Source organism: Comamonas sp. GB3 AK4-5 (assembly GCF_041320665.1).
In the GTDB taxonomy this organism is placed as follows: Bacteria; Pseudomonadota; Gammaproteobacteria; order Burkholderiales; family Burkholderiaceae_C; genus Comamonas.
In genome coordinates, this window is record NZ_CP166730.1 from 2,681,684 (window position 1) to 2,738,817 (window position 57,134).

At 60.5% G+C, this 57,134-nt stretch carries 51 protein-coding genes and 1 pseudogene (2 of these 52 running past the window's edge); 37 read left to right on the forward strand and 15 right to left on the reverse strand.

From position 1 onward, the window contains the following. The 3 genes from dapD to prmB all read left to right on the forward strand — a co-directional run. Positions 1–102: the 3' end of a 2,3,4,5-tetrahydropyridine-2,6-dicarboxylate N-succinyltransferase gene (gene dapD / locus ACA027_RS12075; RefSeq protein ID WP_370678478.1), read on the forward strand. The gene continues 732 nt to the left of window position 1, outside the view; only the last 102 of its 834 coding nucleotides appear in the window; its start codon lies off the left edge, out of view; the stop codon is at positions 100–102. A gap of 249 nt (positions 103–351) precedes the next feature. Then, the gene (dapE, locus tag ACA027_RS12080) at positions 352–1,566 is read left to right on the forward strand and encodes a succinyl-diaminopimelate desuccinylase (RefSeq protein WP_370678479.1); all 1,215 of its coding nucleotides are present in this window, start codon (positions 352–354) and stop codon (positions 1,564–1,566) included. Continuing rightward, complete coding sequence (gene prmB, locus ACA027_RS12085) at positions 1,563–2,507, forward strand: 50S ribosomal protein L3 N(5)-glutamine methyltransferase (protein WP_370678480.1); 945 nt, start codon at positions 1,563–1,565, stop codon at positions 2,505–2,507. Before dapE ends, prmB begins: the two co-directional genes overlap by 4 nt. Positions 2,508–2,681: 174 nt before the next feature. Here the strand turns inward: prmB and ACA027_RS12090 are convergent, their stop codons facing one another. Continuing rightward, positions 2,682–3,551, reverse strand: coding sequence for a ferritin-like domain-containing protein (locus ACA027_RS12090; RefSeq protein ID WP_370678481.1), 870 nt, complete (start codon positions 3,549–3,551; stop codon positions 2,682–2,684). Positions 3,552–3,829: 278 nt separating this feature from the next. Between ACA027_RS12090 and ACA027_RS12095 the strand changes: the two genes are divergently transcribed. The 9 genes from ACA027_RS12095 to ACA027_RS12135 all read left to right on the forward strand — a co-directional run bounded on the left by ACA027_RS12095 (position 3,830) and on the right by ACA027_RS12135 (position 15,356). Continuing rightward, positions 3,830–5,872: an ABC-F family ATP-binding cassette domain-containing protein gene (locus ACA027_RS12095; RefSeq protein WP_370678482.1), complete on the forward strand. Its 2,043-nt coding sequence runs from the start codon at positions 3,830–3,832 to the stop codon at positions 5,870–5,872. 177 nt (positions 5,873–6,049) lie between these two features. Next, a complete protein-coding gene (locus tag ACA027_RS12100; protein ID WP_370678483.1) occupies positions 6,050–6,667 on the forward strand; it encodes a gamma-glutamylcyclotransferase in 618 nt (205 codons plus the stop codon). Between the two features lie 156 nt (positions 6,668–6,823). Continuing rightward, entirely contained in the window at positions 6,824–7,120 is a 297-nt protein-coding gene (locus ACA027_RS12105) for a hypothetical protein (protein WP_370678484.1), read from the forward strand. Positions 7,121–7,359: 239 nt separating this feature from the next. Then, positions 7,360–9,591: an NADP-dependent isocitrate dehydrogenase gene (locus tag ACA027_RS12110; protein WP_370678485.1), complete on the forward strand. Its 2,232-nt coding sequence runs from the start codon at positions 7,360–7,362 to the stop codon at positions 9,589–9,591. A gap of 421 nt (positions 9,592–10,012) precedes the next feature. After that, positions 10,013–10,438 (forward strand): hypothetical protein, encoded by a 426-nt coding sequence (locus ACA027_RS12115; protein WP_370678486.1) that lies wholly within the window; start codon positions 10,013–10,015, stop codon positions 10,436–10,438. Positions 10,439–10,627: 189 nt separating this feature from the next. Continuing rightward, the gene (locus ACA027_RS12120; RefSeq protein ID WP_370678487.1) at positions 10,628–11,647 is read left to right on the forward strand and encodes a hypothetical protein; all 1,020 of its coding nucleotides are present in this window, start codon (positions 10,628–10,630) and stop codon (positions 11,645–11,647) included. Positions 11,648–11,667: 20 nt separating this feature from the next. Further along, positions 11,668–13,092 carry an MBOAT family protein gene (locus ACA027_RS12125; protein ID WP_370678488.1) on the forward strand — a complete coding sequence of 475 codons (1,425 nt, stop codon included), beginning with the start codon at positions 11,668–11,670 and terminating at the stop codon, positions 13,090–13,092. Next, positions 13,079–14,086 (forward strand): hypothetical protein, encoded by a 1,008-nt coding sequence (locus ACA027_RS12130; protein ID WP_370678489.1) that lies wholly within the window; start codon positions 13,079–13,081, stop codon positions 14,084–14,086. The genes ACA027_RS12125 and ACA027_RS12130 overlap by 14 nt, the downstream gene beginning before the upstream one ends. A gap of 175 nt (positions 14,087–14,261) precedes the next feature. After that, positions 14,262–15,356: a hypothetical protein gene (locus ACA027_RS12135; RefSeq protein WP_370678490.1), complete on the forward strand. Its 1,095-nt coding sequence runs from the start codon at positions 14,262–14,264 to the stop codon at positions 15,354–15,356. 82 nt (positions 15,357–15,438) lie between these two features. Here ACA027_RS12135 and ACA027_RS12140 read toward each other — a convergent pair. Then, a protein-coding gene (locus tag ACA027_RS12140) for an IS5 family transposase (protein WP_370678491.1) occupies positions 15,439–16,247 on the reverse strand; the annotation gives its coding sequence in 2 pieces (ribosomal slippage) (positions 15,439–15,917 and positions 15,917–16,247; 810 coding nt in all). Between the two features lie 186 nt (positions 16,248–16,433). On the opposite strand from ACA027_RS12140, the gene ACA027_RS12145 reads away from it, so the two are divergent. The 3 genes and pseudogenes from ACA027_RS12145 (at position 16,434) to ACA027_RS12155 (ending at position 17,689) form a co-directional block, all read left to right on the forward strand. Further along, on the forward strand, positions 16,434–16,574 hold the full coding sequence (locus tag ACA027_RS12145; protein ID WP_370678492.1) for a hypothetical protein: 141 nt from the start codon (positions 16,434–16,436) through the stop codon (positions 16,572–16,574). A gap of 18 nt (positions 16,575–16,592) precedes the next feature. Continuing rightward, a pseudogene (locus tag ACA027_RS12150) lies at positions 16,593–17,057 on the forward strand (nitrate- and nitrite sensing domain-containing protein); the annotation flags it as partial. A 110-nt stretch (positions 17,058–17,167) separates the two neighbouring features. After that, positions 17,168–17,689, forward strand: a complete 522-nt coding sequence (locus ACA027_RS12155; RefSeq protein WP_370678493.1) for an ANTAR domain-containing response regulator — start codon at positions 17,168–17,170, stop codon at positions 17,687–17,689. Here ACA027_RS12155 and ACA027_RS12160 read toward each other — a convergent pair. The 4 genes from ACA027_RS12160 to ACA027_RS12175 all read right to left on the reverse strand — a co-directional run bounded on the left by ACA027_RS12160 (position 17,644) and on the right by ACA027_RS12175 (position 24,982). Next, positions 17,644–19,371 (reverse strand): glycoside hydrolase family 9 protein, encoded by a 1,728-nt coding sequence (locus tag ACA027_RS12160; protein WP_370678494.1) that lies wholly within the window; start codon positions 19,369–19,371, stop codon positions 17,644–17,646. The genes ACA027_RS12155 and ACA027_RS12160 overlap by 46 nt on opposite strands. 489 nt (positions 19,372–19,860) lie before the next feature. Continuing rightward, the gene (locus tag ACA027_RS12165; protein WP_370678495.1) at positions 19,861–20,169 is read right to left on the reverse strand and encodes an aminotransferase class IV; all 309 of its coding nucleotides are present in this window, start codon (positions 20,167–20,169) and stop codon (positions 19,861–19,863) included. Positions 20,170–20,246: 77 nt separating this feature from the next. Then, on the reverse strand, positions 20,247–21,686 hold the full coding sequence (locus ACA027_RS12170) for an amidohydrolase (RefSeq protein WP_370678496.1): 1,440 nt from the start codon (positions 21,684–21,686) through the stop codon (positions 20,247–20,249). A 314-nt stretch (positions 21,687–22,000) separates the two neighbouring features. Beyond that, positions 22,001–24,982: an autotransporter outer membrane beta-barrel domain-containing protein gene (locus tag ACA027_RS12175; protein ID WP_370678497.1), complete on the reverse strand. Its 2,982-nt coding sequence runs from the start codon at positions 24,980–24,982 to the stop codon at positions 22,001–22,003. Between the two features lie 1,247 nt (positions 24,983–26,229). On the opposite strand from ACA027_RS12175, the gene ACA027_RS12180 reads away from it, so the two are divergent. Together ACA027_RS12180 and ACA027_RS12185 are read left to right on the forward strand one after the other, a co-directional pair. Next, positions 26,230–26,523 (forward strand): H-NS family nucleoid-associated regulatory protein, encoded by a 294-nt coding sequence (locus tag ACA027_RS12180; RefSeq protein WP_370678498.1) that lies wholly within the window; start codon positions 26,230–26,232, stop codon positions 26,521–26,523. An 85-nt stretch (positions 26,524–26,608) separates the two neighbouring features. Then, positions 26,609–27,166 (forward strand): hypothetical protein, encoded by a 558-nt coding sequence (locus ACA027_RS12185; RefSeq protein WP_370678499.1) that lies wholly within the window; start codon positions 26,609–26,611, stop codon positions 27,164–27,166. Positions 27,167–27,259: 93 nt separating this feature from the next. Here ACA027_RS12185 and icd read toward each other — a convergent pair whose 3' ends face one another. Continuing rightward, positions 27,260–28,528 (reverse strand): NADP-dependent isocitrate dehydrogenase, encoded by a 1,269-nt coding sequence (gene icd, locus ACA027_RS12190; protein WP_370678500.1) that lies wholly within the window; start codon positions 28,526–28,528, stop codon positions 27,260–27,262. Positions 28,529–28,718: 190 nt separating this feature from the next. Between icd and ACA027_RS12195 the strand changes: the two genes are divergently transcribed. Further along, positions 28,719–29,264 (forward strand): DUF192 domain-containing protein, encoded by a 546-nt coding sequence (locus tag ACA027_RS12195; RefSeq protein ID WP_370678501.1) that lies wholly within the window; start codon positions 28,719–28,721, stop codon positions 29,262–29,264. Between the two features lie 290 nt (positions 29,265–29,554). Here ACA027_RS12195 and ACA027_RS12200 read toward each other — a convergent pair whose 3' ends face one another. Further along, complete coding sequence (locus ACA027_RS12200) at positions 29,555–30,139, reverse strand: superoxide dismutase (protein ID WP_370678502.1); 585 nt, start codon at positions 30,137–30,139, stop codon at positions 29,555–29,557. A 295-nt stretch (positions 30,140–30,434) separates the two neighbouring features. Then, on the reverse strand, positions 30,435–31,742 hold the full coding sequence (xseA, locus tag ACA027_RS12205) for an exodeoxyribonuclease VII large subunit (protein WP_370678503.1): 1,308 nt from the start codon (positions 31,740–31,742) through the stop codon (positions 30,435–30,437). Between the two features lie 364 nt (positions 31,743–32,106). On the opposite strand from xseA, the gene ACA027_RS12210 reads away from it, so the two are divergent. The 7 genes from ACA027_RS12210 to adk all read left to right on the forward strand — a co-directional run bounded on the left by ACA027_RS12210 (position 32,107) and on the right by adk (position 37,782). Further along, complete coding sequence (locus ACA027_RS12210) at positions 32,107–32,736, forward strand: MotA/TolQ/ExbB proton channel family protein (protein ID WP_370678504.1); 630 nt, start codon at positions 32,107–32,109, stop codon at positions 32,734–32,736. A 30-nt stretch (positions 32,737–32,766) separates the two neighbouring features. Next, positions 32,767–33,192: an ExbD/TolR family protein gene (locus tag ACA027_RS12215; protein WP_370682570.1), complete on the forward strand. Its 426-nt coding sequence runs from the start codon at positions 32,767–32,769 to the stop codon at positions 33,190–33,192. A 47-nt stretch (positions 33,193–33,239) separates the two neighbouring features. Continuing rightward, positions 33,240–34,604, forward strand: a complete 1,365-nt coding sequence (locus tag ACA027_RS12220) for a hypothetical protein (protein ID WP_370678505.1) — start codon at positions 33,240–33,242, stop codon at positions 34,602–34,604. Between the two features lie 45 nt (positions 34,605–34,649). Beyond that, the gene (gene lpxK, locus ACA027_RS12225; protein WP_370678506.1) at positions 34,650–35,684 is read left to right on the forward strand and encodes a tetraacyldisaccharide 4'-kinase; all 1,035 of its coding nucleotides are present in this window, start codon (positions 34,650–34,652) and stop codon (positions 35,682–35,684) included. A gap of 67 nt (positions 35,685–35,751) precedes the next feature. Beyond that, positions 35,752–35,934, forward strand: a complete 183-nt coding sequence (locus tag ACA027_RS12230; protein ID WP_066531949.1) for a Trm112 family protein — start codon at positions 35,752–35,754, stop codon at positions 35,932–35,934. Between the two features lie 24 nt (positions 35,935–35,958). Continuing rightward, complete coding sequence (gene kdsB, locus ACA027_RS12235) at positions 35,959–36,744, forward strand: 3-deoxy-manno-octulosonate cytidylyltransferase (protein WP_370678507.1); 786 nt, start codon at positions 35,959–35,961, stop codon at positions 36,742–36,744. Positions 36,745–37,125: 381 nt separating this feature from the next. Further along, positions 37,126–37,782, forward strand: a complete 657-nt coding sequence (adk, locus tag ACA027_RS12240) for an adenylate kinase (protein WP_370678508.1) — start codon at positions 37,126–37,128, stop codon at positions 37,780–37,782. A gap of 179 nt (positions 37,783–37,961) precedes the next feature. Here the strand turns inward: adk and ACA027_RS12245 are convergent, their stop codons facing one another. Beyond that, positions 37,962–38,954, reverse strand: a complete 993-nt coding sequence (locus tag ACA027_RS12245; RefSeq protein WP_370678509.1) for an asparaginase — start codon at positions 38,952–38,954, stop codon at positions 37,962–37,964. 82 nt (positions 38,955–39,036) lie between these two features. Here ACA027_RS12245 and lexA point away from each other — a divergent pair, with 82 nt between their 5' ends. The 8 genes from lexA (at position 39,037) to ACA027_RS12285 (ending at position 47,466) form a co-directional block, all read left to right on the forward strand. Beyond that, the gene (gene lexA, locus ACA027_RS12250; RefSeq protein WP_370678510.1) at positions 39,037–39,705 is read left to right on the forward strand and encodes a transcriptional repressor LexA; all 669 of its coding nucleotides are present in this window, start codon (positions 39,037–39,039) and stop codon (positions 39,703–39,705) included. A gap of 416 nt (positions 39,706–40,121) precedes the next feature. Beyond that, positions 40,122–40,265 carry a hypothetical protein gene (locus ACA027_RS12255; RefSeq protein ID WP_370678511.1) on the forward strand — a complete coding sequence of 48 codons (144 nt, stop codon included), beginning with the start codon at positions 40,122–40,124 and terminating at the stop codon, positions 40,263–40,265. Between the two features lie 249 nt (positions 40,266–40,514). Continuing rightward, a complete protein-coding gene (pdxH, locus tag ACA027_RS12260; RefSeq protein WP_370682571.1) occupies positions 40,515–41,177 on the forward strand; it encodes a pyridoxamine 5'-phosphate oxidase in 663 nt (220 codons plus the stop codon). 330 nt (positions 41,178–41,507) lie between these two features. Next, positions 41,508–43,214 (forward strand): electron transfer flavoprotein-ubiquinone oxidoreductase, encoded by a 1,707-nt coding sequence (locus ACA027_RS12265; RefSeq protein ID WP_370678512.1) that lies wholly within the window; start codon positions 41,508–41,510, stop codon positions 43,212–43,214. A 379-nt stretch (positions 43,215–43,593) separates the two neighbouring features. After that, a complete protein-coding gene (locus tag ACA027_RS12270) occupies positions 43,594–44,247 on the forward strand; it encodes a class I SAM-dependent methyltransferase (RefSeq protein ID WP_370678513.1) in 654 nt (217 codons plus the stop codon). A gap of 320 nt (positions 44,248–44,567) precedes the next feature. Further along, a complete protein-coding gene (locus ACA027_RS12275) occupies positions 44,568–45,533 on the forward strand; it encodes an ABC transporter substrate-binding protein (RefSeq protein WP_370678514.1) in 966 nt (321 codons plus the stop codon). A 126-nt stretch (positions 45,534–45,659) separates the two neighbouring features. Further along, positions 45,660–46,541 (forward strand): ABC transporter permease, encoded by an 882-nt coding sequence (locus tag ACA027_RS12280; RefSeq protein ID WP_370678515.1) that lies wholly within the window; start codon positions 45,660–45,662, stop codon positions 46,539–46,541. 130 nt (positions 46,542–46,671) lie between these two features. Further along, entirely contained in the window at positions 46,672–47,466 is a 795-nt protein-coding gene (locus ACA027_RS12285; RefSeq protein WP_370678516.1) for an ABC transporter ATP-binding protein, read from the forward strand. 273 nt (positions 47,467–47,739) lie between these two features. On the opposite strand, the gene ACA027_RS12290 is transcribed toward ACA027_RS12285, so the two are convergent. Both ACA027_RS12290 and ACA027_RS12295 read right to left on the reverse strand, forming a co-directional pair. Then, on the reverse strand, positions 47,740–48,231 hold the full coding sequence (locus ACA027_RS12290; protein ID WP_370678517.1) for a TIGR02281 family clan AA aspartic protease: 492 nt from the start codon (positions 48,229–48,231) through the stop codon (positions 47,740–47,742). Then, the gene (locus ACA027_RS12295) at positions 48,228–49,127 is read right to left on the reverse strand and encodes a pirin family protein (RefSeq protein WP_370678518.1); all 900 of its coding nucleotides are present in this window, start codon (positions 49,125–49,127) and stop codon (positions 48,228–48,230) included. Before ACA027_RS12295 ends, ACA027_RS12290 begins: the two co-directional genes overlap by 4 nt. 305 nt (positions 49,128–49,432) lie before the next feature. Between ACA027_RS12295 and ACA027_RS12300 the strand changes: the two genes are divergently transcribed. Further along, positions 49,433–50,911, forward strand: coding sequence for an amino acid permease (locus tag ACA027_RS12300; protein WP_370678519.1), 1,479 nt, complete (start codon positions 49,433–49,435; stop codon positions 50,909–50,911). A 72-nt stretch (positions 50,912–50,983) separates the two neighbouring features. Here ACA027_RS12300 and ACA027_RS12305 read toward each other — a convergent pair whose 3' ends face one another. Next, positions 50,984–52,234, reverse strand: coding sequence for a PLP-dependent transferase (locus ACA027_RS12305; protein ID WP_370678520.1), 1,251 nt, complete (start codon positions 52,232–52,234; stop codon positions 50,984–50,986). A gap of 191 nt (positions 52,235–52,425) precedes the next feature. Continuing rightward, positions 52,426–52,935 carry a BON domain-containing protein gene (locus ACA027_RS12310; protein WP_370678521.1) on the reverse strand — a complete coding sequence of 170 codons (510 nt, stop codon included), beginning with the start codon at positions 52,933–52,935 and terminating at the stop codon, positions 52,426–52,428. 259 nt (positions 52,936–53,194) lie between these two features. On the opposite strand from ACA027_RS12310, the gene ACA027_RS12315 reads away from it, so the two are divergent. Genes ACA027_RS12315 through ACA027_RS12325 form a run of 3 tightly spaced genes read left to right on the forward strand, consistent with a single transcriptional unit; the run spans position 53,195 to position 56,589 of the window. Continuing rightward, the gene (locus ACA027_RS12315; RefSeq protein WP_370678522.1) at positions 53,195–54,901 is read left to right on the forward strand and encodes a SulP family inorganic anion transporter; all 1,707 of its coding nucleotides are present in this window, start codon (positions 53,195–53,197) and stop codon (positions 54,899–54,901) included. Positions 54,902–54,932: 31 nt separating this feature from the next. Continuing rightward, complete coding sequence (locus tag ACA027_RS12320) at positions 54,933–55,724, forward strand: GGDEF domain-containing protein (RefSeq protein ID WP_370678523.1); 792 nt, start codon at positions 54,933–54,935, stop codon at positions 55,722–55,724. Positions 55,725–55,734: 10 nt separating this feature from the next. Beyond that, complete coding sequence (locus ACA027_RS12325) at positions 55,735–56,589, forward strand: MinD/ParA family protein (RefSeq protein WP_370678524.1); 855 nt, start codon at positions 55,735–55,737, stop codon at positions 56,587–56,589. Between the two features lie 135 nt (positions 56,590–56,724). Here the strand turns inward: ACA027_RS12325 and ACA027_RS12330 are convergent, their stop codons facing one another. After that, a protein-coding gene (locus ACA027_RS12330) for a pirin family protein (protein WP_370678525.1) crosses the window boundary here: on the reverse strand, positions 56,725–57,134 show its 3' portion. It continues 292 nt past the right edge of the window; 410 of the gene's 702 nt are visible here — the last part of the coding sequence; its start codon lies off the right edge, out of view; its stop codon occupies positions 56,725–56,727.

The following is a 57,134-nucleotide window of genomic DNA, read 5'->3' on the forward strand; positions in this document are numbered from 1 at the left end:
AAGGGCGGCAAGGACTACAGCATGTATGCCGCCATCATCGTCAAGACCGTGGACGCCAAGACCCGCTCCACCACCAGCCTCAACGATCTGCTGCGCGACTGAGCACGCCAGCCAGGTGCGGCGGCGATGCTCTCCAGCGCCACAAAACCGCCAGGCCGCACCGGCCTCTGCAGGCCCGCCCACCGCGGTGTCGCTATGCCTGCACAATAACGCCCCACAGGCCAGGAATGCTCCGGCACTCCTGGCTTCCTGCTTTCAGCCCCGGTCTTCTGACCCGCATGACGGCCTTAGCGCCGCAGCAGCCCGCTGAAATCCTTTTTGCCGGCAAGCCGCCCCATTCACGTTTTGCACATGTCGCCCACCTTGCAGCTGGCTGAAGCCCTGATCAGCCGCCCCTCCGTCACCCCCGAAGACCTTGGTTGCCTGGAACTGCTGGCCGAGCGCCTGGCGCCCCTGGGCTTTGCCTGCGAGCGCCTGGACAGCGGCCCCGAGAGCTTTCGCGTCCACAACCTCTGGGCCAAACGCACAGCAAAACAGCCTGTAGCACAGACCGCATCTGCACAACCAGCTATCAAAACCGTGGTGTTTGCCGGCCATACCGATGTGGTGCCCACCGGCCCGGTGGAACGCTGGAGCAGCCAGCCCTTTATTCCCACCTACCGCGACGGCAAGCTGTTTGGCCGTGGTGCCAGCGATATGAAGACCTCCATCGCCGCCTTTACGGTGGCCGTGGAAGAGTTTCTGGCCGCCACGCCCGAGCCGCTGTTGAACATCGCCCTCTTGCTCACCAGCGACGAGGAAGGCCCCTCCCTCGATGGCACCCGCGCCGTGGTGGAAATCTTCAAGCAGCGCGGCGAGCCGCTGGACTACTGCATCGTGGGCGAGCCCACGGCCGTGCAGCAAACCGGCGACATGATCAAGAACGGCCGCCGTGGCACGCTCAGCGGCCGCCTGGCCGTGCACGGTATTCAAGGCCATATCGCCTACCCCCAACTGGCGCGCAACCCCATACACCAGGCGCTGCCGGCCCTGGCCGAGCTGGCCGCCACCCGTTGGGATGAAGGCAACGCCTTCTTCCAGCCCACCAGCTGGCAGATCAGCAACATCCACGGTGGCACCGGCGCCAGCAATGTGATCCCGGGCGATGTGGTGATCGATTTCAACTTCCGCTTCTGCACCGAAAGCACGGCCGAAGGCCTGAAGCAGCGCGTGCAAACCCTGCTGGACCGCCATGGCCTGGAATACGAGCTGGCCTGGACCCTGGGGGGCGAGCCCTTTCTGACCACGCCGGGCGAACTGGTGGTGGCCGTGCAGGCCGCCATCCAGGCCGAAACCGGGCTGGAGACCGAGCTTTCCACCACCGGTGGCACCAGCGACGGCCGCTTCATCTCCCAGATCTGCCCCCAGGTCATCGAGCTGGGCCCGCCCAACGCCAGCATCCACAAGATCGACGAGCATATTGCCGTTGCCGATGTGGAGCCGCTGAAGAACATCTACCGCCGCACCCTGGAAAACCTGCACCAGCAGGCCCTGGCGGCAACCACCACACAAGGAACCGCCGCATGAGCAGCGCCCCCACCGCGTCTTACACCCTGCCCCATGGCACCACCGTGGCCGCCCTCATCGCCAGCGGCGCCCAATGCCTGCAAGACGCTGGCGTGGGCTTTGGCCATGGCACGACCAATGCCGAGGAAGAAGCCATCTGGCTGGTGCTGTGGCAGCTGGGCCTGCCCATCGACGCGCCCCTGGGTGAGGAAGAAGATTCGGTAGACAAACAGCCCGTCACGCCCGAGCAGAGCGCACAGATTGCTGCGCTTTTTGAAGCGCGCATTACCAGCCGCAAGCCTGCGGCCTACCTCACCAAACAGGCCTGGCTGGTGGGCGTGCCCTTCTACATCGACGAGCGCGCCATCGTGCCGCGCAGCTTTATTGCCGAGCTGCTGGCCGATGGCAGCATCGACGGCTGGCTCAGCGACAAGACCACCCAGGTGCTAGACCTGTGCACCGGCAACGGCTCCCTGGCCTGCCTGGCCGCCATGGCCTGGCCCGAGGTGCAAGTGACCGGCGCCGATATCTCCAGCGACGCCCTGGCCGTGGCCCGCATCAATGTGGACCAGCATGGCCTGCAAGACCGTGTACGCCTGCTGGAATCCGACGGCATGGCCGGCGTGCCCGGCCCCTGGGACCTGGTGCTGTGCAACCCGCCCTATGTGAATGCGGACAGCATGGCCAAGCTCCCCGCCGAATACCTTGCCGAGCCCGAACTGGCCCTGGCCGGCGGCGCCGATGGCATGGACTTTATCCGCCAGCTCTTCACCGACCTGCCCGCGCGCCTGAACAAGCATGCGGTGGTGGTGCTGGAAATCGGCAATGAAAAGCCGTTTTTTGAAGCCGCCTTCCCCGACCTGCCCCTGTTCTGGCTGGACACCAGCTCCGGCGACGAGCAGGTGCTGCTGATCACGCAAGAAGCGCTGCAGCATTGGAGCCAGGCGCAGCAGGCCAGCTAAGCCCCTGTGCTGCATCCAGTACAACAAGGCGCCTGAAACAAGCAAAGAGCGGCCAATGGGTCGCTCTTTTTTTGTAGCTGCAAGTGCTTATCTAGCCACAATCTCCCAGCACTTTCCATGGGAAAGCGTTGCAACCACTGCATCAGCAGCTCACAAAATTACGGCGCACAGCGATCAGTTGTGGCCGGTCGCCGGTCGCAACGCCAGCCAGGTTGCCAGCCTGGCAATGGGTGAGCGCAGCACCGCCTCCAGCCTGTGCGGCAACAGCAAAGGCTTGAGCAGCATGCGCACCGCCATTTCGGTGGGCAACTCCCGGCGCACGCGCCCGTACAGGCGCTGGGTCACCGCAGCAAAGTCTCTGCCGTCCTCGGAAAAATAGCCGCCCCTGTGCGCCCACACATGGCGCAGCGCAATATCGCCATCGCTGTCGCGCAGCTCCTGGAGCCGCGCATACAAGGCCCCGGCGATGCGCGCCCGGCCCACGGGGCGCTCGGCCTGCAGCAGCTTGAAATACTGCAAAAAATGCTTGTAGTGCCCCACCTCGTCGCTGCGGATATGGCCCAGCAGCTGGCGCAGCACCGGCTCGCGGCTAAGCTCGCGCAGCGTGTGGTAGTAGGCAGCGGTGCCGGTCTCCACCACACAGCGCGCCACCATTTCCAGGCGCTGGTCGGCCTGCAGCTCCTCCACCGTGCACAGCGGAGCGTATTCGGCAAAAAAGCTGTCATAGGCCTGCTGCCAGGGAAAGGCCGGCCATACCGCCTCCACATAGGCACGCAATGCGCGGCCATGCTGCAGCTCCTCACCCTCCCAGCGCTCGCGCAGCCAGGCGCTGATGCCCGGGTGGTCGGCATAGTGCACCGCCAGGTTGGCGGCATAGGTGTCCGAGCCGGTCTCGACAAACGAGGCGCTCACCAGCAGGTAGAACAGATCCTGGTCATCGGCAATCAAGGCCCGGTCTATGCGCTCGAACCCCAGCGCCTCCACCCGCCAGTGCGCATGCGCAGTTGCGGCGTCACGGTCGGTTGATGAGGAAAGCAGGTGCATGGTCAATGCCGCAGCCGTCGCCCGATGCGGTCTTGAAAATGAAAAAAGTCTGTCATCTTGATGACAGTGCGCCCGCCATCTTGTAGGTCCATGTCGCTGACACACCCGCCAGACATGGTTGCTCACAACTCTTTCATTTGTAGCCTGGCACAGCTGCGCGCAGGCCTCTGCTGCTGCCGCTGAAACGCCATCTTCATGCCACTGGATCCATGCCGCGGAACCGCTGTATTCACCCCGCCGCACGGCAGGTGCTGCGGCGCAGCGATAATCGCTCCCCAATGATTACCCTGAAGAATGTCACCCTGCGTCGCGGCACCAAAGTGGTGCTGGACAGTATTTCCGCCACCATCAACCCCGGTGAAAACGTGGGCCTGGTGGGCCGCAACGGCGCTGGCAAATCGTCCCTGTTTGCCCTGCTCAGCGGCAAGCTGCACGAAGACGGCGGCGACTTCCACATCCCGTCGAGCTGGCGCATGGCCGAAGTCGCCCAGCACATGCCCGAGACCGACCAGAGCGCCACCGACTTTGTGCTGGAGGGCGACACCCGCCTGACCGAAGTCCAGCGCCAGCTGGCCGAGGCCGAGGCCAACGACGACGGCATGGCCATTGCCCAGGCCTATTCCGATCTGCACGACGCCGGCGCCCATGATGCCGTGGCCCGTGCCCAGGCGCTGATTCTGGGCCTGGGCTTTCGCGCCAGCGAGCTGGACCACCCCGTGGACAGCTTCTCTGGCGGCTGGCGCATGCGCTTGCAGCTGGCCCGCGCGCTGATGTGCCCCTCTGACCTGCTGCTGCTGGACGAGCCCACCAACCACTTGGACTTGGACGCCCTGGTCTGGCTGGAAGCCTGGCTCAAGCGCTATGCCGGCACCATGATCGTCATCAGCCACGACCGCGAGTTTCTGGACGCCATCACCAATGTCACGCTGCAAATCCAGAGCGGCCAGCTGAACCGCTACGGCGGCAACTACAGCAAGTTTGAAGAGCTGCGTGCCCAGCAGCTGGAACTGCAGGCCGCCAGCTTTTCCAAGCAGCAGGAGAAGATGGCCCACTTGCAGAAGTTCATCGACCGCTTCAAGGCCAAGGCCAGCAAGGCCAAGCAAGCGCAAAGCCGGGTCAAGCAGCTCGAGCGCATGGAGAAAATCGGCCCCGTGCTGGCCGAGGCCGACTTCACCTTCGAGTTCAAGGAACCCGCCAACCTGCCCAACCCCATGCTGGCCATCAGCGATGCAGCCTTTGGCTATGTGGACGACGAGGGCACAGCCACCACCATCCTCCAGGGCGTGAACCGCTCGGTGCTGGCAGGCCAGCGCATCGGTATTCTGGGCGCCAACGGCCAGGGCAAGTCCACCCTGGTCAAGACCATTGCCCGCACCATGAAGGCCCTGGCCGGCACGGTGACCGAGGGCAAGGGCCTGAACATCGGCTACTTTGCCCAGCAGGAGCTGGACGTGCTGCGCCCCGGCGAAAACCCGCTGGAGCACATGATCCGTCTGGCCAAGGAGCTGGGCCCCGACGCCAAGCAACCCAGCCGCGAGCAGGATTTGCGCAGCTATCTGGGAAGCTTCAACTTCACCGGCGACATGGTGAAGCAGGCCGTGGGCACCATGAGCGGCGGCGAAAAAGCCCGCCTGGTGCTGGCCATGATCGTCTGGCAACGCCCCAATCTGTTGCTGCTGGACGAACCCACCAACCACCTGGACCTGGCCACCCGCGAGGCCCTGGCCATGGCGCTCAACGACTTCGACGGCACCGTCATGCTGGTCTCCCACGATCGCCACCTGCTGCGCGCCGTGTGCGAAGACTTCTGGATGGTGGGCCGCGGCGTGGTGGGCCCCTTCGACGGCGACCTGGACGACTACCAGCGCTACCTGCTGGAAGAATCCAAGCGCCTGCGCGAAGAAGCCAAGAACGCCGAAGCCCAAGCCGCTGCTGCCACCAGCAAGGCCGCAGCCTCTGCAGCCGCAGCTGCGGCACCCGTGGCCATGGCAGCCCCGCCCGCAGCACCTGCCAGCCAGCCCGAGCCCCAGGGCGACCAGCGCGAGCAACGCAAACAGACCGCCGCCGCGCGCCAGCAGCTGTCCGAAAAGACCAAGCCGCTGAAAAAAGAGCAGGAGCAGATCGACAAAAAAATGGCCGTGCTCTCCAGCGAAAAGACTGCGCTGGAGGCCAAGCTGGCCACCCCGTTGCCTCCGGCCGAAATCGCCGAAGCCGGCAAGCGCCTGAAGGCCGTGGGCGATGAGATCGACACGCTCGAAGAACGCTGGCTGGAGCTGACCGAGTCCATCGAAAGCCTGACCCAGGCTGCCGGCCTGGCTTGAGCATGAGTTGTGAGGTGAAGCACATCTCTTGTGCAGCCTTGCACCTCGCGTCTTTCCCTCTCTCTCCATGAAAACGAGAGAGAGGGGCTCCGGCAACGCGCAAGAGCGCACTGAAATGCTCCAGGGAAGGCCCCACAGCCATTGCGCAGATGGCAAAAACGCCTAGCATCGACGTCCATGTTCCCCATCCCCGCAACCTTGTCGCCCCTGCCCGGGCGTGATCCCCAGATCTTTTTGCAGCGCACGCTGCAGCAATGGGGTGGCGAGGAAGATTTGTGGGTGTTTGGCTATGGCAGCCTGATCTGGCGGCCTGACTTTGACTTTGCCGAGCGCCGCGATGCGCGGGTGTTTGGCTGGCACCGGGCGCTGAAGATGTGGAGCCGCATCAACCGCGGCACGCCCGAGCGGCCTGGCCTGGTGTTTGCCATGCTGCCCGGCGGCAGCTGCCAGGGCGCGGCCTATCGCATTCCCGCGGCCCAGGGGAGTGAGACCTTGCGGCTGCTGTGGCAGCGTGAAATGCCCTTGGCCACCTACGACCCGCGCTGGCTTGCCTGCAACACGCAAGAAGGGCCTGTGCGTGCCCTGGCCTTTACGCTGTCACGCCGCAGCCCCAGCTACTGCGGCCTGCTGCCACCCGAGCAGTACCAGCGCATCTTTGCCGAATCCGCCGGTATTTACGGCACAACGCGCGACTACGCCCTGGCCACCTACGACGGCCTGCAGGCCATGGGCATACGCGACCGCGCGCTGGAACAGGTGCTGCACTGGGGCCAGGCCTGGGAGCACAAAGACTGAGGCTTTTCAGCCTTGGGCATTGATACAGCCTGCACAGACAGCTATCAAAAAAGAAGCTGCTCAGACAGCGCCATCTTGCACAGCCGAGCTTGATGCGCATCAACACCGCGCCGCAAGCCTGCCCGTGGCTACAGACAGGCGCCGATAATTCCGCCCATGTCTGAAGCAACTCCCAATCCCTCCGCCACACCCGAAACCCCAACGCCCAAGCCCCGTCTGGTGCGCTGGCTGATTGGCCTGCCCGTGCTGTTCTTTGCCCTGCTGATGGCGCTGGGTTATTTCCTCAACACCCCCGAAACCGAAGCCCGCTGGGTGGCGCGCGAAACCATACGCCTGTGCTGGAAAGAAGTGCAAAAGCCGCCCAAAGAGGGCAAGCCCGTGCATTTCACCGAGGCGGGGGAATGCCAGAAGCTGGAGTTCGACTTCAAAACCCAGTTCGGGGAAAACCCCTGAACTGCGGGCTTGCAGAGGGGAAAGCGCCCCAAACCCGGTGACTTTTGCAGCGCAGCATAAAACACCGTTCCATAGTATGGAAGCTGATGCTAAACTCAAGTCTTATACAAGAGTTGAGCCTGTGACCTTGCCCGGCTCTTGTGTGCGCTACACAGATAGCGCGCCGGGCACTCCCCTGTCCGGTGCAGACACGCCACGCGCGCAGGCGCGTTTTCGAACCCTAGACAACAGATCACAACATGTCTTCATCCTCCAAGATCATCTACACCCTGACCGATGAAGCACCGATGCTGGCAACGTACTCGTTGCTACCCATCGTGCAGGCGTTCACGCGCTCCGCTGGCATCGATGTCGAAACCCGCGACATCTCGCTGTCCGGCCGCATCCTGGCGCTGTTCCCCGAGCTGCTCAAGCCCGAGCAACGCATCGCCAATGACCTGGCAGAGCTGGGTGAGCTGGCCAAGCAGCCCGAAGCCAACATCATCAAGCTGCCCAACATCTCGGCCTCCATCCCCCAGCTGAAAGCGGCCATCAAGGAACTGCAAGGCCAGGGCTATCCCCTGCCCGACTACCCCGATGTGCCCGCCAACGATGGCGAAAAAGACGCCAAGGCCCGCTACGACAAGGTCAAGGGCTCGGCCGTGAACCCCGTGCTGCGCGAAGGCAACTCCGACCGCCGCGCACCGCTGTCGGTCAAGAACTACGCCCGCAAGCACCCCCACAAGATGGGTGCCTGGACGGCCGACAACAAGTCCCACGTGTCCCATATGGACGCTGGCGACTTCTACGGCAGCGAAAAGTCCACCGTGGTGCAAAACGCCGGTAGCGTGCGCATCGAGCTGGCCACCGCCAAGGGCGAAACCAAGGTCCTCAAGGCCGCCACCAAGGTGCTGGCCGCCGAGGTGATCGACGCCTCCGTCATCAGCAAGAAGGCGCTGCGCAGCTTCCTGGCCGCGCAAGTGCAAGAAGCCAAGGACCAGGGCGTGCTGTTCTCTGCCCACCTGAAGGCCACCATGATGAAGGTCTCCGACCCCATCATCTTCGGCCATGTGGTCTACGCCTACTACGGCCCCGTGCTGGACAAGCACGCCGCCGCATTGGCCGAAATCGGCTTCAACCCCAACAACGGCATTGGCGATCTGTACGCCCGCCTGGAGCAATTGCCCGAGGCCAAGCGCGCCGAGATCGAAGCCGATCTGAAGGCCCTGTCTGCCGAGCGCCCCGCCCTGGCCATGGTCAACAGCGACAAGGGCATCACCTGCCTGCACGTGCCTTCCGACGTGATCGTCGACGCCTCCATGCCCGCCATGATTCGCGACTCCGGCGGCATGTGGAACGCCGAAGGCAAGCTGCAAGCCGCCAAGGCCGTCATCCCCGACCGTTGCTACGCCGGCGTCTACCAGACCGTCATTGACGACTGCAAGAAAAACGGCGCGCTGGACCCCGTCACCATGGGCACCGTGCCCAACGTGGGCCTGATGGCCCAGGCCGCCGAGGAATACGGCAGCCACGACAAGACCTTTGAAATCGACCAAGCCGGCACTGTGCGCGTGGTGGACGAAGCCGGCAGCGTGCTGCTGGAGCAGGCCGTCGAAGCCGGCGACATCTTCCGCATGTGCCAGGCCAAGGACGCCCCCATCCGCGACTGGGTCAAGCTGGCCGTCACCCGCGCCCGCGCCTCCGGCATGCCCGCCGTGTTCTGGCTGGACGAAAACCGCGCCCACGACGCCGAGCTGATCAAAAAGGTCAACACCTACCTGAAGGACCATGACACGACTGGCCTGGACATCCAGATCCTGTCGCCCGTCAAGGCCACCCAGTTCTCGCTGGACCGCATCCGCAAGGGCCAGGACACCATCTCCGTCACCGGCAACGTGCTGCGCGACTACCTGACCGACCTGTTCCCCATCCTGGAACTGGGCACCTCGGCCAAGATGCTGTCCATCGTGCCCTTGATGAATGGCGGTGGCCTGTTCGAGACCGGCGCCGGCGGCTCCGCACCCAAGCACGTGCAGCAGTTTGTCGAAGAAGGTTTCCTGCGCTGGGATTCGCTGGGTGAATTCATGGCCCTGGCCGCCTCGCTGGAGCACTTGGCCGGTTTTGCGAAAAACCCCAAGGCCCAGGTGCTGGCTGACGCACTGGACGCTGCCACCGGCCGCTTCCTGGACGAGAACAAGAGCCCCTCGCGCAAGCCCGGCGCCGGCATCGACAACCGCGGCAGCCACTTCTACCTGGCATCGTTCTGGGCCCAGGAGCTGGCCAAGCAAACCAAGGACGCCGCCCTGCAAGCCACCTTCCAGCCCGTGGCCCAAGCCATGGCCGCCGCTGAAGCCACCATCGTGGCCGAGCTGAACGCCGTGCAAGGCAAGCCCAGCAACATCGCCGGCTACTACCGCCCCAGCGTGGAAAAAACCGGCGCCGCCATGCGCCCCAGCGCCACGCTGAACGCCATCATCGGCAAGCTGGCCTAAACCAGCAGCGCCAGCACGCTCGCCCGGCCCCCACTCTGTGGGCCGGGCTTGCTGCCCAGGCACAACAAAGAACCGACCGTCCCTTGCGGGGCGGTCGGTTTTTTTATGGTGTTTTACAACTCATATGCAGGCTACAAACGCACAGGCCGCTATGAAAAACAAAGTTTTTGCGACCTACGCCACGGCCCTGTACCGCTGCCACGACTGCAGCCATGTCGCCGCGCTGGTGCGCTGGTGCGCCGCAGGCCGCCAAAGTTACAAGAGCCCCCCTCTACAGCGTCCTCGTCACCACACAGGTTTGCACACTGCCATAGTAAAAAAAGACCCAATATCACTGATTACAGTGATATGCAGAACCGTACATCTTGAATAGGATTGACACAAATCACCCACAGATGCGCGACCTTTCCACAGGAAAGCTGTGCCGCATGCCTCCATGCCTCATGCACCCCACTTCTTTCTCGACGGTCCCAGCTGCGCGCTGGCCAGTCAAGCTTTCCTGGAAAGTCTGCGGTGGCTGGCTTGCATGCGCCTTGATCCACGCGAGCAGTACCTTATCCCTTATGGCAATGACGGCACGCGCTTCCCCTCTACGGCCGATGCTCCAGTGCGCATGCTGAACGCGGCTCAACAGCAGACCCTCGGCCGTTTTACCAATACCAGGCTGATGAACTTCAACCCGCGCCAGGAACGGCATTCAACTCGCATCACCAAGCGCCAAGCCTCTGCAAACGAGGTTCAGCGGCTCATGCTCCGCCCCCAGAACAACAAGCCTGTGCAACTGCTGGAGCGCACCCCATATATTGAACCATGGTGCACATTATTCATGTATGCCAAAAAGAGCTAAATAAAATGATATAGACGATGGAATTCAGGCGATTTTATTAACATGAATCTAGCTTTCATAAATGATATCTATGGTGATTAACACCATAGATAATAAACAAAAAATCCAAAAACACTTTATAAGATCGAATATATTTTTCAAAAAATTAAATATATTACTCCATTTAATTCGAAATAAAATTTCTGTAAAATGAAAAATCTCGGCTCTGATAATTTAAAACGCCTTCGCCAGCTCCATTCGGAACTTGGGACTCTTAATGCGGCCAATTATGACATTGCTTCGAAGTGCAATTTGCGATGTGAAGGATGCCTATTTTTTGAGGGCGATGAGTATCATGGACATTCCGACTCTCGTTCGGAACTGGAGTGGGACAAGTTCTTTGAATCAGAAGCTAGACGCGGAGTTAATTTAGCGTATCTCGCTGGAGCGGAGCCCAGCCTGGTTCCAGAGCGAATTCGCAGTGCCCAGAGGCATATATCGAATGGAATTATATTCACCAATGGCATCATTCGATTACCGGATGATATTAATTATCGCATCCATATTTCTTCTTGGGGTACAGATGAAACAGGAATGGCCCTTCGGGCAGGGAATATTTTATCTAAAGCACTCAACAACTACAAGAACGACCCCAGAGCAGTATGTATATTTACCATATCAGCACTCAATATTGACAATATTATCCCTATGGCTCAGATGGCCGAGTCTCACGGCTTACCTCTTACGTTCAGCTACTTTAGTCCAACAACACGCTACATTGAGAAAATCCAAAGAAATGAAGGTAACGACAAATCATATTTCAGAATTAGTAATGCAGAGAAAAATCTAGTTATGAGTGAAGAAGATTTTTCTCACGCGCGAGGAGAAATTCAAAAGGCAATTAATCGCTTCCCAAACACCATACGATATTCATTGGCATATGACAGCTGGGTTACTAGTAAAAATCCGTACAACATTGATCCTATAACAGGAATTGCGAATGACTGCGGCGTGCGCCTTACCAAACAATTGCATTTCCATATCGATCATGAAAAAAGTGATGGGAAATGCTGTAGTTCAAACATTGATTGCCGCCAGTGCAGAGCATATGCCATGGGATTGACAACCTATCTTTCCAAGTTGCGCGAAAAATTCAGAAACCCTGAGGATCTTTCAGATTGGATTGAAGTCCGAGAGATGTGGGCAGGTCTATTTCTTAATAGAAAATAAAATTCATTTTTAATTTTAAAATGAGCTTTACGTCATATAGCTTCATCTTTATATTTCTTCCTGCTTCATTGATTTTTTATCAGAAACTCAATAATAACAAAAAAAAATCAATCTACTTTGCAATTTCCATTTCATTAATATTTTATATTGCCAATGATGCACAAAATATCTTGGTACTGATTTTATCAATCACTGCAAATTGGCTATTCGCAAAATACATGATGGGAAAAAAATATCATGAAAATAAGATTATTTTATTTATCTCCATAATATCAAATATATTCTTACTCTCTTTTTTTAAAATTCCACACACTTGGCATTTCTCCGAGACAGCCAATTCACTGCTCCCTTTAGGCATCTCCTACTATACGTTCACACAAATTTCCTATTTAATCGATGTCGCGAAAGGAAATGCTCATGCAACAAATGCTGCGGAATATACGCTTTTTGTAGCGTGGTTTCCCCATCTTCCAGCAGGTCCTTTACTCTCCCACAAAGAGATGCTACCTCAATTTTTACAGGTCTCTGCGCAGGAGCCATTGATGCACCGCTGCGCAGTAGGTCTGACACTATTTTCAATGGGTCTTTTTAAAAAAGTCTGTTTATCATATCCTTTTAATTCTATTCAGGGAGATTTCTTTGCAAGGGCCGCGAGTGGATCCCCTATTTCAACATTGGAAGCTTGGATGGCCTGTATGGCCTTCCTCTTTGAAGCATATTTAGATTTTAGTGGTTACTCTGAAATGGCAATGGGTATTAGCAGGATGTTCGGCATTCATCTCCCCGTTAATTTTCATGCCCCATTTCGCTCAACAAGTCCTGCGGAATTTTGGACTCGCTGGCATATCACTCTTGGTCGATTCATTCATGACAATATTTATCGACCATTAACCAAAAGCAGAAAAATATGGAGGCATTATCTTGCCTTGATGCTCGCAATGATATTTGTCGCCATGTGGCATCGCGTAACATTGCCAATGCTGGCATTTGGATTATTTCAAGGTTTTTTAATCATCTGCAATAATGCCTTTCGTCGATCATCTATTGTTTCACGGCGTGGTGGATTTATTCAGCAATGGCTTGGCAGATTATTTACACTAGTTGTAATTACTTTCTCAGTATGCATGTGGGCAGCTCCTGATATGGAGACATCCATTCATATTATGGTCACCATGCTTGGAGTGAATTCAATAGAAATTAGGCAGCCTGAGCTACACCACGTTTTGTCATTAATGATATCCATCTTTATCTTTTGGTTCTGTCCCTCAATGATGGATTTAATAGCTAAAGAGTTACCTGATTGGAGTTTCCAGAAAAAAAATATACGACCAACTTCTACTCAGTGGAGCCTGAGCGCACCATGGATTATTTTGATATCTTTTACTTTAAGCATATCCATATTAAATCTTTCTTTAGCTAGCGATTTTAAGTATGCTGCATTTTAGTATAAGCCCGAAAAAATTTATACTTACATCAATTTTTCTCACTTCGATTTTTTTATTCTCTATTATTTATATAATATATATCACCAATCCTTATAATTTATGGGAAAATAGAAAATCCTATATTTTCAACACAATAAAATTAGAAATCCCTCAGGAAGATCAAGCTCAATCAGCGATGCTCTCCACATTGCTCCAGGAGCCTGAAATTATTATCATTGGATCATCTCGAGTCAGAAGAGGGATTAATCAGGAAGCCGCATCAAAATTAATGGATTCCAGCGTACTGGTTGCCGGCCTGAATGGATTAACAACAATCCAAGCGAAAGAGTTAATAAGAAAAATGATAAAAACAAAATCCATTAAAAAAATTTTCTTAGAAATAAATTTCATGACCTCAAATCATTGCAAACCAATTTCAAACTTTTCTTTCAAGCATGAGAATATATTAGCCAATCTTCTGAGCTTAGAAAAAATATTCATTCAAACACTTAGAACTATAAAAATAAATTTTTCCACTCCGAGTTTTGGAGTCGGATATTTTGATAACTCACTCAATTATCTTGAATATAACACCACAGGAATATCGCGAAAAGAAATAGAAATAAAAAACAGATACTACTCCATATTTTTAAATTCACAGGAAGAAAAGTGCTCCAGCGAAACCACAAATCATGAGGAAATTGAGGAAATTGAGGAAATAATTAAATTAACAGATCAAAAAAAAATAGTTCTCTCTCTTATGATACTCCCATCATCTGATCAGTGGGAAACCCGCATGCAGAAGAGTCGCTTGCAGAATTCCGCATTAAATTGGAAGAAAAAAATCTCAGATTATTCAAAAATAAAAAACATACCTTTCTACGACATGACGTCTATAACGATAGAAAATACATATCAAAAAATGGAAACCCCATTATTTTGGGACGAACTTCATTTCTCGAATAAATTAGGTTATTTAATTTTAAGAAAAATAAAAAATGATGACTATTTATAAAAATACAAAATTTATGAGAATTCTCAAAATCATACAAATTTAATAAAATCTCTCAATGTGTAAACCGTAAAATTCAATATCGCATATGTATTAAAATAGGCATGACTAGATCACCATAACGCAAACACTACGGATGTAGTTGTATTTATTCACACAATAAAATAATGGAAAAAAAATGACAGAAAGCAGTGACGTAATAAAATTTTCAGATGTCATAAATTTGTCTAAAACACATTGGCGACAATTAATTATTGGGCCACTATTGGGTTTATTAATATCTCTAATCATAATTTCATTAATAAAACAAAAATATGAGGTATCGTTATTTTTAGATCTCCCTTCTGCTCAAGACATCTCTGAAATCACCTCAGAAAAAGATATATTACCAAGATTTGGAAATTCATCTCCAGCAGATATTTATAAATATTTTTCTCGAGAATTAATGTCTGATGAAACAAAAAAAATATTTTTCGAAGATGTTTATCTTCCTTCGATAAAAACAACATCCTCCAATCCATCAGATAAATCAAATTTTATTGACCGCGATTTAATTGATACTCTGAAAATCGCTATTAAGGTGCGCCCTCAATATGACAAAGTTATCGTCGCAAGGAGCCCAACTGGTACTTTCGATCTCTCTCATGTATTAAGTTACAACGTACGTATCCAGGCGCCAACCAGTGCATTAGCCGAGAGCTGGACACATGATTTTTTAAACCAAACCGAAGAGTTGGCTAAAAAACGTTTTTTAAACGATTACATGGCAGAAGTTAATTCCAATTTGACAAAAGCACAAGAAGATTTAAGCTATTACAGATTTTTGGCACAAAAAATCCGGAAAGATAGAGAAGAACAATTACAAGAGGCGTTAATAATAGCAAAAGCAGTTGGAATTCAAGGCCCTCAGTTTATTCTGACTCCATTTCAGCAGATCGATAAAGTGACGCAACATGTCAATGGATCCCAGTTGTATACACTAGGAGTGAAGGCATTAAAGGCAGAATTGGATGTATTAAAAAATCGCGTAAGTGATGATCCTTTCATTGAAGGGCTGCGTGAGAAAGAGATAGAGTTAGAGCGTTTGCAGAAAATAAAAAATAATACTCCTGAATTCAAAATGCACAAAATCGACGGAAACATTAACCAATCCATAAAGAAGATTGAAAACCGTAATTTTTTGATTTTATCTCTAGGTACATTCGTTGGTGCTCTTGTCGGAATATTTAATTTGATTCTTATGAGAAATATTCGAAGAACTCTATTCCCATAGTTAATAGAAAGTTTTATAACTACAGCCGCTATTTCCGACTACAAAGCTACACCACGCCCTGCGACTATCCCTTTAAGAGTGGCTAACACCACCGATCCACGAAGCGCGCGCAGATGATCGCTGCCGCCAATTTCAGCAGCGCTTCGTGGATATCCAGCCGTCGTTCAAAGCGGATTCGCAGCTTGCCAAAGCCTGCAAACCAGCTGTGCGTCCTCTCCACCACCCACCGGTGTTTGCCCAGCCGCTCGCTGCTCTCAATGCCTCTTCTGGCAATTCGGCCCATGATGCCCTGCTGCCTCAGATGGGCTCGGCATCGCTTGAAGTCGTAGCCTTTGTCGGCGTGCAGCTTGGCTGGCCTTTTACGGGGACGCCCTGGCAGGCCAGCAATCGCAGGAATCGCGTCCACACACTTCTCGAACATCTTGGAGTCATGCCTGTTCGCCCCGCTTACCAAGATCACCAGCGGGATGCCTCTGGCATCTACGACGATGTGCCGCTTGGAGCCGAGCTTGCCTCTGTCCGTGGGGTTTGGGCCCGTTTCCTGGCCCCCCGGGGGCTTGGTACCGAGGAGCCATCAATGCTGGCCCGGCTCCAATCGATTTGGTCATGTTCACGCAAGCGAGTCAGCATGGCTTGGTGCAGCTGCTCCCAGACACCAGCGGCGTTCCAGTCGCGCAGGCGCCGCCAGCAAGTCATGCCGCTGCCGTAGCCCAGGGATTGGGGAAGGTCTTCCCATGGAATGCCTGTTTGCAGCACGAACAAGATGCCGTTGAGGGCAGCTTCATCGCTGATTGCGCGTTTGCGCGCACCGCCTTTGGCAGAAGGCACGAAGGCTGGGATCAGGGGTTGTAGCTGTCGCCACAGTTCTTTGCTTACGGGTCGTCGTGCCATGAGGGCAGCGAGCATAACCGCTCTGCGAGGCCCTCTGGAGAAGTGGTGTTAGCCACTCTTAGAGCCGCGTTGATGCTTACCCGCAGTCTGCAGCACCCAGCGCTGCCACTGTATTTGGATACAGCCATGCAAGCCAACGCGTGCTACAAGGCATGAAATTTGCAGAATTTCACCCCTCCAAGTCCGATGCACCGGCCCGCCATGACCAATGCCCTGCACTATCTGACTGCTGCCCGCCGCTGTGAAATGGCCGAGCTGCAGCAGTTACTGCGCACCAGCGCTTTGGTGCGCCAGTTGGCCGTGCTCGTCCATGTGCTGCAAAAATAGCGCGGTCTTTCCAATATCGTGCTGGCCAGCGGGGGCATAAAAGGGCGGGCTGCGCTGCAGACACAGCACGAGTCCAGCGATGCAGCCGCATTGCAGCTGCATGCCTTGCTAGGCCAGTTGGACATGGGCGCCCTGCACGGCGGCCATGGCGCCCGGCTATTCAACCACCTGGCGTATGCGCTGCAGGGACTGGATGCCCTGCCCGGCCTGCGCCGCTGCGTGACCGATCTGACGCTGGATGCCGATGCCTGCACCACCGCCTATATGCGCCTGGTGGCAGGGCTGCTGGCCGTGGTGTTTGAAGCGGCGGACAGCGCCAGCCAGCCCGGCATCTCGCGCCTGATGGTGGCCATGTTCCATTGCATGCAGGGAAAAGAGCTGGCGGGCCAGGAGCGGGCCACAGGGGCTGCCGCCTTTGCAGCCGGCCAGTGCACGGTAGCCCATCAGCAGCATTGGCTGCACCTGATTGAGGCCCAGGAGCGCTGCCTGCAGGTGTTTGTCGACTGCGCCCCCGAGGCCGTGCGCTCGGCCTGGCAGGCAGCCCGCTGGATACGGCCCAGGGCCAGGCCTGGTTTGAGGCCTGCAGCGCCCGCATGGATGGCATGCACGGCATCGAGATGCTGCTGGCCGAAGAGCTGGAACAGCGCTGCCGCTGCCTGCTGCAGGCGCCCGCAGCGGCCACCGCCACATCCCGCGCGCCAGACGCCAGCCTGCCTGAATTCTTTCGCAGCCCGGAAGTGGCAAGCCCCAGGCCGCCGGGCAGCAGCTTGCCCCCCAGCGGCCTGGGTCCAGGGCTGGCGCCGCAGCTGGAGCAATCGGTGCTGGCCCTGGTGCAGGAGCAGGCCCAGCGGCTGCAGGCCATGCACACCGAGCTGGCCAGTGCGCGTTCGGCCCTCACCGAGCGCAAGACGCTGGAGCACGCCAAGGGCTTGCTGATGGCGCACCGCCAGCTCAGCGAAAGCGAGGCCCACAAGCTGCTGCGCCAGACCGCCATGAACCAGAACCGGCGCCTGCAGGAAGTGGCCGAGGCGGTGCTGGCCATGGCCGAGCTGCTGCCGCTCAGCCAGGGTCAGTGCGCGGAAGAGGTCAAGGCCTGCAAGGCTGCCAGGAGATAGACCATGGGCGCATTCCAGTTGATCGCCACCTCGTTGCTGGCGTAGCTGCAGGCGTCATCCACATAGGCCAGCGCCGGCGGGGCAGACGGGTAAGGTGGGCATTCCGCCTTGTCTTGCTGCTTGGGGTTGGGCCCTCCCACCACAAAGCCCGGCACTGGCGCCTCCACCCCATCCGCGCGGGAGGATCTGTGGTGCGGATGCAAAGGGGAATGCGTGCCAAAGCCGGTCACCAGGCTCTGCCCCAAGGGATTGCGCCCCAGCACATAGTCCACGGCGCTCTGCGCAGCATCCAGCGCCGCGCGCTCGCCGCTCAAGCGATAGGCCGCTACCAGCAGCATGCCTTCACCCAGCACCGCGCTGGTCCCGCCCCAGTGGAATGCGGTGGGCGGCAGGGCCAGTCGGTAGGCCGATGCCTGCCAGTCCGCGATGTAGTGCTGCGCATTCGACTGCAGGGCCTGGCGCACCTGTGCCGCATCTGCCGCAGGAAGCGCTGCGATATGCTGGGCCAGCGACATCCACGCCATGCCGCTGACGTCCTGCCAGGACGGCGGAGCACTGGACAGGCCGGCAAGGTCCAGCTGACGGCGGTAGCGCGGCGCCTTGGTGGTCAGCCACAGCTCCGTGGCGGCCCAGGCCCATTCATCGGCCAGTTGCTGGTCCTCGTACTTTCCTGTCACCACATCGGCGGGCTGCACATAGAACACCTGGGGATGCGCGCCGGCCCAGGCGAAAGCACGTTGCGCAGCAAGCAGCAGCTGGCGGGCGTAACCGGGGCGCTGAGCCTCGTACTGGGCATAGATGCGGCTGGCCATGGCCATGCTGGCTGCAAAGTCCAGCGTTGCCGCCGTCGTTTTCTGCACCACATACCGGGGTTCGGTCGCGGCATCAGGCATGACCTCGCCATCAAAACGCAGATTCGTGAGCTTGTGGTAGACCCCCCCATCGGCCGGGTCTTGCATGGACAGCATCCAGTCCACATTCCATGCCACCTCGTTCAACACATCCGGCAAGCCGTTGCCCTGCTCCGGAATATTCACCTGCCAGGCCCCTGCAATCTGGGGGAAATGCTCGTAAGCCGCCAGCAGCAGCCCCACCGTGATGCCCGAGTTGACGATGTATTTGTTGTAGTCGCCAGCGTCATACCAGCCTTGGGGACTGGCGATGACAGTGCCGGCCGGGCGCAAAGCGCTCGCCGCCGATGCATGGACCCGCACCTCGGTATCCGGGTGGCCTGCCTGGCGCGCGTACACACCGGCATAGCGCACCTCCAGCGGCATGCCGGCGCGGGCGAAGTAATAGGCCTTCATCACCCCCTTGGACAGCGCCTCATACGCACCGCCACCGACCTCGAATGGCGCAGAGTCCAGCTGTCCTGCCACCCGAATCCGGTAGTGCCCGGGGGTTTGCAGCGTCGAGAAGTCAGCCAGTCGTATGCGCTGCCCTGCCGGCGCCCAGTCAGCCGCAGGGCGCAACAGCCCCTCCTGCACCGTGGCGCCGGTCGCTGCATTCACCACCGCAAATGCATTCGTCTGCAGCCCACTGCCCACGCTGACCGCAGCCCACTTGGCTGCCAGGGGCAGAAAACCGACCTGGTTCACCTGGAGCTCTGCCTGAACCGTGCCAGCCACCAGGGCCAACGTCCACAGCACGCCGCAGCGCATGGTCTGAAGGTATGTGTGCATTTTTCTGGCCGCCAAAGCAGCATCTCCCAGCAAAGAGGCAAGTCCTCTGCAACCGAACATCAAACCACCCCGACACGGTTGCAGGAGGTTCCCGGGCACGCCAACAGGCCTGTCTGTACGGAGGCACACCATGCTGGGCCATGGAATACCCACGCCAAATGACAACGCTGTCAATTTCGGGTTTACACGAGAAAAAAGGAACCCAGGCTCCGCTACAAGACCCTGGCAATCCACCCGCTGAGACCCACAGCCGCAGTGACAGGCCTGCACATGGCCCCAGCCCTGCGATACGCACGCCTCTTTCGGCCTGAGCACCGGTCGCATGAACCTCACCGGTCAGTTGGGCCCGCTGTTTACCCATCAGCCAGAACCGGCACTGCATATGCACCCGCAGGACATGCTGCACCTGCTCCTTTGCGCCAGGCCAATCGTGGCCGTGTGCAGCGTGGCGACGCCACCGTGGCGCAGCGCCTGCCGCTCACTGCGTGCTCAGCCGCCGAAGTCCACAGGGTCACGCATGCCTGGCTCGTCATGCAGCGCCCAATACGCTGCGTGCAGCCGCTGTGTGATCGGGCCAGGAAAATGCGGCAGTGCCTGAGCGTCCAAGCGTGACACCGGCATCACCCCTCCGGCCGTGGAGGTGATGAACACCTCATCGGCGGCGCGCAGCTCTGCCACCGGCAACGGTGCAACACGGGCACAAAGCCCTTGCCGCACACACAACTCCAGCACGGTCTGGCGGGAGATGCCATGCAAGACCCCGCTGTCCGGCGTATGCACCACGCCCTGCTTCACCATGAAGAGGTTGAAGCCCGGGCCTTCCGCAAAACGGGGCTCCTGCTGGCAGCCACAGGGACTGCCAGCGGGCGCGGCGCTTACTTGGCCGCCAACATATAGTCCACCGTCAGATTGGCCAGCGCACGCACGCCAAAGATCAGGCCGGACTCATCCACATAGAAGTTGGGCGAGTGGTTGGGCGCTGCCTTGGCGGGGTCCTGGCCTTTGGGGGTGACGCCCAGGTTGAAGAACAGGCCGGGGGCCTCCTGCTGGTAGAAGGAGAAATCCTCCGAGCCCGTGGCCTTGGGCATGACGCCGAAGTTGCCCTTGCCCGCCACGCGCTGCAGCGTGGGTGCCATCTGCGCGGTCAAGTCAGGCGGATTGACCACGGCGTTGTACAGCTCCACCACCTTCACCTTGGCCGTGGTACCCGCGCTTTCGGCAATATGGGTGGCCGTGGTGTGAATGCGGCGGTGGATGTCTTTCTTCATGCCCTCGTCATAGGTACGCACAGTGCCCGTCATGGACACCGCGTCGGGCACGATGTTCATGCGGTTGCCGCCATGGAAAGTGCCCACGGTGACCACGGCAGGCTCCAGCCCGATATTGGCCTGGCGGCTGATGATGGTCTGCAGACCCAACACGATTTGCGAGCCGGTGACGATGGGGTCAATCCCCTGCCAGGGGCGCGCGCCATGGGTTTGCGTGCCTTGCACGTCGATCCAGAACTGGTCCGCCGCCGCCATGGCCGGCCCCGGGCGCCAGGCGATCCAGCCAGTTGGGTAGGCGCTGGAGGCGTGCAGACCAAACACCGCATCCACCTTGGGGTTTTGCATCACCCCTTCCTTGATCATTTGCTTGGCGCCCCAGATCTTCTCTCCATCGGGCTCGAAGGTGGCGGGCGTCTCTTCAGCGGGCTGGAAGATGAACTTCACGCTGCCGGGCAAATGCTGCTTCATGCCGGCCAGCACCTCGGCCGTAGCCATCAAAATCGCCACATGGGTGTCATGCCCGCAGGCATGCATCACATCCACTTCCTTGCCCAGGTACACACCCTTGGCCTTGGAGGCAAAGGGAATGTCCACGTTTTCCTTCACCGGCAGCGCATCCATATCGGCACGCAGCGCCACCACCGGCCCGGGCTGGCCGCCCTTGAGCAGGCCCACCACACCGGTGACGGCCACGCCGGTTTTCACCTCCATGCCCAGCTGGCGCAAATGCTCGGCCACCAGAGCTGCGGTACGGGTTTCCAGATTGCCCATTTCCGGGTGCTGGTGGATGTCGCGGCGCCAGGCAATCAGCTTGCTCTCGATGGCCTTGGCGCGCTCGTCGATCTGGGCCTGCAGCGCCAGCGCGGCCGGGCTGCTGGTGGCGGCAGGGGCTGCCGCTGTCTGGGCCTGGGCATGGACCTGCGGCGCAGCGCTCCACAGCGTTGCGGCCAGCAAGGCCGTGGCAGCCACTGCCACGGCAGAGCGGCGCGGCGCAGCGGCGTGGCCATGGGAACGCACCAGGGCGTGCGAGAAAGAAAATATATGCATGCTTGTCTCCGGTTTTTATGGAGGTCTCTTGGCTGGAAGACCTCACCCTTTGCGGGCCATGCCACCATAGCGCGGCCTGGGCAGGCCTTGCAGCAACCCCTGTCCATCGCGCGACTGCGCCCCATTTCCAGCAAACCCGCCCCCCCCCAGCCCCAGTGAGTGCCTGATCGATTTCGCGGTCTCTGCAATGGCGGTCTGCTGCCTGCACCTTTCGGTAAAAAAGCGACTGGGGCCCAAGGCCCCAGTCCAAACACCCATGCACCCATGCGCTGGGTCGCGGTCAGGTAGCCCTGCAGCAGCAGGGGCTCCCGTTTTTATTGCCACTGGTAACGCACGCCCAGTTGCACGATTTTTTGCTTATAGCTTTGACTGCCCTGCTGGTAGTTGAATTGCCCGGAAATATCCCAGCTCGGCTTCACCCGCATTTTCACGCCCAGCACCGCTTCGGTAATCGTGGAGGGGGTTTGATCGCTGATGGCCTTGCTGTCAAAGCGGATGTCCTTGTTTTGTGGCTGGTGCCAAAGATTGAGTTCGGCAAAAGGCGATACCACCGAGCCATTGCTTTGCTTTGTATCCCCCTGAAAACGCACACCCACACGGTAGGCAGCCTGGCTGCCGTTTTCATGCCTGACCTGGGTTTTGGTTTTCTCATAAACATCATCCGAATGCAGATGGCTGAGAACAAGCTGCGCCTGCGGCTGCAGGGTGTAACGATGGTTGGTATCTCTCCAGGGCAGCTCAAAGCCATAACCTGCTTCCAGCGACAAGGACAGCGCCCTGGATTTGTATTTTTCTTCGGCCAGGCCATTGCCCTGGGTGCTGTTGTTGAACCAGCCATGCATCAGCCAGCTTTCCACATAAGCGCCGGTATTGCCGTCCAGCTTCTGGTACCAGCTGGCATAGGCGCCCAGGTTGTAGCCATCGGTCTTGCCTTTGGCGTTGCCTATGTCATTGCGCAGCTTGCTCTTGTTTTGGCCAATCAGGCCCATGACACCCAGTTGCAGCAGCCCTTTGTCGCCCAAATCTTTTCTCAGCACATCGATGCCGAAATGCGCCAGGTTCATATCGCTCTTGCGCTGAAAATCAAACTGGTTGTTGAACTTCTCTTGTTTGTGGTCCAGTCGCACCCAGGCCACGGGCGCCTGCCAGCCATCCATCACGCGCTGCTTCAAATGGTGCTGCTGCATATTCAGCATGCTTGCCCGGTTGGCAAAATAGATATCCACCTCCGGGCGAATCAAAGGTTCGGGGGCCGGTCCCGGCACACTCATTTTCTCAGACTGCAAATACCAGCTCTCATCTGCGTTGCTGCCACCTTTTTTCAAGGCGTATTCGTACGCACCAACGGCAATCGTTCCCTTGCCTTGGCGGTAGCCATCGGAAGAAGCATCAATAAAAAAAGCATCTGCGCCGGTCACCGCCACAGGGCCGCCATATGCCGAGCTGTCTATGGCATCCACCACCTTGATGCCATTTTGGGTTTGCTCACCCGTTCCCACCGCTTTTTTGAAGCTCAAACCGGTCTTACCTGTCGCCTCTTCCATCACCATTATTTTGTCGCTGATGGAAGCGTCACCACTGAACTCGGTCCACAACTGGATGGTGCCTTTCTGGCTCTGCAGCTTGCTGACTTCCAGGGTATTGAATTGCCCCTGATCGGGCTTATTCATTTTGACAATGGAATTATCCAACACCAGGTTTCTGAAATTTGAAGTGCCAGAATATGACCACTCCGAATGATTATTCAGTGTCACATCCGTATTGAATCCACCATTAATGCGCCCGGCCATCAAAGAATGATCCGCTGTCAGGAAAGCCTCTTCAGTCAGAGAGTCATTGCGCAGCAGAATATTTTCCGATGCGAATACAGAGTTATTCTTCAAATGAATATAACTCGCATCCGAGCTGTTTGCGTAGATTCTTAGCAAAGCACCTTTGCTCGTAAACATGGAGTGGTCTGCCGTGAAATCACCTCCTCCAGAAAAAACACCTACCGACTGTGCACCTTCCAGCTCAAAGACAGAATCCGTCAAACTCACTTTGGCGTTGTCGGCGATCTGCACCCCTAAAGCACCAGGTGATGCGGTCTTGTATTTCACCTGGGTCCCTTCCACTTCACCACGCAGGTCAGCATAGATTCCCTTCATCGTGGTGAGATTGGAAATCTGGTCTTCAATTTCAACGTTGAACAGCGTTACTTTTGAGTCTTTCTCACGAACAGAAACCGCAGCAGAAGTAAACCCAAGATCTCCGGATTGAGTCCCTCCTGTCAAAGTGAGTTTGCTATTTTTTATAGATAGTTTTCCACCATAACGGGCAAGCACACCAAAGCCGTAGCCTCGGCGCTCTATCAGCGTGTTTTCGATGTCAATCTCCCCACCGCTGGACTGCACCCCCGTTGCCTTTGTCGTGATTTCAGAGTTTTTAATAGAGACATAGGAATCTTTTCCAGATGCGCTGACAGTCGAAGATCCCGGGTACTTGGTGGTGGATATTTTGACGCGATCGACATATACCGCGGCTGCGTTAATGATGGAAATAGCTTGATCTTCTACCTCAATCTCTCCATTGGTCAAATAGGCCACTGTTTCACCTTTGACACCAGTTCCCCCTATGAGCACGCCTCTGTCTGTTTTTTGCTTGTCCGTGAAGTTGGCAGCCGTTCCCGTCACATTCTTCACCAATTCATTAAAGCGTGCAGCATCAAACTTGATGCTGAAATTTTCCAAATTGAGCCGGCTGCCAACACCTTTCGTGCCATCAGCATCTATATCGTAAATATCAATCCCTTTATCCAATGCTGAAATAGCAACCCCTTTGAGGTTGACTACCCCGCTGTTAATCTGCAACCCTATAGCATCAGCAAAAAAATCCGTATCCTCCGCTGTAAGAATGGGCCTTTCAGTCAGCGTAAAAGAATTGCTTCCTATTTTCACCGCGATCCCGGATTTGTACTTATCGGTATAGGATGAAATGACAGAACTTTTAAACCCAGGCTCACCTGCCCCGGGAGAGTCCCCAGGCAAAGTCAGCGATGAATTTTTATCCAAGAGGTAAAGCGCCGTGTCATGCGCCGTATTCTTTGGGTTAAAATTTCTCAGATAAAAAAATTCTGTGGACTGCAGCTTCTCATTTTCAGGCACATAAACCGAGCCCGCATAACCGAAACCTGCATTTGCCCATAAAACAACACTCAAGTCTTGCGCACTGTTATGAGGCAGTGCATATGTCATTGCCGGGAACAATCCGCTACTTACAATGGCAAGCACAAGCTTCTTCTTTTTGAATCTCAGCATATATCACACCCTCATCTTTCTATTTTCACGTTTTTGCAGTCAACGAAACTCACACCGACAGAAGTTCCAACTCCCTCGTGGAAACAAGAAAATAAAGGCTTTTAGCGCTCTGATGAAGATTGGAGATGGCAAAAAATCTCACAAATCCTTGCGACCAGGAGCGATCTCAAACGCTTGAGACTGCGGTTTTCCTTATTTACGGAAACGGCATGTACCTGTGCCATGCAGACCGCCGCATTGCTTGCAAAGAGAATCTGATGGCTCAGCACCCCCCACTCCCAGCAAGCTACTGAAAACGCCAGGAAATAATCATCTCGATGCAACCCAATATTGAATGGATTACCCTCGGCATATTCCCGCACATAAAACCTGTTGCGACATTCACTGTCATGCACCCATTGCCCGAAGATGTAAATTGATTTAAAAAAATACTAACTTACGGTTACATTTTTCCAGAGTGACCGTTTGTCCGATAATCTTGTAGCGGCATTCCTACACAAGCCAAAGAACCGCCTACACAAAGCCCGTCTTCCGCCTACAAAATTCTCAAAATCTATCGACACCATCACTCAAATAGTTTTATTATTTTTATAATAAAACATTCAACCTCGGTTTAAATCTCAAAAATATCACCAAGATATTCAAAAGAAAACCCGTCCGAAAATTCAGATATAGTTGAATGCATTGATATTGATTATTTCAACGTGAATTTATCCGAGACGGACGCCATCCGATTGATGGCAGCCTTGAGTGTAAAAATCAATAATGTCTTGCCCATTTCTCAATGGGAAAATACATTATCCATCCCATGAAATGGATAAAAGAATATTTGAGATATTTGAGATATGTGCGGTACAAGGCGGGCACCGCGCTTTCCATCAGCAAGCGGCACATGGCCGTGCTGGACCCAGTCGGTCTATCTCACGGAGGCCCTGAAAGACTGAAGGCCACTTCAGGCACCATGCCCGATCCGTGAAAAAAATGGCGGGCATAGAGCCAAGCTCTTCTGCCCTCTTCAGGGGCCTCCTGCGCTAGCCAAGCGTTTGGCGACGCTCCTGGCACTCTGCAGGCACATGCCGTAAACAGCGTGTGTTTTTTACCGCCTACACCGAGAGAATCCAGCGCGCAGCTAAAACAATCCGTTACCATCACTTCTGGCGAGCGGGCACTGCGCCCCTTAGCCTGACTCCTTCTGGCAGGCAGCCATTGCCTGCTTTCTTTTGCTCCACCCTCTCCACTCTCCCAGCATGACAAGCTACCAACAGCTGCTTTCCCAAAAAGATGAACTGGACCGCCTGATCGCCCAGGCCCGCAAGACCGAGTCCGCCAGCGCCCTGGCCTCCGTGCGCCAGTTAGTCAAGGAGTTCGGCTTTACTGCCCAACAGGTCTTCCCCTGGGAAGCCGAGAAAAAAGCCAAGGCCCCTGTCAAATACTATGACCCCAATACCGGCTCCAAATGGACGGGCCGTGGCAAACCGCCAAAGTGGATTGCGGGCAAGGACTATGCGCAGTTCCTGCTGGCAGAACCCATGGCTGCTTGAGGGCAAAACGGCAGGTGATGGCACCTGAAAAGCTGCCCCCTCCCAAATGGCTGCATGCTTGCAGCCATTTTTATTTTTCAATGCCATGGCATACAACGCTTCACAAACCGTCGTCGATATTCTGGGCCCCTGGTTTTTGAGGAAGTCCGATCTGCTGCATGCATTCAGCCACAGCGGGGCCTCTTTTGAAGAATGGCTGAATTGGGAGCTTTTTGCGGCATTTCTGCGCGCAGGCCATGCCTGCGAGGGACGACCGCACTATGGCAATCTGGGCCAGCACCCCATGCCAGCCATCATGGGTGACTTGCTGAGCACATGTCCGCACAGCCAGGGGCGATACCTGATGGAAATGGCATTGGTTGGCAGTGGTACCCAGAACAAATGGCGCGCGAAGATTCAGCGTGACCATGAGAAACTGCTGCAGCTCGATGCCGCCCCATCCCTGGACCCGCTGCACAAGGTGCAGCTGGTGTTTCTGGCTGCCGCAGACGACACCGGCATCTGCCAGAAATGGGATGATTGGCTGCAAAAAATACCTTTTTACGGCCAAGGCGCTGCAGATTCCCAATACCTTATTCCCCTGCGCCACTCCAGCATCCCAACCCAGGGAGAGGCCGTGCTGATGGCCTGGAATGTGCGATAAGGCCTGCCAAAAACCATGAAAAAAGGAACACCTCGGTGTTCCTTTTTGCTGAGCGCCGCACTGGGCTGAATGACGGACTCTACGAGCTACGCCTCACACATTGCGCATCTGCTCGATCATCTCGTCACCAAAGCGCGAGCAGCTGACCTGCTGGGCGCCCGCCATCAAGCGGGCAAAGTCATAGGTCACCTTTTTGCTGAGGATGGTGCGCTCCATGCCCTCGACAATGAGGTCTGCCGCCTCGCTCCAGCCCATGTGGCGCAGCATCATCTCGGCGCACAAAATCATGGAGCCGGGGTTCACATAGTCCTTGCCGGCGTAGCGCGGCGCGGTGCCATGGGTGGCCTCGAACATGGCGATGGAGTCGGACATATTGGCACCGGGCGCAATGCCAATACCGCCCACCTGCGCGGCCAGGGCGTCGGAGATGTAGTCGCCATTGAGATTCATGGTGGCGATCACCGAATACTCCACCGGGCGCAGCAGCACCTGCTGCAAGAACGCATCGGTGATCACATCCTTGATGACGATGTCACCGCCGGTGCGCGGGTTTTTGACGCGCATCCAGGGACCGCCATCGATGGGCTCGGCACCGAACTCCTTGCACGCCAGCGCATAGCCCCAGTCACGAAAGCTCCCTTCGGTGAACTTCATGATGTTGCCCTTGTGCACCAGCGTGACCGAGGGCTTGTCCTGGTCGATGGCGTACTGGATGGCCTTGCGCACCAGACGCTCCGTGCCTTCGCGGGAGATGGGCTTGATGCCGATGCCCGAGGTCTCGGGGAAGCGGATCTTTTGCACACCCAGCTCCTTGTTCAGGAACTCGATCAGGCGCTTGGCGCGGTCGGAGCCGGCTTCGAACTCGATGCCGGCATAAATGTCTTCCGAGTTCTCGCGGAAGATGACCATATGGGTCTTCTCGGGCTCGCGCACCGGAGACGGCACACCGCGGAAATGCCGCACCGGACGCAGGCAGACATACAGATCCAGCTCCTGGCGCAGCGTGACGTTCAGCGAACGAATGCCCCCGCCCACAGGCGTGGTCAGCGGGCCCTTGATGGACACCGGGTGGGTGCGCACCACATCCACGGTCTCGGCAGGCAGCCACATATCCGGGCCGTACAGGCCCACAGCTTTTTCGCCGGCGTAGATTTCCATCCAGTGGATCTGGCGGCGACCGCCATAGATCTGCGCCACGGCAGCATCCACCACCTTGCGCATCACCGGGCTCACGTCCACGCCCACGCCATCGCCCTGAATAAAGGGAATGATGGGCTGATCGGGTACGTTCAAGGTTTGATCGGCGTTAACGGTGATGTTCTTGCCAGCGGGTGGCACCACGATGTGCTGGTAGGCGGTCATGTCGTTATGGTCTCCAGATATACGGGTATTGCATGCACTGCGGCCGATTCTATCGACTGCACCCACTGCCTCGCGTCAACTACGGCACGCTATGTGTCAGTTTGCTGACCCAGGTCTGCGCATGCCGCACAATGTGTCGTTGGCTGGTAGCAGCTTGCTGCGGCCGTTTCCCCATCCCTTGAGAGTTCCAATGCGCCACCACCGCCTTCGCCTTGGCTTCACCAGGCCCATCTCCTTGCGCCGCCTCGGCAGCCTGTGCCTGCTGGCCTGCGCCCTGCCTCTGGCCGGCACCGCACTGGCACGCACCGGCACGCCGGCAACGCCAGCCCCTGCGGCCGCAGTCCAAGGCCAGCCCCAGATGGACTTGCCACGCACCGAGATGCGCATTGGCATGTACCGCATCGATGCCCAGGTGGCCCAGACCTATGAAAGCCGCCAGACCGGCCTGATGTTCCGCCAGCAAATGCCGGCGCACGAGGGCATGTTGTTTGCCTTTGCCCAGCCTGGCGTGCAGTGCTTCTGGATGCGCAACACCGTGCTGCCGCTGACGGCGGCCTTTGTGGCCGACGACGGCACCATCGTCAACCTGGCCGATATGAAGCCGCTGGACGAGACCTCCCACTGCTCGGCCAAGCCTGTGCGCTTTGTGCTGGAGATGAATCAGGGGTGGTTTGCCCAGCGTGGCATACAGGCCGGCGCCAAGCTCACCGGTGAGGCCTTTAAAACCACCCCCTGAGCGGCTTCGCCGCTTCCCCCTCTCTCGCGCAAGCGCGGGAGGGGAACGGCACCAGTGCTGCGGGGCGGCCCTTGCACGGTGCCCCTGGCGTGGAGTGCGCCAGTTTTGTGGGCCTGAAGCGCCATCTGGGCGTTGTGGAGGAGGCCCTGCTTCCCGCAACGCTTCCCAAGCCCGCTCCGGCCAGCATTGTTCTGCGCTGCGCTTTGAAAATAAAAAAACCTCCCGAAGGAGGTTTTTTTATGGGCCAATCTGCCTCACACACAGGCGTGGTGGGCAGATATCGCTCTCAATTAAGCAGCGAAATTGGCTTCGGCAAACTTCCAGTTCACCAGCTTGCCCAGGAAGGCTTCCAGGAACTTGGGACGGGCATTGCGGTAGTCGATGTAGTAGGCGTGTTCCCACACGTCGGCGGTCAGCAAGGGGGTCTTGCCGTCGACCAGGGGGTTGCCAGCAGCGCCAGTGTTGACGATGTCCACCGAGCCGTCGGTGTTCTTCACCAGCCAGGTCCAGCCGGAGCCGAAGTTGCCGGCGGCCGACTTGGCGAACTCTTCCTTGAACTTGTCGAAGCTGCCCCACTTGGCATCAATGGCTTCGGCCAGCTTGCCGCTAGGAGCGCCGCCGCCGTTGGGGGCCAGGCAGTTCCAGAAAAAGCTGTGGTTCCAGTGCTGGGCAGCGTTGTTGTAGATGCCGCCGCTGGACTTCTTGACGATCTCTTCCAGCGACTTGCCTTCAAACTCGGTGCCCTTCACCAGGTTGTTCAGGTTCACCACATAGGTGTTGTGGTGCTTGCCATGGTGGTATTCCAGCGTTTCCTGGCTGTATGCGGGTGCCAGAGCGTCGATGGCGTAGGGCAGCTGGGGCAAGGTGAATTCCATGGTGGGTCCTCGTGTGGTTGGATGTTGTGGAGATCGCGCCAATGGCGCACCGCGCAGCCTTTTCACAGCGCTGCACAGCATTGCGCAGTGGCGGCGGCCTTGCCCGCTTGGCTTTGATGCAGCGCAAACTTCAGACTAGGCACAGCAAGCATTGTAGAAACAAGCGCAGCCCTGCCGCGGTATTCGCGCATCGATGGTGCGCGTTTTTGTCGCCCAGGCGCGCTGTCTGCGCATTTTGGCCTACAGTATTTGCCGTCCATTTGCCATCTTGTTGAGCGCACCGACGCGCATGGGCTCACAGCAGCTTGGGCTGGGTCACCGTCACATCCACGCTGCCGTCCGACAAATGCACCTTGAGGGCAGCGCCCACCGGGGCTTCTGCCACCCGGGTCACGGCATGGCCGGTGCTGTTGGTGAGCAGGCTGTAGCCACGCTGCAGCACACGGCGCGGGTCCAGCAACTCCAGCCTGTGTGCCAGTTGCTCCATGCCCTGGCGACACTGCTGCAGCGCACGTTGCATACCGGGCATCAAACCTGCCTCCAAGGCTTGTACGTTCTGTGTCTCCAGCTTCAGTTGTAATAGCGCCGCATGCTGCACCTGCTGGGCCAGGCGCGCGCAGCGCAGCCTTTGCTGGGCGAGGTTGCCCGAGGGCCTGCCCAGGCGCTGGGCCGCCAGGTCCAGGCGCTGGCCTTGTTTGTCCAGCCAGCGCTCCAGGCTGCCCTGGGTGCGCACCTCCAGCTGGTCCAGCGCATTCAGCCAGGCATCGCGCGGCTGGGCCACCAGCTCGGCCGCAGCCGTGGGCGTGGGCGCACGCAGATCGGCACAGAAATCGGCGATGGTGAAATCGGTCTCATGGCCTACGCCGCTGACCAGGGGCACCGGGCTTTGGACGATGGTGCGGGCCAGTTCCTCGTCATTAAAGCCCCACAGGTCTTCCATGGAGCCGCCGCCGCGCACCAGCAAGATCACATCGATGGGGGGCTCGCCCGCACGCGGCTGCTCGGCTCGCGCATACAGCTGCTGCAGCGCCGCCACCAGCGAGGCCGGCGCCTGCACGCCCTGCACCAGGGCCGGTGCCAACACCACCGGAATATGCGGCACGCGCCGCTGCAAGGCCGTGGCCACATCGTGCAGCGCAGCGGCGCCGGGCGAGGTGACCAGGCCTATGCCGCGCGGCATCACCGGCAACGGGCGTTTGCGCGCGGTATCGAAAAGGCCCTCGGCCTCCAACTGGGCCTTGAGGCGCAAAAACTGCTCGAACAGCGCGCCCTGGCCGGCGCGTTCCAAGGTTTCAACGATGAGCTGCAGGTCGCCGCGCTGCTCGTACACGCCCAGGCGGCCGCGCAGCTCCACCAGCTCGCCGTCGCGCGGCGTGAAGCTCAGGCCGCTGGCGGCGCGGCGAAACATGGCGCAGCGGATCTGGCCGGCCGCATCCTTGATGGAGAAATAGCAATGGCCACTGGCCGCGCGCGAGAAACCGGTGATCTCGCCACGCACGGCCACGGGGTTGAAGCGCGCTTCCAGGCTGTCGGCCACGGCGCGGCACAGCGCCCCCACGGACCAGACTGTAGGTGCAGCGGAAGGCTGATGAGGGTCAAACATAGGCAGTGATCAAGGGGGGTAAACCGCAGGTGCGGGGCAGGCTATCCACAACGTGCACGCCCGCGCAGACCTGGCGCATTAGCAATGAGAACTCAAAAAACACTTGCAAACAACGATGCAAGATCTTGATTTTTCTTAATTTAATTCAGGTACCGCGACGGCCTTGCATTCAGCGGGCCTTCAGTCAGGCGCACAGCGCTGCACTGGCTTTGTGCTTGCGCACAAAGTTATCCACAGAAATTTCTGTGTTATATGCATTTCAAAACAAGGCCGATACATGACAGCGCCCCGTCTGCTGCGCGTAGGACGGCTGCCTACTGCGCCATAATGGGCAGCTGCAGCTTTATTGCGGAGAACAACAACTTTGCTGTCGATCATACAAGCCGCAGGCTGGCCTATTTGGCCTCTGATTGCCTGCTCCATCCTGGCCCTCGCCCTGATCATCGAACGCTTTTTGGCCCTGCGCACCGCCCGCGTTGCGCCGCCGCAGCTGCTGCAGGAAGCCATCTCCGTCAGCCACAAAGGCCTGCCCGGCGAGCAAACCGTGGCCCAGCTGGCGCAAAACAGCGCCCTGGGTGAAGTGCTGGCCAGCGGCCTGCAAGTGCTGCGCCACAACCCACATGCCAGCCACGAAGATGTGCAGGCCCAAATGGAAAACACCGGCCGCGCCGTGGCCCACCGCCTGGAGCAATACCTGGGCGCACTGGCCACCATCGCCTCGGCCGCGCCGCTGCTGGGCCTGCTGGGCACGGTCATCGGCATGATCGAAATCTTCGGCTCCCAATCTGGCGGCGGCGCCGTGGGAGGCGGCAATCCGGCACAGCTGGCACATGGCATCTCGATTGCCCTGTACAACACCGCCTTCGGCCTGATCGTGGCCATTCCCACGCTGATCTTCTGGCGCTACTTTCGCGCCCGGGTGGACAGCTATCTGCTGGGCCTGGAGCTGGCGGCCGAGCAGTTCGCCCGCCATCTGGCGCGGCTGCGCGGCTGAAGCTCCGCCAGCGAAGAGCGCCCCATGGCCATGAACTTCCGCTCCCGCCGCACCGAAGCGCCGGAGATCAATCTGATCCCCTTCATCGATGTGCTGCTGGTGGTCCTGATCTTTTTGATGCTGTCCACCACCTACAGCCGCTTTACCGAGCTGCAGCTGACCCTGCCCACGGCCGATGTACAGCAGCAGCGCGACCGCCCACGTGAGGTGCTGATTGCCGTCACCGCCGAAGGCAATTACGTCATCGGCAAGCAAGCCTTGGCCGACCGCAGCGTGAACGCCGTGGCCGCCGGCCTGCGCGATGCCGCCAAGGCTGGCAGCGACAGCGTGGTCATCATCAATGCCGACGCCGCAGCCCCCCACCAGGCCGTGGTGACCGTGATGGAGGCCGCCCGCCATGCCGGCCTGTCGCAGATCACCTTTGCCACCCAGTCCTCGGCAGGCCGGGGCCAGTAAATCCGCACCGGCAGCGTGCGCCTCGCGCGCTGCCCACCGAAACGCGCATGAAGCACCGCCTCTGGCCCACCTTGCTGCTGGCCTGGCTGATCACGCCGGCCTGGAGCCAGCCTGCCACAGCGCAGGACGGCGCCATCACCGCCTGCGTCCCGGATGCACAACACCCGGTGGTCGCAGAGCCCTATAACGGCTATCCCCACATAGGCTACAAGGGTGCGCTCGAGCGCGATTCCGCCTGGTTTGCCGCGGTGCGCAGCGTGCCGCAGCCCGATGGCACACAGCGCTATGTTTTCCGCCATGCCCGGGCCGCGCAGCGGGTGGCATACGAGTCGATTGAAACCCTCTCCCTGGGCGGCAAGGCCATAGGCTTTGCGGCTTACCGCCAGGGCTGTGGCGAATTGTTCGATGCAGGTGGCAGCTCCCTCGGTGTGCCAGCCTTTGCCTCCATCGCTGACGCATACACCGCGAGCGACATCCCGCACAGCGTACTGCTCAAACGCACACTGGCCATCGCCAATCCCAGCGGTGCAGAAACCGCCTTCTCCTATCTGCGCTTTACCCGGGGCAAGCTGGTGGCCAGCTCGCCCCACCAATACCACGGCAGCTACAGCCTGGCACCCATCCCCTCGGCCAATACCGAGTTGCACGCCACCAACAAGCTTGTGATTTCCATCCATCCCACGGGCGGCGTGGGCCTGCTGGATTTGGCCAGCCTGCACGAAGTACTGGCTCCGCACTGGCAGGGCGTAGGTCAGATCACCGACTTCGTGCGCAGCAGCCAGGGCGAGCCCACATCATTGCCCAGCTATCTACTCGCCCGGGATGACAACGGCCTGCAGCTGCACACCCTGGATGGCCAGCCTCTTGCGCTGCCGCGCTTTGACCGCATCGGCTTTATCCACGGCTGGTATCCCCAGGAAAGCAGCCAGCCGCCCTCCGCCAGCGACCCCTTGGTGATCCAGACCCAGGAGCTGGATGACCAAGGCCGGCCAGGCCCTTGCCGTCTGTACAACGAAGCGCTGCAGCCGCTGCTGGAGGCGGCCGTGCCCGCCCGCTACTGCCTGCGCCAGCCGGAGCGCGGTCGCCCCTATTTCGCCTACGCCATCGATGGCCAAACCCAGGTCTACCGCAAGCAGTTGAAGGGGCCGCTGCTGGCACTGGAACGCAGCGCCAGCGACATCGCCGGCGAGCTGGTCTATGTCCTGGACAGCGGCGCCCTACTGCTGCAAACACCGACGCAACCACCCTACAGCCTGGTCACGCCGCAAGGGGCCGATATGCCCGAGCGCAGCTTTGACAGCGTCCAAGACCTGGGCTGCGGCTTTGTCGTGGTCCGCCGGGGCGAGCAGCGCTGGATGCTGAACCCCGACGGCAGCCTGTCTTCCGGCATGCGCTATCCCTTCAGTTGTTGAGCGCAGCGCTCGCATCCTGATAGCGGACTTATGATCAGCGCCCACATGTCTTCCCCCCACTCCCGCCCCGCCCCCCAAGCCACTGGTCTGCGTGCCCTGTGGCGCCAGCGCGGCCTGGGCGCCTGGCTGCTGTGGCCGCTGTCCCAGCTCTATGGCGTGCTGCAGGGCTGGAATGCGCGGCGCATGCGGCGCGGCCAGCAAAGTGCGGGCATTCCCGTCATCGTCGTGGGCAATGTGATTGCCGGCGGCGCGGGCAAGACCCCCGTGACCCAGGCCGTGGCCGCCCACCTGAAAGCCCAGGGCTGGCAGCCGGGCATTGTTTCGCGCGGCTATGGTCGCCAGACCACGGACTGCCGCGAGGCCTTGCCAGACAGCCCCGCCCACGAGGTGGGCGACGAGCCCGCCCTGCTGGCGCGCAGCACCGGTGTGCCGGTGTTTGTGGCCGCCCGGCGCATGGAAGCCGTGCGTGCCCTGCGCCAGCGCTACCCCGATGTGGACATCATCGTCAGCGACGACGGCCTGCAACACCTGGCCCTGGCCCGTGATGTGGAGCTGTGCGTGTTCAACGACGAGGGCGTGGGCAACGGCTTTTTGCTGCCCGCCGGCCCGCTGCGTGAGCCCTGGCCGCGCCCGGTGACAGCCACGCTGTATGCAGGCCAGCCGCCCCACCCCCTGGGCAGCGCCCCGGCTTTTGCCCTCCAGCGCCAGCTGGCCCCCGTGGCCCACAATGGCCTGGGCGAAGCCTGCCCGCTGACCGCCCTTGCCCACCAGCCGGCGGAGGCCGTGGCCGCTGTGGCCAGGCCCGAGGCGTTTTTTGCCATGTTGAACGCCTGCGGCATTACCACCGCCGCCACCCAGGCCTTGCCGGATCACTATGATTTCGAGAGCTTCTCACGCAAACTGGGAAAGCTCCAGCCGCTGATTTGCACCGAAAAAGACGCCATCAAACTCTGGCGCAACCACCCCGAGGCCTGGGCCGTGCCGCTGCAGCTTTCGCTGCCCCAGGCCTTCTGGGATTTGCTGGATACCGAATTGCGCCGCTTTCGCGCCCGCGCTGCCCATCCGGGCCAGCCAGGCTGACTATCATTGACCCCCATTGATTGCGCCAGCCCCAGGCTGCCGCCCCTCACTTTTGCAGGAACACCCCATGGATCCCAAACTGCTTGAACTGCTGGTCTGCCCCGTCACCAAGGGCCCGCTGCGCTATGACGCCGAACGCAAGGAACTGGTCTCGCGCAGCGCCCGCCTGGCCTACCCCGTGCGCGACGGCATCCCCGTGCTGCTGGAAAACGAAGCCCGCACCCTGAGCGACGAAGAACTGGAAGCCTGAATCCCCCTGGAAAGCCTTGCCGCCATGTCTGCTGCCGTTCCCTTTACCGTACTGATCCCCGCGCGCCTGGCTTCCAGCCGCCTGCCCAATAAGCCGCTGGCCGATATTGCCGGCCTGCCCATGGTGGTGCGTGTGGCCCGCCAGGCCGCATTGAGTGCTGCCAGCCGCGTGGTGGTGGCCGCCGACAGCGCCGCCATTGCCCAGGCCTGCGCCCAACATGGTGTGCAGGCCGTGCTCACCCGCGAAGACCATCCCAGCGGCAGCGATCGCCTGGCCGAAGCCTGCGAACAGCTGGGACTGCAGGGCGACGACATCGTGGTCAACGTACAAGGCGATGAGCCCCTCATCGATCCGGCATTGATCGACGCCGTGGCCCAGCTGCTGCAGGCCCGCCCCCAGGCCAGCATGTCCACCTCTGCCCATCCCATTGCCAGCCTGGCCGACTACCAGAACCCCAATGTGGTGAAAGTGGTGTGCAACGCCCTGGGCCTGGCGCATTACTTCAGCCGCGCCCCCATTCCCCACCACCGCGACCACAACGGCAGCGCCTGGTGGGACGCCGCTCCAGCGGCGCAGACCGGCTTTGGGCCGCTGCGCCACATCGGAATTTACGCATACCGCGCGGGGTTTCTGCGCCAGTTTCCGCAGCTCACGCCCGCCCCCACGGAGCAGGTCGAAGCCCTGGAGCAGCTGCGCGCCCTGTGGCATGGCCACCAGATTGCCGTGCATGTGACACAGAACGCGCCCGGCGCCGGCGTGGACACGCCCGAAGATCTGGAGCGCGTGCGTGCGCTGCTGGCCCGTCACTGAATAGACACAATCCGTAAAAAGAGAGCAGTTTGCACGCATGTTTCCTGCACTTCGCAGCAAAAGCATGCGCAAAGGCAGAGCACACCAGTGACTGCCGCTCACTTTTTCACAAAGCGCGCCACGGCATTCTTGTAGAAGACTGCTTTGCACTCTTGCACAAGACCTGCCGCACGCACCGCTGGCCGGCCTGACACAAGCCTGTCGCCACTCCCTTTGCACCGCCCGCGCCATGCAAGATATGCAGCCCATGCATGTAAGCGGCTGTCAGGTGCATGCGTGCTATCCTTGCCCGCGAAAAAACACTGCCGGTCTGCCTCCTGCCCCAACGTAGGGCGTGAACGCGCGGACTGAGGCCCGATATCACCCATCTCGAGGAATTCCATGAAACTGATTTTGTTGGGCGCACCCGGCGCCGGCAAAGGCACGCAAGCTGCTTTCATCTGCCAGAAGTACGGCATTCCGCAGATCTCCACCGGAGACATGCTGCGCGCCGCCGTCAAGGCCGGAACCCCCCTGGGCCTGCAAGCCAAGGCCGTGATGGATGCCGGCCAGCTGGTCAGCGATGAGCTGATCATCAACCTGGTCAAGGACCGCATCACCCAGAGCGACTGCGCCCAGGGTTTTCTGTTCGACGGCTTCCCTCGCACCATTCCCCAGGCCGAAGCCATGAAGGCCGCCGGCGTGAAGCTGGACTATGTGCTGGAAATCGATGTGCCGTTTGACGCCATCATCGAGCGCATGAGCGGCCGCCGCAGCCACCCCGCTTCGGGCCGCACCTACCACGTCAAGTTCAACCCACCCAAGGTGGAAGGCAAGGACGATGTCACCGGTGAAGAGCTGGTGCAGCGCGAAGACGACAAGGAAGAAACCGTCAAAAAGCGCCTGGATGTCTACAGCAACCAGACCCGCCCCCTGGTGGACTACTACAGCAACTGGGCCAAGGCCGACGCCGCTGCTGCCCCCAAGTACCGCGCCATCAGCGGCACCGGCAGCGTGGAAGAAATCACCCAGCGCGCGCTGAGCGCTCTGGCATCCTGATCGCAGCTGCTGCACAGCAAAAGGCCGGTGGTGACACCGGCCTTTTTTATGGACAAATCCAAGGAAAACGCAGCACCTGACTGCACAGGCAGCTCACTTTTTAGCTCTGCCTAGCGGCCCGACGCCTTCCCCTTTTGGGGAAAGGTTGAGATGGAGGCGCCCCAGCCTCCGCCGCCACACTATCTATCCGTTCGGGGCCAACCCATCAGCTCCAGCATCAGGCTGATGCGCGCCTTCACCGCAGGCAGTGCGCTCACGCGGCTGTCATCGGCACCCTGGGCCTGGACGATGCGGCCCTGGGCGCAGCGCGTGGTGCAGCGCACAGCCAGGCCATGCGCCTGGGCATGGTCCAGCGCGGCATCCAGGGCTTTGTGGGTGGTGCCGTTGCCGGTGCCCGCCACCACCAGCCCGCGCACGCCGGCCGCGCACAAGGCCTGCACCTGGGCCAGGGCCGCGGCGGCGCTGCTGCCCGCATGGCTGAGCAGCACCTCCACCTGCGGCCAAGACTCGGCCTCCGGCAAGGCCGTAGCCGGGGGCTGCGGTGCGGACTGGACCTGGACCGCCGCCATGCTGGCTGCCGCCCAGCGCACCCGCCCCTCTTCCACCCAGCCCAGCGGGCCGGCTTCGCCGCCGTCGAATGCATCCACCCGGTAGGGGTGGACCTTGCACACCTGGCGGGCGCTGAACACCCGCCCCGCAGCCACGACCAACACGCCCCGCCCCTGTGCAGCCGCATCGGTCGCACAGGCCACGGCATCGCGCAGATTGCCCGGGCCGTCGGCGGAAATGGCAGTGGCCGGGCGCATGGCGCAGGTCAGCACCACGGGCTTGGCAGGCGCCAGCACGCATTGCAAAAACCAGGCCGTTTCTTCCAGCGTGTCCGTGCCGTGGGTGATGACGATGGCCGCCACATCATCGCGCGCCAGCAGCTGGGCACAGCGCCGGGCCAGCAGCAGCCAGGTGGCGTGATCCATATCCTTGCTGTCCAGCTGGGCCAGTTGCTCGGCCTGCAGCGCGGCACCCGCCAGCTGCTGCAAATCGGGCACGGCCTGCAGCAGCTCGGCCACGCCCAACTGGGCGGGGCGATAGCCCACGCCGGTACCGGCATGCTCGGCCAAGCCCGCAATCGTGCCCCCCGTCCCCAGGATGACGATGTTTTTGCCACATTCCACTTGCAGTCCTTTCCAAACTGGTCAAAAATACAGGTACTGGATGAACACACAGTATTCATCTTTGATCGATCAAGGAATGCCCATGGACCACCCCAAGCTCACCCCCCGGCAACAGCAGATTCTGGACCTGATCCAGTCTGCCATTGCCCGCACCGGCGCCCCGCCCACCCGGGCCGAGATCGCCAACACCCTGGGTTTCAAATCCGCCAATGCTTCGGAAGAGCACCTCAAGGCCCTGGCCCGCAAGGGCGTGATCGAGCTGGTCAGCGGTACCTCGCGCGGCATTCGCCTGTGCGCCGAGACGGTGCGCAGCATCAATGCCGCACGCGGCAACAGCTTTGCCCTGCCGCTGTCCGCCATGCAGCCGCTGCAGCTGCCCCTGGTGGGCCGGGTGGCGGCGGGCTCGCCCATTCTGGCGCAAGAACATATCGACCAAACCTATGCCGTCGAGGCCAGCATGTTTGCCCACAAGCCCGACTACCTGCTCAAGGTGCGCGGCATGTCCATGCGCGACGCCGGCATCCTGGACGGCGACCTGCTGGCCGTGCAGTCCACCCACGAGGCCCGCAACGGCCAGATCGTGGTGGCCCGCCTGGGCGATGACGTCACCGTCAAACGCCTGCGCCGCGCGGGCCAGCGCATCGAGCTGCTGCCCGAAAACCCCGACTACCCCATCATCCATGTGCATCCGGAAGAGCCTTTTGCCATTGAAGGCCTGGCCGTGGGCCTGATCCGCAACACGCTGATGTAACGCGCCCAGCGCCACAGGCCGCCGGCTCAGCCCGAGCCCCGGCAGCCTCCCCACCAGCGCTACGGCGCTGCCTGCCACCGCACCGGCACCTGCCTCGCGCATGCCCCGGTCGGGCTTTGCTCACCTTTTTTCCGCTCCGCATCAGGTTTTCATGGCCTGAGGGAGTTTCTACGCCCGCGACAGAAAGCGAGTCCTCCATGCGCCTGTTCACCACATCCCGCACCCTTGCCGGCTTTGCCACCTCGGCACCACGGTCGGCAGCGCTGTCGACAGCCTCTTCCCTGCGCCAGCCACGGGCTCGCCGCACTACAGCGCGGCACGGCGCCTCCCGCGCAGGCACAGCGCCAAGCGCCGGCAGACTTGCCAGCCATGCAAGCACCCCGACCGCCCCGCTTGCTGGCGCACAACTGCCTGCCATGGCCGCCAACGACAGCAGCTATGACGCCGTGACCCTGGACGACAAGGTGCGCATTCTGCGCAGCGACGCCAACGACCACGCCCGCATGGTGCTCAGCGGCCGCATGGCCGATGTGTGTGCAGCGCTGGAAAAGATGTCATAACTCCCTGGGTCGCCTACGACGCCATCCCCCAAGGGGGACGACACCGGCACGGCGGGGCGGCCCTTGCGCGGCGTCTCCGAGCTCGGTTGCGCCAGCTTTATGCGTATTGGATCAAACAAAGCTTGAGATGATCTTTGCAGCCCCACCGAGAGCGTGAACACGCTCTGAGACATCATGGGCACCGCTCTTGCCACCCGGTTGCTGATCTGTATGGCCTATATGCCTGGCACGCAGGCGCACAATGGCGGCATGAGCCAGATTTCCACCCACATTGCCGACCTGCGCAAAAGCTACGAGCGCGCAGAACTCCATGAAGCGGCCTCCCAGGCCGATCCGCTGGCGCAGTTCGACCAGTGGATGCAGGAAGCCGTGAATGCCCAAGTGCTGGAGCCCAATGCCATGACCGTGGCCACCGTGGGTGGCGATCTGCGCCCCAGCACCCGCATTGTGCTCATCAAGGGTTATGACGCACGCGGCATCGTCTGGTACACCAATTACGACAGCCGCAAGGGCTCGGAGCTGGCGGGCAACCCGTTTGCGGCGCTGCAGTTTCACTGGGTGGAGCTGGAGCGCGTGGTGCGCATCGAGGGCCGGGTGGAGCGTGTGAGCGACGAGGAAAGCGACAGCTACTACCGCAGCCGGCCACTGGATTCGCGCATAGGCGCCTGGGCCAGCCCGCAAAGCCAGGTGATTTCCGGACGCGGCGTGCTGGTGGCCAATGCCGCCAAATATGGAGCCCAGTTTCTGCTGAACCCGCCACGCCCGCCGCACTGGGGGGGGTTTCGCCTGGTGCCCGACCGCTGGGAATTCTGGCAGGGCCGCAAAAGCCGTTTGCATGACCGCCTGCGCTACCGCGCCGAAGCAGGCACCGATGACAACGTGCGGTGGCTGCGCGAACGTCTGGCACCCTGACCCCTGCCCCCTCCTGACCCCGGCCACTGGCGCATCGCGGATTCGATGTGCGTCAAGGTCGGCCACCGCACCATAGCCGATGATGGGGCATCGCATACGGCGTGATACGGCATAAATGGGCTTCGCAGCACAGCAAGAAAACCAGCGATTGCGTCACCAAGGTGTCAGCAAAACATGTGCAAGCCGTCATATTTCCGGCCTGAGCATGCCTGTGCCGCGCAAGTGATTGGGAGATGCCTTGCTCCCGCATAGAATCAGCCGCAATTTGCGGCGCTGCAGCAGCGGCTACAGCCCCACCGGATTTTCACTATTCATAAGCGAGACACCCCGATGACAAACGAAGAAATCTTGGCCCAGTACGGTCCGCGCGAAGCCATGGAGTACGACGTGGTGGTGGTCGGCGGCGGCCCTGGTGGCCTGGCCACCGCCATCCGCCTCAAGCAACTGGCCGCCGAAAAAGGCCAGGACATCTCCGTGGTGGTGCTGGAAAAAGGCTCCGAGCCCGGCGCGCACACGCTGTCGGGCGCCATCATGGACCCCAAGGCGCTGACCGAGCTGATCCCTGACTGGAAGGAAAAGGGCGCGCCCTTGAACCAGCCCGTCACGGCCGATGCCATGGTGTTCCTGAGCGAAAAAGGCTCGCTGCGCACCCCCAACTTCCTGCTGCCCAAGTGCTTTCACAACGAGGGCAACTACGTGGTGCGCCTGGGCTTTGTCAGCAAGTGGCTGGCCGACCAGGCCGAGGCCCTGGGCGTGGAAATCTTCCCCGGCTTCACCGCCGCCGAAGTGCTGTTCAACGACGACGGCTCCATCAAGGGCGTGGCCACCGGCAATATGGGCGTGGGCAAGGATGGCCAGCCCACCGGTGACTTCCAGCTCGGCATGGAGCTGCACGGCAAGTACACGGTGTTTGCCGAAGGCGCACGCGGCCATCTGGGCAAGCAGCTGATTGCCAGGTTCCAGCTGGATGCGGACAAGGATCCGCAAACCTACGGCCTCGGCATCAAGGAACTGTGGGAAATCGATCCCGCACGCCACCAGCCCGGCGCCGTGCTGCACACCGGCGGCTGGCCCATGGACGCCAAGACCTATGGCGGCGGCTTCCTCTACCACCTGGAAGACAACCTGGTCACCCTGGGCTACGTGGTGGGTCTGGACTATTCCAACCCCTACCTCTCTCCGTTCGAGGAGATGCAGCGCTGGAAGACCCACCCCAATATCCGCTACTACCTGGAAGGCGACGAGGCCAAGGGCATCAAGCCGGCCAAGCGCATCTCCTATGGCGCACGCGCCATCACGGCCGGCGGCATTCTGAGCCTGCCCAAGTTCGTCTTCCCCGGCGGCGCGCTGGTGGGCTGCGATGCGGGCTTCCTCAACGTCAGCCGCATCAAGGGCAGCCACGCCGCCATCAAGACCGGCATGCTGGCCGCCGACGCCATCTATGACGCCGTCACCGCTGGCCGCCAGGGCGATGTACTCGCCGCCTACGAAACCGCTTTTGAAAACAGCTGGCTGTACGACGAGCTGTGGAAGGCTCGCAACTTCAAGACCTGGTTCAAGAAGGGCCTGTCCACCGCCACCATCATGAATGGTCTGGAACAGTTTGTGCTCAAGGGCAACATTCCGTGGACGCTGCACCGCGACAAACCCGACCATGTGTACCTGAAGCCTGCGGCCGAATGCCAGCCCATTGCCTACCCCAAGCCCGATGGCAAGCTGACCTTTGACCGCCTCTCCAGCGTCTTCATCAGCAACACCAACCACGGCGAAGACCAGCCCGCCCACCTGACGCTCAAAGACGCATCCGTGCCCGTGAACGTCAACCTAGCCAAGTACGCAGGCCCCGAGGCCCGCTACTGCCCCGCTGGCGTCTACGAATTCGTGGCCGACGAAGACAAGGGCGGCGATGCCAAACGCTTACAGATCAATGCCCAGAACTGCGTACATTGCAAGACCTGCGACATCAAGGACCCGACACAAAACATCGTCTGGGTGACGCCGGAAGGCGGCGGCGGCCCGAACTACTCGGGCATGTAAAAACCCATAGCGATAGCACTTTGTGCACACCAGGCCTGCTTTGCAGGCCTTTTTTTATAGAAAAGATAAGCACCCCCTGAGCCGCTTCGCGTCTTCCCCCTCTCTATCGCTGCGCGATGGAGGGGAACGGCACCAGCACTTCGGGGCGGCCCTTGTGCGGTGCCCTGGCGTGGAGTGCGCCAGTTTCATACGCCCGAGGGCTTGCACCAAATATTTGCAAGACCACAGAAATCCCCGTGGGCACGGCATGCACATGCCCCGAGGTCGGCACCAGCGCTGCGGGGCGGCCCTTGCGCGGTGCCCTGACATGGGTCGTGCCGGTTTTGAGCGATGTGGGCGATGTGTAGTACAGCCCCAATGCCAATCACGAGGAGACAACATGCAGGACTACTACGCCGCCCGCGCGGGCGAATACGACCAGATCTACCAAAAGCCCGAGCGCCAGGCCGATCTGCGCCAGATGGAAGCCTGGCTGCCTACGGTGCTGGCCGGGCGCTCGGTGCTGGAAATCGCCTGCGGCACCGGCTACTGGACGCAGTTCTATGCCGCCAGCGCCACACAGGTGCTCGGCATAGACAGCGCACGCGAGACGCTGGAGATTGCCCGCACGCGTCTGCCAGCCGAACGCTTCCCCCAGGTACGGCTGCAAACCGGTGACGCCTACCAGCCGCCCGCACAGGATGCCAGCGGTCTGCCTTTCGAGGCGGCCTTCGCCGGCTTCTGGTGGTCGCATATTCCGCTGCAGCGCATTCCCGCTTTTTTGCAGGCGCTGCACGCCGTGCTGCAGCCCGGCGCACGCCTGGTCTTCATGGACAATTTGTACGTGCCCGGCAGCAGCACGCCGATTGCCGAGCACGATGCCGATGGCAATAGCTACCAGCTGCGCACCCTGGCCGATGGATCGACCCACAAGGTGTTGAAGAACTTCCCCAGCCGCGAGCAATTGCTCTCCGCCATGGCCCCCTGGACCCAGCGCTGCCAGCACCATGTCTGGACGCATTTCTGGGCGCTGGAGTGCGAGCTGTATCCGTAAAGCCCCAGGCCGCTGCACGCCCTCGGCATCACGGCCGAAACACCCTCAAAAAACCATAGCTTTATACGCAATATGCACCTGCGTTTGCCGGCGTTTTTACTGTGTTTTCACGGCGAAGGGCGAAACCTAGGTGCAAACCCGGGGAAACGCTTGCAGGAATCTTGCAAGCTGTCAGAAAAGCGTCACAACCCCGTGTTTCGCCGCAGTCCGCAGCCCATGTCCGTGCTTTAGACTTGCCCGCCGAGGAGCTGTCACTGCCCCGCGCTGCCTTCTCCCCGACGAGCAGGTAGACCAACCAACAACAAGCTGGAGATTCATTCATGAAGCAACTGTCCTGGGCACCCTTGGGTGCAATGGCACTGGCCATCGCCGCTATCGCCCCCGCCTATGCGGCCGAAAAGTCCGTGGCCGTGACTGCCATCGTCGAACACCCGGCCCTGGACGCTGTCCGTGACGGCGTGCAGGACGCGCTGAAGAAGGCTGGCTATGAGTCCGGCAAGAATCTGAAGTGGCAATACCAAAGCGCTCAGGGCAACACCGGCACCGCCGCCCAGATTGCCCGCAAGTTTGTGGGTGACAAGCCCGACGCCATCGTGGCCATTGCCACCCCCTCGGCCCAGGCCCTGGTGGCCGCCACCAAGAATGTGCCCGTGGTGTTCTCCGCCGTGACCGACCCCGTGGCGGCCAAGCTGGTGCCCAGCTGGGAGCCCTCCAAGACCAATGTGACCGGCGTGTCCGACCTGCTGGCTCTGGACAAGCAGATGGACCTGGTCAAGCAGGTCGTGCCTGGCGCCAAGCGCATCGGCATGGTCTACAACCCCGGTGAAGCCAACTCGGTGGTGGTGGTCAAGGAACTGCAAAAGCTGCTGCCCACCCTGGGCATGACGCTGGTGGAAGCCGCAGCCCCCCGCTCCGTGGACGTGGGCAGCGCCGCCCGCTCGCTGATCGGCAAGGTGGACGTGATCTATACCAACACCGACAACAACGTGGTCTCGGCCTACGAGTCCCTGGTCAAGGTGGGCCAGGATGCCAAGATCCCGCTGGTGGCGTCGGACACCGACTCCGTCAAGCGCGGCGCCGTGGCCGCCTATGGCATCAACTACCGTGACCTGGGCGAGCAGACCGGCCGCATGGTGGTGCGCATCCTCAAGGGTGAAAAGCCCGGCGACATCAAGCCCGAAGTCAGCACCAAGATGGAGCTGTTCGTGAACCCCGGCGCTGCCGAGAAGCAAGGCGTGAAGCTGAGCGACGCGCTGGTGAAGTCCGCTGCCCAGGTTGTGAAGTAATCCCCCCCCCTTTCCCGAACCGTGTGTTGTCTGCCCTGCGGGGCAGACCCAAGGCAGGCGCCAAGTAGATTTGGCCCTGCCTTTGTTCATTCCCCCATGTGTGGCGCCCGGCGCCTGCCCCCATCCATGTCCCTGTTCTCATTTTTCGGCGCTATCGAAATCGGCCTGATCTTCGCCCTGGTGGCGCTCGGTGTCTTTATTTCGTTTCGCCTGCTGCGCTTTCCCGACCTCACGGTGGACGGCAGCTTCCCCCTGGGTGGCGCGGTCTGCGCCGTGCTGATTGCCGCAGGCGTCAACCCCTGGCTGGCCACGCTGGCCGCCACCGCTGCTGGCGCGGTTGCCGGTCTGGTCACAGGCTGGCTGAATGTGCGCCTGAAGATCATGGACCTGCTGGCCTCCATCCTGATGATGATTGCCCTGTACTCGGTGAACCTGCGCATCATGGGCGGCCCCAACATCCCGCTGATCAACGACCCCACCATCTTCAATATGCTGCAACCCGAGGGCATGGACGACTACATCTTCCGTCCCCTGCTGCTGCTGGTGATCGTGGTGGCCGCCAAGCTGGGCCTGGACTGGTTTTTTGCCACCGAACGCGGTCTGGCCATTCGCGCCACCGGCTCCAATGCCCGCATGGCCCGCGCCCAGGGCGTGAACACCGGCGGCATGATCTTGCTGGGCATGGCCATTTCCAACGCCCTGGTGGGCCTGGCCGGCGCCATGTTTGTGCAGACCCAGGGCGGCTCCGACATTTCCATGGGCATTGGCACCATCGTCATCGGCCTGGCCGCCGTGATCGTGGGCGAATCCATACTACCCTCGCGCAAAATCATCTGGTGCACGCTGGCCGTGGTGGTCGGCGCCATCGTCTACCGCTTCTTCATTGCGGCGGCCCTCAACAGCGACTTCATCGGCCTCAAGGCCCAGGATTTGAACCTGGTGACCGCCGTGCTGGTGACCGTGGCCCTGGTCATTCCCCAGCTCAAGCGCAAGCTGAAAAGAAAGTAACCCCTGAGCGGCTGCCGCTTCCCTCTTGAAGAGGGGCGGCACCCTCGCTGGGCCCTTGCTCGGTGCCCCCCACAAAGGCCCCACCAGATTTCAGTGCAGCGCCTCACTGCCGCTGACCGGAGAACACCCCATGCTGAGCGCTAAAAACCTCGAACTCACCTTCAACCCCGGCACGCCGATTGAAACCCGCGCCCTGCGCGGTCTGTCGCTGGAGATTCCCGACGGCCAGTTCGTCACCGTCATCGGCTCCAATGGGGCCGGAAAGTCCACTTTTTTGAACGCCGTCTCCGGCGACCAGAGCGTGGACAAGGGCAGCATCCACATTGCCGGCGAAGACATGACCCGCCGCCCCGTCTGGGACCGTGCCCACCGCGTGGCCCGCGTGTTTCAAGACCCCATGGCCGGCACCTGTGAAGACCTGACCATCGAAGAAAACATGGCCCTGGCCCAATGTCGGGGAACATCGCGCGGCCTGTCCTCGGCCGTCAAAACCCAGCAGCGCGAGCTTTACCGTGCGCGCCTGGCCACGCTGGGCCTGGGCCTGGAAAACCGCCTCACCGACCGCATCGGCCTGCTCTCGGGCGGCCAGCGCCAGGCCGTGAGCCTGTTGATGGCTGCACTCCAGCCCTCGCGTATTTTGCTGCTTGATGAACACACGGCCGCCCTGGACCCGCGCACCGCCGACTTTGTGCTGCAGCTCACCGCCCGCATCGTGGCCGAGAGCAAACTGACCACCATGATGGTGACCCACAGCATGCGCCAGGCCCTGGACGTGGGCGAGCGCACCGTGATGCTGCACCAGGGCAATGTGGTGCTAGACGTGAGCGGCGAGGAACGCGCGAACATGGACGTGCCCGACCTGCTGCACATGTTCGAGAAAGTGCGTGGCGAAAAACTGGCCGATGACGCCCTGCTGCTGGGATAAGCCCCTCGCTTCTTTCGCACCACCAGGCAGCCTGCGGGCTGCTTTTTTTTTGCGCCTAGCAATCAACGGAAAAACACCGCAAACGCTTGCTATATAAGTACAGAGCGCTATTCTAAAAATAGCATCCCATGCAGCGCGCCCCAGCGCTGCACATGAAACTGGCACAACCCATGCGCGGGACGGCCAGCAAGGGCCTAGACCGTCCGCGCCACCCTGCAGCATGGGCTGCCCCAGCAAAGGCCGCCGTCCCCTCGAAGGAAGGTGCGCAGCGCCTCAGGGGGAGCGAATGACCATCACATCCCCCGCCATGCGCACCTCGAACTGCTTGAGAAAGTTCTGCCCCAGCAAGGCGGACTGCGGCGTGTCGCCGGTGTAGCCCGTGCCCACGGTGAGCCGGCGCACCGTCAGCGGCCCCACGCTCACGGTGTCGGCCCGCACCAGCCGGCCGGGACGCTCGCCATTGGCCGTGGAAAAAGTGGCCTCACGTCCGCCCTGCAATCCGGCCGCCTCGGCCAGGGCATCGGTCACGGCAATGGCCGTGGCGCCGGTGTCCACCAGAAAGCGCACCGGCTGGCCATTGATGCTGCCATCGGCATAGAAATGGCCGTCGCGGTGGCGGGAAAGCTGCAAGCTGCCGTCGGCCTGCACGGTCACGGCGGCGGGCTGCAGCCAGCGGTCCATGGCCAGATACAGTGCCCCCAGCGCCGCCAGCCAGAACAGCGCCATGGCCAGCTGGGTCCGCCACAGGGTGCTGCGCGCGTTCATGGCAGCGCAGGCGCGGGGATGCGCCGGTCTTCCCCGCCCGGCACGCTGCCAAAACGGGGGCTGGCAGCCTCCCAATCGGCGCGGTAGCCGCGAATGGTGGCCAGGTCCGGGCCGACAAAATTCCACCACATGCTCACCGGCTCATTCAGGGGCTGGCCGCCCAGCAGCAGCACGCGGGCGCCGGGCGCAAGCTGCAGCGTCAGCTGCCTGGGCCCGGGCGCCAGATAGGCCAGCTCGTCCATGGAGAAGTCCTCTCCCGCCAGGGTGAAACCGCCCTCCAAGGCCATCAATCCATGCTCGAAGGCGGCATCCAGGGTCAGGGTCAGCGTGGCGGCATTCTTTCCGTCATGGAGCAACTCCAGCCCCAGCAGCGGGGAATGCACGGCCGTGGGCGCCTGGTGGCCGCCGTACTGCCCTGCCATCAGGCTGCAGCGCACGGCGGGGGCTTGTGCATCGCGCCACTGCGGCAGCTCGGGGTAATGGGCAAAGTCCGGTGGACAGTCGGCCACAGCATCCGGCAGCGCAATCCACAGCTGGGCGGCATGCATGCGCTGGCCGGGCTGCACGGAGTCTTCGGTGTGGGAAATGCCATGGCCTGCCGTCATCAGGTTCACCTGGCCGGGGCGTATCACCTGCTCGCTGCCCAGGCTATCACGGTGCAGCAGCTCGCCTTCAATCATCCAGGTAAAGGTCTGCAGCCGGGTGTGCGGATGCGCGCCCACATGCAGGCCCTGCTCGGCCGCAAACTGCACCGGACCGATATGGTCCAGAAAACACCAGGCGCCAATCAGGCGTCGCCCACGGCTGGGCAAGGTGCGCGCCACCATCAGGCCTTCGCCCAGACTGCTGCTGCGCGGGGCGATGCGCTGGATTTGAATTTCGGTGTGCTCGGTCATACAAAACTCCTGGTCACTCACTCTGCAAGGCTATTGCCTCTCAGGTAACTATTAGATATTAGAGCCTGTTTACAGCCTCCTCAGACCCGCATACCTCATGCAGACGCTCCACATTAGAGACGCTTAACCGGATGTAGGGTCATTAACGCCATCGTCACCGACGACGCATTCCATCGCAGACAATCCACGCCAGAACGTTCCCGCCCTGTTTCAAGGCCGCTGCTGCGGCCTTTGTCTTTTGGCGCGGGCAAGAAGTGCCAGGCCCTTGCCTGGCACATTGTTTTTTTGGACGACACATCTGCACCATGGCAGCTGATTCTTCTCTTCCCAGCCAAGGCCCTTCGCTGCAACGCAGCCTGAAGGCCCGCCACATGTCCATGATCGCCATTGGCGGCTCCATTGGCACAGGGCTTTTCGTGGCCTCGGGCGCCACCATTTCGCAGGCCGGCCCTGGCGGCGCGCTGCTGGCCTATATGGTGGTGGGCCTGATGGTCTACTTCCTGATGACCAGCCTGGGCGAAATGGCCTCGCACATGCCGGTCTCCGGCTCTTTCGCCACCTACGGCGCCAAGTATGTGGATGAAGGCTTTGGCTTTGCCCTGGGCTGGAACTATTGGTACAACTGGGCGGTGACGATTGCCGTGGACCTGGTGGCCGCCCAACTGGTGATGGCCTACTGGTTCCCCGATATCAACGGCGTCATGTGGAGCGCGCTGTTCCTGGCGCTGATGTTCGGCCTCAATGCCTTGTCCGCACGCGGCTTTGGCGAGTCGGAATTCTGGTTCGCGGCCATCAAGGTGCTCACGGTGCTGGTCTTCATCGGCGTGGGTCTGCTGATGATTCTGGGCATTTTGCAGGGCGGTGCGCCCGAGGGTGTCTGGGGCAATATCGCCAACTTCACCATTGCCGACGCCCCCTTTGCCGGTGGTTTTGCCGCGCTGATCGGTGTGGCCATGGTGGTGGGCTTTTCCTTTCAGGGCACGGAGCTGATCGGCATTGCCGCTGGCGAATCCGAAGACCCGGCCAAGAACGTGCCGCGCGCCATCCGCAAGGTGTTCTGGCGCATTTTGCTGTTCTATGTCTTCGCCATTTTGATCATTGGCCTGCTGATTCCCTATACCGACCCCAAGCTGCTGAAGAACGAGCTGGGCGACATCAGCGTCAGCCCCTTCACCCTGGTGTTTGAACGCGCCGGCCTGCTGGGCGCTGCAGCGGTGATGAATGCCGTGGTGCTGACCTCGGTGCTGTCGGCTGGTAACTCGGGCATGTATGCCTCCACCCGCATGATGTATGCGCTGGCCAAGCAGGGCATGGCCCCCAAGGTGTTTGCCCGCGTGAATGCGCGCGGCGTACCCATGATGGCGCTGCTGGCCACCACGGCAATTGCCGCCCTGTGCTTTCTGACCAATATCTTCAGCCCCCAGGCGGTGTACATCTGGCTGCTGAATCTCTCGGGCATGTGCGGCTTTGTCGCCTGGCTGGGCATTGCGGTGAGCCACTATCGCTTCCGCAAGGGTTGCGAGGCGCAGAACTTTGACCTGAACCAGCTGCCCTACCGCGCTGCGGCCTTCCCCTTTGGCCCGGTGTTCGCCTTTGTGCTGTGCCTGATCATCACCCTGGGCCAGAACTACGAGAACTTCCTCTCCGACAAGATCGACTGGGTGGGCGCCATCGCCACCTATATCGGACTGCCCCTGTTCCTGCTGATCTGGTTTGGCTACAAGTGGACCAAGGGCACGCGCATCGTGCGCTACGAAGAGATGGACCTGTCGGGCAGCCGCTGACACGTTCACGCCCTCTCCCACCAAACAAAAGCCGGGCAATGCCCGGCTTTTGTTTGGCTGGCTGCGTGAGGCTCAGCCAAAGGCCTTGGTCAGTGCCTGTGCCAGATCGGCGCGCAGGTCTTGAACCTGCTCCAGGCCAATGGCGAAACGCACCACCGTGCCGGCCTTGAGCTGCGTATGCGGCTGGCTGCGCATGCGCTCGATCTCGTAGGGCACGACCAGGCTGATGGGGCCGCCCCAGCTGTAACCCAGCTTGAACAGTTGCAGGCTGTCGCAAAAGCGGTCCACCGCAGTCTGGCTGTGCTGGGGGTCGATCACCACGCTGAACAGGCCGGCCGCCGCGCCCTGGCCCTCATTGGCGGCTCCGCACAAGGCCTGCCAATGCGCATGGCCGGGCGCACCTTCCAATGCCGGGTGCAGCACCTGGACCACGGCAGGCTGCTGCCCCAGCCACTGCGCCAGCGCGCGCGCGGCCACATCATGGGCCCGGTAGCGCAGGCCCACGCTGGGCAGAGAGCGCAGCAGCAGCTCGGCATCGTTGGCGCCAATGCCAATACCCAGGCGCATATGGGTGAGCTTGATGCGCATGTGCAGGCCGGCGTCGCGGGTGATGATGCTGCCCATGAGCACATCGCCGCCGCCGCTAGGGTATTTGGTCAGCGCATGGGCCGTGATGTCCGCCCCCAGGCTGCCGCCGTCGGCCAGCAGGTCAAAGGGCCTGAAGGCCAGGCCCGCGCCCCAGGTGTTGTCCAGCACCGTGGTCACACCGCGCGCGCGGCACAGCTGCACCATGGCGATCAGATCGGGAAACTCCATGCTGACCGAGCCCGGAGCCTCCAGCCACACCAGCTTGGTGGCGGGCGTGATCTTGGCCTGCAGATCGGCCAGGTTCATGGGGTCGTAAAGCGCATGGTCAATGCCCAGGCGCTTCAGCTCGATCTCGGTGAAATCCTTGTTGGGGCCGTAGGCGTTGTCGGGCAGCAGCACCTGATCGCCTGCGTTGAGCAGCGCCAGCGACACCGTGGTCAGGGCCGACAGCCCGCTGGGCACCAGCAGACACTGCAAGCCGCCCTCGAGCGCGCACAGGCGCTCTTCGAGCTGGTAGGTGGTGGGCGTGCCATGCAGACCGTAGGTGTAGCTGCTCTTGTCCAGCCAGCGGCGCTCGCGCATGGCAGCCACATTGGGAAACAACACGCTGGAGCCCTTGTGCACCGGCGGCTGCGGGGAGACAAAGCCGGCCGGTGGCGTATAGGGATGGTGAACCAGTTGGGTGATCAGATCACGCGCCGCGCCCTGTGCGGTATCGGAATGGGATGAGGTCATAGCCCGCCTATCCTAGCCGCAGCCCGGGGGCGACCGCTCGCTCGACCGCCACAGAGGGGACATGGCCGCAGCAGAAACACCACAGGCTGCGAGTGAGGCAGCCTGTGAATAAAGCGGGAGCCTGCGCTCGGCAAGCCCCTACGCGGGGAATGGGGGGAAGAATGGGCTGGAGAGAGCTCGTGGACGCGAACTCAACCGGCCTTGATCGTCAGATCGTTTTGTACGGTGCTCACGCCCTGCACCGCCTTGGCGATTTCACCCGCACGGTCCTTGGCGCCTTGGTTGGGGGCTTCACCACTGAGTGTCACCACCCCGTCCTTGGCGGCCACCTGGATCTTCAGCATCCGGAGCTCCGCATCCTTGAGCAAACCGGCATGGACTGCGGCGGTGATGGCTGCGGCATCCACCACGGAAGCCACTGCGGTGCCGGCCTCCTGGGCTGCATCCTTGATGTCGGCCGCTGCGACCTTGGCGGCATCGGTGGCGCCGGAGGCCGCGTTCAGCGCTGCGGTGGACGCATCCACCGCAGCCGTCTTGGCCTCAGCGGCCGCATTGCCTGCGGCCTGCTCGGTGTTGGCAATCGCCTCGTCCAGTTTCTGACCCGCGGTCTGGCTTTCAGCGGGCTTGTCGCAAGCGGCCAGGCCAAAAGCCAGGGCGGTTACGGCAATGATCTGTGCAATGCGTTGGGTAGGCTTGCTCATGACAGTCTCCTTCTCTTATTGCCAAGAATGAAGCCCTCCGCAAACTGCACGGGCTTCGTGTACGTATTTTCCACAGGCAACTATGCCGAGGGGGCCACACCCCGACCTGTAGGACAACTCCGGATTTCCGTACCGGCGGTGCGCACCCAGGCCTTGCCCGCTTTTTGCCCGGTGCAAATTCTAGAAAAACCATAGCAGCCCAAGCGCATGGAATACGTGCAGGACAGTGATTGCACTGCAAATCACAGACAATGCGGCCATGCCACGTTCGCTTGCTTCCATCTTCCCGTTCCTGGATTGGCCACGCCCCACCCCTCAGTTGCTGCGCGGCGAATTGTGGGCAGGCATGACCGTAGGCCTGATGCTGCTGCCCCAGGGCGTGGCCTATGCAGCGCTGGCAGGCATGCCGCTGATCACGGGTATTTACGCCTCCATCATCCCGGCCCTGGTGGCCGTGCTGTTCAGCGGCTCTCCCCGCCTGGGCGTGGGCCCCACGGCGCTGAGTGCGCTGCTGATTGGCGCTTCCCTGTCGGGCATGGCCGAGCCAGGCTCGGCCCAATGGGTGCAGCTGGCAGCCTGGATGGCGATTCTGGCGGGGCTGCTGCAATGGGGGCTGGGCCTGGTGCGTGCGGGCTGGCTGCTGAATCTGGTGACCTCGCCCGTGCTCACGGGCTTTACCCAGGCGGCTGCGCTGCTGATTCTGGCCTCGCAACTGCCCACGCTGCTAGGGCTGCATTCAAGCTGGACTGCCGTGTGGCATACCCCCTCTTGGCAGCATTTCGATGGGCATTCCATTGCCTATGGCGCGGCCAGCATTGCCTTGCTGTCGCTGGCCAAGCGCTGGCGGCCGGCCTTTCCCTCGGCCATAGTCATCATCGCGCTGACAGGATGCATCAGCTGGGCCACCGGCTTTGCCGATGAAGGCGGCCAGGTGGTGGGCCATTTGCCCAGCGGCATGCCCCATTTCCAGGCACCCGGATGGCTGGAGTGGGAGGCGTTCACCGCCCTGGTCATGCCGGTGCTGGTGATTGCGCTGGTGAGCTTTTTGGAGACCGCCTCCAGCGCCCAGGTGGAGCACCAGCAGGCCGGCACGCGCTGGAATGAAAACCAGGACTTGATCGCCCAAGGGGTGTCCAAGATCAGCGCCGGACTGTTTGGCAGCTTTGCCACCAGCGCCTCTTTTTCACGCTCGGCCGTCAATCTGCTGGCCGGCGCCAAGACGGGTTATGCCAATTTGTTCGCCATTGCCCTGGTCATCGTGGTGGTGCTGTGGTTTATTCCAGCCCTCTACCATGTGCCCCAGTCGGCGCTGGCGGCCATCGTGATCACGGCCGTGGTCAATCTGATCAAGCCCCGCGCCATCCTCTATCTCTTCAAGCTGTCCCGGATCGAAGGCGGCATTGCCGTGGCCACCCTGCTGCTGACCTTGCTGACCGCCCCCCGCATGTACTGGGGCGTGCTGGCCGGCATTGTGCTGAGCCTGGGATATTTCCTCTACCAGCGGCTGCACCCCCGCATCATCGAGGTGGCCCCCCATCCAGATGGCAGTCTGCGCGACCGGCATCTGTGGCAGTTGCCGCCCATCGCCCCCGGCGTGCTGGCCCTGCGCATGGATGCGGCGCTGGACTTTGCCTCCGCCAGCGCCCTGGAGCACCGCATCAGCGACGCCCTGGCCGGGCGCAGCGACATCCGTGTGCTGTATCTGGCAGCGCAACCCGTCAACCGCATCGATGTGACGGGCGTGGAAATGTTCATGCGGCTGCGCCTATCCCTGCAAAAGCAGGGAATTGCCCTGCATATCGGCGGAATGAAACTTCCCGTGGAACGGATACTTTCACGCGCTGGTGCATTGGTGCCCAGCCCCGATTTAGTGCTTTATCGAACCGATGCCCAAGCGCTCTCCACCCTCCAGCACACACCACCGTCGCCAAATTCGCCGGTGCCGCCAGAGCGTGCACGAGACTGATACACTGCAGTCACACTTCTGTACATTTTTCGTGACTGGATTCGAGGCTTCCCCACAAATATCGCTACAGGATTTGCACCTGGAGACAGCTCGCGCCCTGGTAGGCCGAGACCAGCTGCCCGAGCAAGATCCTGGCGATACGGCGCACTACTTGCAAGCGCTGATTGATGGCCTGTGCGAGCTATCACTCAAAGACCCGCTGACAGGGCTGGGCAACCGCCGTCAGCTGTTCAGCCTGATCGACGGCGAGCTGGACCGTGTGGCCCGCTCTGGCGAAGCTGCTCTCCTGCTGATGCTGGACATCGACCACTTCAAACACATCAACGACGCCCACGGCCATGGTGCCGGCGACCTGGTGCTGCAGGCCGTGGCCAAGGTTCTGTCCGACAGCGTGCGCCCCATGGACTCCCTGGTCCGCTTTGGAGGTGAAGAATTCGCCATCATCTTGCCGGCCTGCCACGCCGCTTTCGGCAAATCCGTGGCCGAACGCGTGCGCCGCGCGGTGGAAAGCGTGCGTGTTCGCATCAGTCCCGTGCAAGAGTTGCAAGTAACTGTAAGCATTGGCGGCGCTTTTGCACTGCAATGGATTCGCAGCACCCGCCAGCTGTGGCTGGAGCGCGCCGACCAACAGCTCTACCGCTCCAAGAGCGGCGGCCGCAATTGCGTACATATCGAGGAGCAGCCCGACAGCACCGTGAGCGCAGAGGAAAAAAGCCTGCTCTTTGCCCCCCTCAATGCCATGCCATCCACCTGGGCGGACAGCTCGGAGGGTGCCACAATGCACAGCGCTGCGGATCTACCTACCGCCGGCAACGTCAACTGAAAGCAACAAGATGAGCGACGTGCTGTCCCCTCCTACCCCACCCCGTGCGAGCGCCCAAGCGGTACCCGCACCGGCTGCGCGCGGTCCGCGCGCACACATCATGGCCGTCACCAGTGGCAAAGGTGGCGTAGGCAAGACTTTTGTTTCTGCCAATCTGGCTGCCGCGCTGACCCGCCATGGCCTGCGCGTGCTGGTGCTCGACGCCGACCTGGGCCTGGCCAATCTGGACGTGGTGCTCAACCTCTACCCCAAGGTCACGCTGCATGACGTGTTCACCGGCAAGGCCACGCTCGAAGAGGCCGTGATCACTGCACCCGGCGGCTTCTCGGTGCTGCTGGCGGGCTCCGGCATGGTCGAGTACTCGCGCCTGACGCCGGAAATCCGCAACCAGCTGATGCATGTCATCGACACCATGGCCCCACGCTATGACGTGGTGCTGCTGGACACTGGCGCCGGCATTTCGGATGTGGTGCTGTTTTCCGTGTCGCTGGCCGCCGAAGTGCTGGTCGTGGCCACGCCCGAGCCCACCTCGCTGACCGATGCCTATGCAGCCATCAAGGTGCTGACCACCCAGCAAAAGCGCAACAGCATGCGCCTGGTCATCAACCAGGCCGCACGCCCCGGTGACGGCCGTGCCATCACCGGCCAGCTGCAGCAGGTGCTCAACCGCTTTGTCAGCACCGAGTCCGGCCAGCCCATGCGCCTGATTCACATGGGCGATATTCCCGCCGACAAGGCAGTGCGCGAGTCGGTGATGCGCCGCCAGCTGCTGCTGCACAGCATGCCCGGTAGCCCTGCCGCCCTGGCCGTGGCCCAGCTGGCCAACAAGATCAAGACCATGCTGACGCCGGTGGAGTACGCCTGAACGGCAGCCAAGTGCTTGGCGCACCCTCCTTTCCATAGCAGCTGACGCAGGTCTACCCTGCGCCAGCGTTGTTTTGGGCCGCTGAAAGATGTGTCCGAGCAGCGGCACGGCGCTGCTGCTCAGGGGGCGTGAACCTCACCCCTGCAGATCAAACACCAGCAATTCGGCGTTCCGGGCCTGGTCCAGCGTCAGCTGGGGCTCTTGCTCCAACAGGGCCGCATCCCCGGCCGACAGCGCATACCCATTGAGCTGCACGCTGCCCGCCACCACAAACACATAGCCTTTGCGCCCTGCGGGCAGGTTCAGCGACAGCGGCGCGCTGCCATCCATCAGCGTGGCATAGATGCGGGCATCGGCATTCAGATGCACCGAGCCCTCGGCACCATCGGGCGATGCCACCAGACGCAGCTGGTTGTGCTTTTGCGCATCGGGGAAATGCTTTTGCTCGTAGCCCGGTGCCTGTCCCTGCTGGGATGGCAGCAGCCAGATCTGCAGAAAGTGCGTGGTCTGCCCCGGCGCATGGTTGTGCTCGCTGTGCACCACCC

Bases quoted from the DNA above. Each gene is read 5' to 3' on its own strand.
- ACA027_RS12195 (WP_370678501.1), top strand. From the start codon at position 28,719: ATGCGCCACCACCGCCTTCGCCTTGGCTTCACCAGGCCCATCTCCTTG.
- ACA027_RS12305 (WP_370678520.1), bottom strand. From the start codon at position 52,234: ATGACCTCATCCCATTCCGATACCGCACAGGGCGCGGCGCGTGATCTG.
- ACA027_RS12285 (WP_370678516.1), top strand. From the start codon at position 46,672: ATGCTGAGCGCTAAAAACCTCGAACTCACCTTCAACCCCGGCACGCCG.
- ACA027_RS12145 (WP_370678492.1), top strand. From the start codon at position 16,434: ATGCACCGGCCCGCCATGACCAATGCCCTGCACTATCTGACTGCTGCC.
- ACA027_RS12160 (WP_370678494.1), bottom strand. From the start codon at position 19,371: ATGCACACATACCTTCAGACCATGCGCTGCGGCGTGCTGTGGACGTTG.
- ACA027_RS12325 (WP_370678524.1), top strand. From the start codon at position 55,735: ATGAGCGACGTGCTGTCCCCTCCTACCCCACCCCGTGCGAGCGCCCAA.
- ACA027_RS12100 (WP_370678483.1), top strand. From the start codon at position 6,050: ATGTTCCCCATCCCCGCAACCTTGTCGCCCCTGCCCGGGCGTGATCCC.
- ACA027_RS12265 (WP_370678512.1), top strand. From the start codon at position 41,508: ATGACAAACGAAGAAATCTTGGCCCAGTACGGTCCGCGCGAAGCCATG.
- ACA027_RS12220 (WP_370678505.1), top strand. From the start codon at position 33,240: ATGAAGCACCGCCTCTGGCCCACCTTGCTGCTGGCCTGGCTGATCACG.
- ACA027_RS12130 (WP_370678489.1), top strand. From the start codon at position 13,079: ATGCTGCATTTTAGTATAAGCCCGAAAAAATTTATACTTACATCAATT.
- ACA027_RS12315 (WP_370678522.1), top strand. From the start codon at position 53,195: ATGCCACGTTCGCTTGCTTCCATCTTCCCGTTCCTGGATTGGCCACGC.
- pdxH (WP_370682571.1), top strand. From the start codon at position 40,515: ATGAGCCAGATTTCCACCCACATTGCCGACCTGCGCAAAAGCTACGAG.
- ACA027_RS12175 (WP_370678497.1), bottom strand. From the start codon at position 24,982: ATGCTGAGATTCAAAAAGAAGAAGCTTGTGCTTGCCATTGTAAGTAGC.
- ACA027_RS12270 (WP_370678513.1), top strand. From the start codon at position 43,594: ATGCAGGACTACTACGCCGCCCGCGCGGGCGAATACGACCAGATCTAC.
- prmB (WP_370678480.1), top strand. From the start codon at position 1,563: ATGAGCAGCGCCCCCACCGCGTCTTACACCCTGCCCCATGGCACCACC.
- ACA027_RS12095 (WP_370678482.1), top strand. From the start codon at position 3,830: ATGATTACCCTGAAGAATGTCACCCTGCGTCGCGGCACCAAAGTGGTG.
- ACA027_RS12275 (WP_370678514.1), top strand. From the start codon at position 44,568: ATGAAGCAACTGTCCTGGGCACCCTTGGGTGCAATGGCACTGGCCATC.
- kdsB (WP_370678507.1), top strand. From the start codon at position 35,959: ATGTCTGCTGCCGTTCCCTTTACCGTACTGATCCCCGCGCGCCTGGCT.
- icd (WP_370678500.1), bottom strand. From the start codon at position 28,528: ATGACCGCCTACCAGCACATCGTGGTGCCACCCGCTGGCAAGAACATC.
- ACA027_RS12125 (WP_370678488.1), top strand. From the start codon at position 11,668: ATGAGCTTTACGTCATATAGCTTCATCTTTATATTTCTTCCTGCTTCA.
- ACA027_RS12310 (WP_370678521.1), bottom strand. From the start codon at position 52,935: ATGAGCAAGCCTACCCAACGCATTGCACAGATCATTGCCGTAACCGCC.
- ACA027_RS12215 (WP_370682570.1), top strand. From the start codon at position 32,767: ATGAACTTCCGCTCCCGCCGCACCGAAGCGCCGGAGATCAATCTGATC.
- ACA027_RS12255 (WP_370678511.1), top strand. From the start codon at position 40,122: ATGGCCGCCAACGACAGCAGCTATGACGCCGTGACCCTGGACGACAAG.
- ACA027_RS12135 (WP_370678490.1), top strand. From the start codon at position 14,262: ATGACAGAAAGCAGTGACGTAATAAAATTTTCAGATGTCATAAATTTG.
- lpxK (WP_370678506.1), top strand. From the start codon at position 34,650: ATGTCTTCCCCCCACTCCCGCCCCGCCCCCCAAGCCACTGGTCTGCGT.
- ACA027_RS12200 (WP_370678502.1), bottom strand. From the start codon at position 30,139: ATGGAATTCACCTTGCCCCAGCTGCCCTACGCCATCGACGCTCTGGCA.
- adk (WP_370678508.1), top strand. From the start codon at position 37,126: ATGAAACTGATTTTGTTGGGCGCACCCGGCGCCGGCAAAGGCACGCAA.
- ACA027_RS12120 (WP_370678487.1), top strand. From the start codon at position 10,628: ATGAAAAATCTCGGCTCTGATAATTTAAAACGCCTTCGCCAGCTCCAT.
- ACA027_RS12280 (WP_370678515.1), top strand. From the start codon at position 45,660: ATGTCCCTGTTCTCATTTTTCGGCGCTATCGAAATCGGCCTGATCTTC.
- ACA027_RS12300 (WP_370678519.1), top strand. From the start codon at position 49,433: ATGGCAGCTGATTCTTCTCTTCCCAGCCAAGGCCCTTCGCTGCAACGC.
- lexA (WP_370678510.1), top strand. From the start codon at position 39,037: ATGGACCACCCCAAGCTCACCCCCCGGCAACAGCAGATTCTGGACCTG.
- ACA027_RS12155 (WP_370678493.1), top strand. From the start codon at position 17,168: ATGGATGGCATGCACGGCATCGAGATGCTGCTGGCCGAAGAGCTGGAA.
- ACA027_RS12230 (WP_066531949.1), top strand. From the start codon at position 35,752: ATGGATCCCAAACTGCTTGAACTGCTGGTCTGCCCCGTCACCAAGGGC.
- ACA027_RS12295 (WP_370678518.1), bottom strand. From the start codon at position 49,127: ATGACCGAGCACACCGAAATTCAAATCCAGCGCATCGCCCCGCGCAGC.
- dapE (WP_370678479.1), top strand. From the start codon at position 352: ATGTCGCCCACCTTGCAGCTGGCTGAAGCCCTGATCAGCCGCCCCTCC.
- ACA027_RS12090 (WP_370678481.1), bottom strand. From the start codon at position 3,551: ATGCACCTGCTTTCCTCATCAACCGACCGTGACGCCGCAACTGCGCAT.
- ACA027_RS12170 (WP_370678496.1), bottom strand. From the start codon at position 21,686: ATGCATATATTTTCTTTCTCGCACGCCCTGGTGCGTTCCCATGGCCAC.
- ACA027_RS12290 (WP_370678517.1), bottom strand. From the start codon at position 48,231: ATGAACGCGCGCAGCACCCTGTGGCGGACCCAGCTGGCCATGGCGCTG.
- ACA027_RS12110 (WP_370678485.1), top strand. From the start codon at position 7,360: ATGTCTTCATCCTCCAAGATCATCTACACCCTGACCGATGAAGCACCG.
- ACA027_RS12165 (WP_370678495.1), bottom strand. From the start codon at position 20,169: ATGGTGAAGCAGGGCGTGGTGCATACGCCGGACAGCGGGGTCTTGCAT.
- ACA027_RS12180 (WP_370678498.1), top strand. From the start codon at position 26,230: ATGACAAGCTACCAACAGCTGCTTTCCCAAAAAGATGAACTGGACCGC.
- ACA027_RS12105 (WP_370678484.1), top strand. From the start codon at position 6,824: ATGTCTGAAGCAACTCCCAATCCCTCCGCCACACCCGAAACCCCAACG.
- ACA027_RS12185 (WP_370678499.1), top strand. From the start codon at position 26,609: ATGGCATACAACGCTTCACAAACCGTCGTCGATATTCTGGGCCCCTGG.
- xseA (WP_370678503.1), bottom strand. From the start codon at position 31,742: ATGTTTGACCCTCATCAGCCTTCCGCTGCACCTACAGTCTGGTCCGTG.